Source organism: Rhizobium leguminosarum (assembly GCF_002953715.1).
In the GTDB taxonomy this organism is placed as follows: domain Bacteria; phylum Pseudomonadota; class Alphaproteobacteria; order Rhizobiales; family Rhizobiaceae; genus Rhizobium; species Rhizobium leguminosarum_V.
Window position 1 is genome coordinate 2,408,678 of sequence record NZ_CP025012.1, and the last position, 56,488, is coordinate 2,465,165.

55 protein-coding genes, 2 pseudogenes and 1 riboswitch (2 of these 58 cut by a window edge) are annotated in these 56,488 nt (G+C 62.2%); of the genes and pseudogenes, 14 read left to right on the plus strand and 43 right to left on the minus strand.

Going from position 1 to position 56,488, the window contains the following annotated elements:
* Positions 1–29, minus strand: the 5' end (the start) of a protein-coding gene (cobT, locus tag CUJ84_RS12170; RefSeq protein ID WP_011652311.1) for a nicotinate-nucleotide--dimethylbenzimidazole phosphoribosyltransferase. Its footprint begins 988 nt before the window's first position; only the first 29 of its 1,017 coding nucleotides appear in the window; it begins with the start codon at positions 27–29; its stop codon lies off the left edge, out of view.
* A gap of 156 nt (positions 30–185) precedes the next feature.
* On the opposite strand from cobT, the gene CUJ84_RS12175 reads away from it, so the two are divergent.
* The 5 genes and pseudogenes from CUJ84_RS12175 to CUJ84_RS12195 all read left to right on the plus strand — a co-directional run bounded on the left by CUJ84_RS12175 (position 186) and on the right by CUJ84_RS12195 (position 3,653).
* Complete coding sequence (locus tag CUJ84_RS12175; RefSeq protein ID WP_105006400.1) at positions 186–968, plus strand: adenosylcobinamide-GDP ribazoletransferase; 783 nt, start codon at positions 186–188, stop codon at positions 966–968.
* An 18-nt stretch (positions 969–986) separates the two neighbouring features.
* Complete coding sequence (locus CUJ84_RS12180; protein ID WP_027684388.1) at positions 987–1,205, plus strand: DUF1289 domain-containing protein; 219 nt, start codon at positions 987–989, stop codon at positions 1,203–1,205.
* Positions 1,202–1,903, plus strand: coding sequence for a TIGR02281 family clan AA aspartic protease (locus CUJ84_RS12185; RefSeq protein ID WP_105006401.1), 702 nt, complete (start codon positions 1,202–1,204; stop codon positions 1,901–1,903). Before CUJ84_RS12180 ends, CUJ84_RS12185 begins: the two co-directional genes overlap by 4 nt.
* A 264-nt stretch (positions 1,904–2,167) precedes the next feature.
* Positions 2,168–2,601: pseudogene (locus CUJ84_RS12190) on the plus strand (EamA family transporter).
* 128 nt (positions 2,602–2,729) lie between these two features.
* Positions 2,730–3,653, plus strand: coding sequence for a LysR family transcriptional regulator (locus CUJ84_RS12195; RefSeq protein WP_105006402.1), 924 nt, complete (start codon positions 2,730–2,732; stop codon positions 3,651–3,653).
* On the opposite strand, the gene CUJ84_RS12200 is transcribed toward CUJ84_RS12195, so the two are convergent.
* From CUJ84_RS12200 to CUJ84_RS12265, 14 genes and pseudogenes are all read right to left on the minus strand, one after another.
* Entirely contained in the window at positions 3,616–4,353 is a 738-nt protein-coding gene (locus tag CUJ84_RS12200; protein ID WP_105006403.1) for an SDR family oxidoreductase, read from the minus strand. The two genes, CUJ84_RS12195 and CUJ84_RS12200, sit on opposite strands and share 38 nt — an antisense overlap.
* Before the next feature lie 113 nt (positions 4,354–4,466).
* A pseudogene (locus tag CUJ84_RS12205) lies at positions 4,467–4,641 on the minus strand (ABC transporter permease); the annotation flags it as partial.
* A 112-nt stretch (positions 4,642–4,753) separates the two neighbouring features.
* Entirely contained in the window at positions 4,754–5,179 is a 426-nt protein-coding gene (locus CUJ84_RS12210) for a hypothetical protein (protein ID WP_105006404.1), read from the minus strand.
* 76 nt (positions 5,180–5,255) lie between these two features.
* The gene (locus CUJ84_RS12215) at positions 5,256–6,017 is read right to left on the minus strand and encodes an ABC transporter permease (protein ID WP_012757797.1); all 762 of its coding nucleotides are present in this window, start codon (positions 6,015–6,017) and stop codon (positions 5,256–5,258) included.
* On the minus strand, positions 6,014–6,940 hold the full coding sequence (locus tag CUJ84_RS12220) for an ABC transporter ATP-binding protein (RefSeq protein ID WP_003560084.1): 927 nt from the start codon (positions 6,938–6,940) through the stop codon (positions 6,014–6,016). The genes CUJ84_RS12215 and CUJ84_RS12220 overlap by 4 nt, the downstream gene beginning before the upstream one ends.
* Before the next feature lie 489 nt (positions 6,941–7,429).
* Complete coding sequence (locus tag CUJ84_RS12225) at positions 7,430–9,043, minus strand: glycoside hydrolase family 43 protein (protein WP_105006405.1); 1,614 nt, start codon at positions 9,041–9,043, stop codon at positions 7,430–7,432.
* Positions 9,044–9,139: 96 nt separating this feature from the next.
* Complete coding sequence (gene mgrA / locus CUJ84_RS12230) at positions 9,140–10,171, minus strand: L-glyceraldehyde 3-phosphate reductase (RefSeq protein WP_105006406.1); 1,032 nt, start codon at positions 10,169–10,171, stop codon at positions 9,140–9,142.
* Between the two features lie 127 nt (positions 10,172–10,298).
* Complete coding sequence (locus CUJ84_RS12235) at positions 10,299–11,432, minus strand: Gfo/Idh/MocA family protein (RefSeq protein ID WP_027684379.1); 1,134 nt, start codon at positions 11,430–11,432, stop codon at positions 10,299–10,301.
* 9 nt (positions 11,433–11,441) lie between these two features.
* Positions 11,442–12,203: a sugar phosphate isomerase/epimerase family protein gene (locus CUJ84_RS12240; protein WP_105006407.1), complete on the minus strand. Its 762-nt coding sequence runs from the start codon at positions 12,201–12,203 to the stop codon at positions 11,442–11,444.
* 37 nt (positions 12,204–12,240) lie between these two features.
* A complete protein-coding gene (locus CUJ84_RS12245; RefSeq protein ID WP_105006408.1) occupies positions 12,241–14,703 on the minus strand; it encodes a beta-mannosidase in 2,463 nt (820 codons plus the stop codon).
* 123 nt (positions 14,704–14,826) lie between these two features.
* Complete coding sequence (locus tag CUJ84_RS12250; protein WP_003540428.1) at positions 14,827–15,918, minus strand: ABC transporter ATP-binding protein; 1,092 nt, start codon at positions 15,916–15,918, stop codon at positions 14,827–14,829.
* A gap of 4 nt (positions 15,919–15,922) precedes the next feature.
* Complete coding sequence (locus tag CUJ84_RS12255; protein ID WP_018447320.1) at positions 15,923–16,867, minus strand: carbohydrate ABC transporter permease; 945 nt, start codon at positions 16,865–16,867, stop codon at positions 15,923–15,925.
* Positions 16,860–17,765 (minus strand): carbohydrate ABC transporter permease, encoded by a 906-nt coding sequence (locus CUJ84_RS12260; protein WP_012757807.1) that lies wholly within the window; start codon positions 17,763–17,765, stop codon positions 16,860–16,862. Before CUJ84_RS12260 ends, CUJ84_RS12255 begins: the two co-directional genes overlap by 8 nt.
* A 184-nt stretch (positions 17,766–17,949) precedes the next feature.
* Complete coding sequence (locus tag CUJ84_RS12265) at positions 17,950–19,185, minus strand: ABC transporter substrate-binding protein (protein ID WP_105006409.1); 1,236 nt, start codon at positions 19,183–19,185, stop codon at positions 17,950–17,952.
* Between the two features lie 454 nt (positions 19,186–19,639).
* Between CUJ84_RS12265 and CUJ84_RS12270 the strand changes: the two genes are divergently transcribed.
* Positions 19,640–20,683: a LacI family transcriptional regulator gene (locus tag CUJ84_RS12270; protein WP_018074623.1), complete on the plus strand. Its 1,044-nt coding sequence runs from the start codon at positions 19,640–19,642 to the stop codon at positions 20,681–20,683.
* A gap of 57 nt (positions 20,684–20,740) precedes the next feature.
* Here CUJ84_RS12270 and leuS read toward each other — a convergent pair whose 3' ends face one another.
* Both leuS and CUJ84_RS12280 read right to left on the minus strand, forming a co-directional pair.
* Positions 20,741–23,257: a leucine--tRNA ligase gene (gene leuS, locus CUJ84_RS12275; RefSeq protein ID WP_105006410.1), complete on the minus strand. Its 2,517-nt coding sequence runs from the start codon at positions 23,255–23,257 to the stop codon at positions 20,741–20,743.
* 389 nt (positions 23,258–23,646) lie between these two features.
* Positions 23,647–24,555 (minus strand): LysR family transcriptional regulator, encoded by a 909-nt coding sequence (locus CUJ84_RS12280; protein WP_105006411.1) that lies wholly within the window; start codon positions 24,553–24,555, stop codon positions 23,647–23,649.
* Positions 24,556–24,730: 175 nt separating this feature from the next.
* Between CUJ84_RS12280 and CUJ84_RS12285 the strand changes: the two genes are divergently transcribed.
* From CUJ84_RS12285 to CUJ84_RS12295, 3 genes are read left to right on the plus strand one after another with little or no spacing between them, the layout of a single operon-like run.
* Positions 24,731–25,345 (plus strand): C39 family peptidase, encoded by a 615-nt coding sequence (locus CUJ84_RS12285; RefSeq protein WP_105006412.1) that lies wholly within the window; start codon positions 24,731–24,733, stop codon positions 25,343–25,345.
* A gap of 33 nt (positions 25,346–25,378) precedes the next feature.
* Positions 25,379–26,455 carry a D-alanine--D-alanine ligase family protein gene (locus tag CUJ84_RS12290; RefSeq protein WP_105006413.1) on the plus strand — a complete coding sequence of 359 codons (1,077 nt, stop codon included), beginning with the start codon at positions 25,379–25,381 and terminating at the stop codon, positions 26,453–26,455.
* Positions 26,456–26,469: 14 nt separating this feature from the next.
* Positions 26,470–27,015, plus strand: coding sequence for an AAA family ATPase (locus tag CUJ84_RS12295; RefSeq protein ID WP_105006414.1), 546 nt, complete (start codon positions 26,470–26,472; stop codon positions 27,013–27,015).
* 45 nt (positions 27,016–27,060) lie between these two features.
* Here CUJ84_RS12295 and CUJ84_RS12300 read toward each other — a convergent pair whose 3' ends face one another.
* The 5 genes from CUJ84_RS12300 to gndA all read right to left on the minus strand — a co-directional run bounded on the left by CUJ84_RS12300 (position 27,061) and on the right by gndA (position 31,216).
* Positions 27,061–27,678 carry a class I SAM-dependent methyltransferase gene (locus CUJ84_RS12300; RefSeq protein ID WP_105006415.1) on the minus strand — a complete coding sequence of 206 codons (618 nt, stop codon included), beginning with the start codon at positions 27,676–27,678 and terminating at the stop codon, positions 27,061–27,063.
* Between the two features lie 100 nt (positions 27,679–27,778).
* The gene (locus CUJ84_RS12305; RefSeq protein ID WP_105006416.1) at positions 27,779–28,288 is read right to left on the minus strand and encodes a GNAT family N-acetyltransferase; all 510 of its coding nucleotides are present in this window, start codon (positions 28,286–28,288) and stop codon (positions 27,779–27,781) included.
* A gap of 56 nt (positions 28,289–28,344) precedes the next feature.
* Entirely contained in the window at positions 28,345–28,839 is a 495-nt protein-coding gene (locus CUJ84_RS12310; RefSeq protein WP_105006417.1) for a GNAT family N-acetyltransferase, read from the minus strand.
* 13 nt (positions 28,840–28,852) lie between these two features.
* Positions 28,853–29,611, minus strand: a complete 759-nt coding sequence (locus CUJ84_RS12315; protein ID WP_105006418.1) for a carbon-nitrogen hydrolase family protein — start codon at positions 29,609–29,611, stop codon at positions 28,853–28,855.
* Between the two features lie 153 nt (positions 29,612–29,764).
* Complete coding sequence (gene gndA, locus CUJ84_RS12320; protein WP_024322083.1) at positions 29,765–31,216, minus strand: NADP-dependent phosphogluconate dehydrogenase; 1,452 nt, start codon at positions 31,214–31,216, stop codon at positions 29,765–29,767.
* A 211-nt stretch (positions 31,217–31,427) separates the two neighbouring features.
* Between gndA and CUJ84_RS12325 the strand changes: the two genes are divergently transcribed.
* From CUJ84_RS12325 to CUJ84_RS12335, 3 genes are all read left to right on the plus strand, one after another.
* Positions 31,428–32,219: a helix-turn-helix domain-containing protein gene (locus tag CUJ84_RS12325; RefSeq protein WP_105006419.1), complete on the plus strand. Its 792-nt coding sequence runs from the start codon at positions 31,428–31,430 to the stop codon at positions 32,217–32,219.
* 70 nt (positions 32,220–32,289) lie between these two features.
* Positions 32,290–32,688: a polyketide cyclase gene (locus CUJ84_RS12330; protein ID WP_033182248.1), complete on the plus strand. Its 399-nt coding sequence runs from the start codon at positions 32,290–32,292 to the stop codon at positions 32,686–32,688.
* Positions 32,689–33,051 carry a VOC family protein gene (locus CUJ84_RS12335; RefSeq protein WP_018242378.1) on the plus strand — a complete coding sequence of 121 codons (363 nt, stop codon included), beginning with the start codon at positions 32,689–32,691 and terminating at the stop codon, positions 33,049–33,051.
* 55 nt (positions 33,052–33,106) lie between these two features.
* Here CUJ84_RS12335 and CUJ84_RS12340 read toward each other — a convergent pair whose 3' ends face one another.
* The 7 genes from CUJ84_RS12340 to CUJ84_RS12370 all read right to left on the minus strand — a co-directional run bounded on the left by CUJ84_RS12340 (position 33,107) and on the right by CUJ84_RS12370 (position 39,566).
* A complete protein-coding gene (locus tag CUJ84_RS12340; protein ID WP_105006420.1) occupies positions 33,107–33,823 on the minus strand; it encodes a PAS domain-containing protein in 717 nt (238 codons plus the stop codon).
* Between the two features lie 249 nt (positions 33,824–34,072).
* Positions 34,073–35,008 carry a lipid A biosynthesis lauroyl acyltransferase gene (locus tag CUJ84_RS12345; protein WP_105006421.1) on the minus strand — a complete coding sequence of 312 codons (936 nt, stop codon included), beginning with the start codon at positions 35,006–35,008 and terminating at the stop codon, positions 34,073–34,075.
* Positions 35,009–35,012: 4 nt separating this feature from the next.
* Positions 35,013–36,041, minus strand: coding sequence for a zinc-binding dehydrogenase (locus tag CUJ84_RS12350; protein ID WP_105006422.1), 1,029 nt, complete (start codon positions 36,039–36,041; stop codon positions 35,013–35,015).
* A 56-nt stretch (positions 36,042–36,097) separates the two neighbouring features.
* A complete protein-coding gene (locus CUJ84_RS12355; protein ID WP_027684357.1) occupies positions 36,098–37,384 on the minus strand; it encodes a beta-ketoacyl-ACP synthase in 1,287 nt (428 codons plus the stop codon).
* A gap of 12 nt (positions 37,385–37,396) precedes the next feature.
* Entirely contained in the window at positions 37,397–38,602 is a 1,206-nt protein-coding gene (locus CUJ84_RS12360; RefSeq protein WP_105006423.1) for a beta-ketoacyl-ACP synthase, read from the minus strand.
* Positions 38,599–39,081, minus strand: coding sequence for a 3-hydroxyacyl-ACP dehydratase FabZ family protein (locus CUJ84_RS12365; RefSeq protein WP_003540474.1), 483 nt, complete (start codon positions 39,079–39,081; stop codon positions 38,599–38,601). Before CUJ84_RS12365 ends, CUJ84_RS12360 begins: the two co-directional genes overlap by 4 nt.
* Positions 39,082–39,287: 206 nt before the next feature.
* Positions 39,288–39,566, minus strand: coding sequence for an acyl carrier protein (locus CUJ84_RS12370; protein WP_003540486.1), 279 nt, complete (start codon positions 39,564–39,566; stop codon positions 39,288–39,290).
* 432 nt (positions 39,567–39,998) lie between these two features.
* Between CUJ84_RS12370 and CUJ84_RS12375 the strand changes: the two genes are divergently transcribed.
* The gene (locus CUJ84_RS12375) at positions 39,999–40,721 is read left to right on the plus strand and encodes a Crp/Fnr family transcriptional regulator (RefSeq protein WP_105006424.1); all 723 of its coding nucleotides are present in this window, start codon (positions 39,999–40,001) and stop codon (positions 40,719–40,721) included.
* Between the two features lie 45 nt (positions 40,722–40,766).
* Here CUJ84_RS12375 and CUJ84_RS12380 read toward each other — a convergent pair whose 3' ends face one another.
* The 14 genes from CUJ84_RS12380 to cobU all read right to left on the minus strand — a co-directional run bounded on the left by CUJ84_RS12380 (position 40,767) and on the right by cobU (position 55,126).
* Entirely contained in the window at positions 40,767–41,195 is a 429-nt protein-coding gene (locus tag CUJ84_RS12380; protein ID WP_105008168.1) for a L,D-transpeptidase, read from the minus strand.
* 149 nt (positions 41,196–41,344) lie between these two features.
* Positions 41,345–41,545, minus strand: a complete 201-nt coding sequence (locus tag CUJ84_RS12385) for an ECs_2282 family putative zinc-binding protein (RefSeq protein ID WP_018074603.1) — start codon at positions 41,543–41,545, stop codon at positions 41,345–41,347.
* Positions 41,546–41,634: 89 nt separating this feature from the next.
* Positions 41,635–42,615, minus strand: coding sequence for an adenosylcobinamide-phosphate synthase CbiB (gene cbiB / locus CUJ84_RS12390; protein WP_105006425.1), 981 nt, complete (start codon positions 42,613–42,615; stop codon positions 41,635–41,637).
* Positions 42,612–43,697, minus strand: coding sequence for a threonine-phosphate decarboxylase (locus tag CUJ84_RS12395; protein WP_105006426.1), 1,086 nt, complete (start codon positions 43,695–43,697; stop codon positions 42,612–42,614). Before CUJ84_RS12395 ends, cbiB begins: the two co-directional genes overlap by 4 nt.
* Positions 43,694–45,001, minus strand: coding sequence for a cobyrinate a,c-diamide synthase (locus CUJ84_RS12400; protein WP_018242388.1), 1,308 nt, complete (start codon positions 44,999–45,001; stop codon positions 43,694–43,696). The genes CUJ84_RS12395 and CUJ84_RS12400 overlap by 4 nt, the downstream gene beginning before the upstream one ends.
* Positions 44,998–45,837 (minus strand): uroporphyrinogen-III C-methyltransferase, encoded by an 840-nt coding sequence (cobA, locus tag CUJ84_RS12405; RefSeq protein WP_105006427.1) that lies wholly within the window; start codon positions 45,835–45,837, stop codon positions 44,998–45,000. Before cobA ends, CUJ84_RS12400 begins: the two co-directional genes overlap by 4 nt.
* A gap of 189 nt (positions 45,838–46,026) precedes the next feature.
* Positions 46,027–46,980, minus strand: coding sequence for a nucleoside hydrolase (locus tag CUJ84_RS12410; RefSeq protein ID WP_105006428.1), 954 nt, complete (start codon positions 46,978–46,980; stop codon positions 46,027–46,029).
* A 72-nt stretch (positions 46,981–47,052) separates the two neighbouring features.
* On the minus strand, positions 47,053–47,472 hold the full coding sequence (locus tag CUJ84_RS12415) for a cobalamin biosynthesis protein (RefSeq protein ID WP_105008169.1): 420 nt from the start codon (positions 47,470–47,472) through the stop codon (positions 47,053–47,055).
* Positions 47,473–47,534: 62 nt separating this feature from the next.
* Entirely contained in the window at positions 47,535–48,191 is a 657-nt protein-coding gene (locus CUJ84_RS12420; protein ID WP_105006429.1) for an isochorismatase family protein, read from the minus strand.
* A 106-nt stretch (positions 48,192–48,297) separates the two neighbouring features.
* A complete protein-coding gene (locus tag CUJ84_RS12425) occupies positions 48,298–48,855 on the minus strand; it encodes an RNA ligase family protein (RefSeq protein ID WP_245457469.1) in 558 nt (185 codons plus the stop codon).
* A 126-nt stretch (positions 48,856–48,981) separates the two neighbouring features.
* Positions 48,982–49,632, minus strand: a complete 651-nt coding sequence (gene cobO / locus CUJ84_RS12430) for a cob(I)yrinic acid a,c-diamide adenosyltransferase (protein ID WP_105006430.1) — start codon at positions 49,630–49,632, stop codon at positions 48,982–48,984.
* Positions 49,629–53,543: a cobaltochelatase subunit CobN gene (cobN, locus tag CUJ84_RS12435; protein WP_105006431.1), complete on the minus strand. Its 3,915-nt coding sequence runs from the start codon at positions 53,541–53,543 to the stop codon at positions 49,629–49,631. The genes cobO and cobN overlap by 4 nt, the downstream gene beginning before the upstream one ends.
* 4 nt (positions 53,544–53,547) lie before the next feature.
* On the minus strand, positions 53,548–54,597 hold the full coding sequence (cobW, locus tag CUJ84_RS12440; protein WP_105006432.1) for a cobalamin biosynthesis protein CobW: 1,050 nt from the start codon (positions 54,595–54,597) through the stop codon (positions 53,548–53,550).
* A 4-nt stretch (positions 54,598–54,601) separates the two neighbouring features.
* Complete coding sequence (gene cobU, locus CUJ84_RS12445) at positions 54,602–55,126, minus strand: bifunctional adenosylcobinamide kinase/adenosylcobinamide-phosphate guanylyltransferase (RefSeq protein ID WP_105006433.1); 525 nt, start codon at positions 55,124–55,126, stop codon at positions 54,602–54,604.
* 347 nt (positions 55,127–55,473) lie between these two features.
* A riboswitch (cobalamin riboswitch) is annotated at positions 55,474–55,870 on the minus strand.
* Positions 55,871–56,130: 260 nt separating this feature from the next.
* Here cobU and CUJ84_RS12455 point away from each other — a divergent pair.
* On the plus strand, positions 56,131–56,488 hold the 5' end (the start) of the coding sequence (locus CUJ84_RS12455; protein ID WP_105006434.1) for a chloride channel protein. 1,433 nt of this gene lie beyond the right edge of the window; 358 of the gene's 1,791 nt are visible here — the first part of the coding sequence; it begins with the start codon at positions 56,131–56,133; its stop codon lies beyond the right edge, outside the window.

Sequence of the window (56,488 nt, forward strand, 5' to 3'; positions counted from 1 at the left end):
TCGTCGAACGGCAGGCCTGAAACGCTCATCTGTGCGGTTTTCCTATGAATCCGGGTATTCTTGTTTTTTCCACGCAAATCAGCTTCTTTGCGGATGGCAACTCTCTTAAAGCGGGCGGACGAGGCGAACAACTCCAAAAGCGCAGCCGAGACCATAAGCCGAGACCTCCGGCAGAACGAAGCAGAATGAAGATCAAGGACTATGCGGTCGATACCGCCCGCGCCGTCGCCTTCCTCAGCCGCATTCCCATGCCGCAATCGCTGTTCAAAGGCTATGACGGCAGGCTCGGCCCGCTGGTGCGCGCCTTTCCCTCCGCCGGCATCGTCATCGGCTTCATCCCTGCACTCGCCCTCCTCCTCCTTTTGGGGCTGCGTGCGGACCCGCTGATGGCAGCCCTGATCGCGCTTTCCATCCAGGTCTTCGTCACCGGCGCGCTGCACGAGGACGGCCTGGCCGATACGGCCGATGGGATCGGCGGCGGCAAGAGCCGCGAGCACAGCCTCCTCATCATGAAGGACAGCCGGATCGGCACCTATGGAGCGATAGCGCTGATCCTGTCCTTCGCGATCCGCGCAGCCGCGCTTGCCGCCATCGCCCGCCATTCCGCGCCGCTCGCTGCCGCACTTGCCATTCCCGCTGTCGCGGCGCTGAGCCGCGGCGCCATCGCCTGGCACTGGCAGCGGTTGGCGCCGGCAAAGGCCGATGGCGTGGCCGCTTCGACCGGCCAGCCGGACGAGGCGGCGATGCAATTTGCGCTCGCCTCAGCCGGCCTCGTCGCAACGCTTCTGATCTGGCCGGCCTTCGGCCTGCGGCCGCTGGTCGCGAGCCTGCTCGCCACCGGCATCGCAGGGTTTGCCTTCACCGCATTCATCCGCCGCAAGCTCGCCGGCCACACCGGCGACACGCTGGGCGCAACGCAGCAAATTTGCGAGATCGCTACCCTTTGCGCCCTTGCCACGGCTCTTTGAAACTCCGATATATCCTCCATGCAAACACCCTGCGTTCACGTCTGCTCCCTGGTTTCAGCCACCGGATTTTGCGCCGGATGCGGCCGGACTCTTCAGGAAATCGGCAGCTGGATGAGCTACTCCGACACCGAGCGAAGACGGATCATGGCGCTGCTGCCGGCAAGGCTTGCAGGCGCCGCCGCAGTGTCGAACCATATGAAAACAAGTCTCGCCAGCGGGCCGGAGCGGCCTTTATGATCCGTTTGACCGTCTTCCTCGTCGTGATCGGCATCGGCCTTGCCGTGCTGATCCTCAACAATGACAGCGGCCGCATCCTCGGCCTGCAGAGCGATGACTTCGGCCGCGTCGTCTACCTGCTGCCGATCGCACTGATGCTGTCGGCCGGCATCTGGGCGAGCCGGCGCAGCGTGGGCGAAACGATGCGCCAGATGATGATCTGGCTGGTCATCATCCTGGCGCTCGTGACCGTCTATCTCTATCGCCAGGAAGCGCTCGGCGTCGGCAACAGGCTGCTCGCCGGCCTGGTTCCCGGCCGCGCCGTCGTCGTCACGACAAGTGAGGGCGGCCAGGAGATCATTCTGCACAAGCTGCTGAACGGCCATTTCGAAGCCGATGTCGTTGTCAACGGCCAGACGATCGAGATGCTCGTCGATACCGGCGCCAGCATGGTGGCGCTGTCGCGCGAAGACGCCGAGCGGATCGGCATCGATCTTTCCCGCCTCACCTATTCCATGACCGTCATGACCGCCAACGGCCGTGGCCGGGCAGCACCTGTCACCCTCGACCAGGTGGCGATCGGCCCGATCATCCGCAACAATGTCGCAGCCAGTGTCGCCGAAGACGGCCGGCTCGACCAGAGCCTGCTCGGCATGAGTTTCCTGGAAACGCTGGGCTCCCTGCAGATGCAGACCGACGAACTCCGCATGCGCGACTAATGCGGCTCCGCCGCTTTACGGCGACAACCGGATCTGGCAGCTTGAGCGCAAGAACAACAAGACCACAAAGAGCAAAAAGAAACTCCTGCCGCATAATTCCTTAAATCGGAATCGATTTAAGGAATTATGCAACAATTCAAAGTGCTAAAGCGTCCTTTGCGCGTCTGAGAAGACGCGCGGCGCTGTAGTCTGGTGGCACCGCATGTTCGACCGGCCTTTGCCAGAGGCAAGGCCTTGACCCATGGGTGCGACAGGAGTTTCGCAATGAATTCACTCTGGCCGATCGTCATCGGCGGCATTCTGCCAGCCCTGTTCTGGGGCATCACCGGCATCTTTCAGAAGCAGAGCGCCACATCAGCCACCGGCTCCGCCGTCTGATCGCCTTCGGCGCAGCCTGCGCTTTGATCGGCATGATTGCCGCCCTGATCTGGCGCCCTGCCCCCTGGACCGCCGAAGGTCTCGGTTTTGCTGCCGCCGCCGGCTGCTGCTTTGCTGTCGGCACCGGCCTCATCAGCTTTGCGCTTTTCACTTATGGTGTCCCGGTCTCGAAACTTGCCCCAATCTGGAGCTGCAACGTGCTGGTGACGCTGGCAATCGGCGCCGTCTTTCTCGGCAAAGCCTCCGAGCTCGACATAGTAAAGCTCGTCGCCGGCACCCTACTCATCATCTCCGGCGCCCTTCTCGTCAGCAGCGCCTGACGGAAAACTGGCGCAATATGCAGCAGCACAAGACGAGCAGTTCGCCGCCCCATGCTCCTGCGTTGCAGCGCGTTCCGCTTTGTTGATATCCTGCGTCACGGCGCCTCCGCGCCGTACCGGAGCCCGACATGAACCCACGACAATTGAAGACATTCCTTGCGGTGATCCGGCACGAAAATCTCACGCGCGCCGCTGCCGAGGTCAATCTCGCTCAGTCGAGCCTCAGCGACCACATACAGGCGCTGGAAGAGGAACTGGGCGCAGACCTCTTCCTCCGCTCCCGGCAGGGCGTGGTCCCGACACCGGCAGGCGCGGTTCTCAAGGCCTATGCCGAAGAGATATTGGCGCTGAACGAAGAGGCGAAGGCCGCCGTCAGTGCTGCAGCCGGCAGCGCCGGACAGTCCATCACCCTGGGTACGCTCGAAACCATCGCCGCCGAAAGGCTGGCGCCGTGGCTGTCACTCTTTCGCAAGAAGAACCCAGACGTCGGCCTCAAGCTCAAGGTCGGCGGCAGCGGCGAATTGCTTGCGCAATTGCAGCAGGGCTCGATCGATATCGCCTTCACCTTCGATCGCGGGCATCAGGATGAACGCTTCTTGACGCGCCGCATCTGCAGCGAACCGCTGGTGCTGATTGCCGGCCGCGATTCGCAAGCCCGGCCACCCGCAAGCCTCGCGGCACTGAGCACCGCGGCCTTCGTCGCCACCGAAACCGGCTGCGTCTACCGGCACCTGTTCGACACTGCCTTTGCCGAAGCGCACGTTGCAGCGCCTTCAATCGTCACTGAAGCCGACAGCATCGCGACGATCATCCGACTCGTTGCATCCGGCACCGGTTATGGCCTCGTGCCACGCCTTGCGCTCGGCCAGGCCGCAATACGGGGCGACGTCGTCGAACTGCAATGGCCGGGCAATCCACCTGCCGCTTCACTGGTGATGATGTGGCGGCGCAGGCGCGTGCAGCCGCCGGCGCTCACCCTTCTGCTGCAATCGGCAAGCGAAGAACTCTCGCCGCTCAGACCAGCCGATGCCCGCCTTCGACATGCAGGATAGTGCCTGTCGTGAAGCCGTTGCCGATCAGGAAGCGGATCGCATCGGCAATATCATCAGGCCGTCCAACGCGTCCGGCCGGCAGGCGCTGCGCCATCGCGTCGAGCGTCGCCTGCTTGGCGTCGCCGGCGACGAAACTCCAGATCGGCGTATCTACCCATCCGGGAGACACCGCGTTGATCCGGATCGGCGCCAGCTCGATCGCCAGCGCCCTGACCAAGCCTTCCAGCGCCGCATTGACGGCTGCGACCACCGATCCACGCGCCGCGGGCCGGTAGGCCGCGATACCTGACGTATAGGTGATCGATCCTGAGGGCGGCAAATGGGCGGCACCATATTTCGCCAGCAGCAGCGGCCCGTAGAACTTGCTCTCGACCACCCTTTGCGCCGCCGCAAGCTCGATCGAAGGCAGCAGCTGATAGGCGCCTTCGATATCGGCCGCCGTGCTGACGATGTGATCGACCGGCCCACTATTGCGGAACAGCGCCGCGACCTCTTCCTCGCGCGATATATCGACGGCAACCGTCGCCAATCCAGGATGCTCGCTGAGATCGCGGCGAGCCGCCGCAAGCTTATCTTCGCTGCGTCCTGCGATCGTCACCGCCGCGCCTTCCCCGAGCAACCGCGCCGCCAGCGCCAGCCCCATTCCGGAACTGCCGCCAACAATAATGATCTGCGCGCCTTCGATCCTGATATCCGTCATCTGCCATCTCCTTCTCGGCTGATGCAGCAGATGCCTAGGATCAGAGCGGAAGAAAAACGGAAGAAACCGATGGTGTCATCGGGTTTTCCGATGGCGCGTGTTCGGATGATCGATCAGTTCCGCAGCCGGTAGTCGGTCTTGAAGATCCAGGCGAGCGTTCCCAGGCAGATCACCAGAAACACCGTGATCATCGCCAGGCTGATCGCCGGATTGACATCGGCGATCCCGTAAAAACTCCAGCGGAAGCCGCTGAAGATAGGGCACCGGGTTGAGGTGGCTGGCGGCACGACTCGGCGAAGCCTCCGAGCTCGACATAATGAAGCTCGTCGCCGGCACCCTCCTCATCATCTCGGGCGCCCTTCTCGTCAGCAGCGCCTGACGGAAAACTGGCGCAATGCGCTCAGTACGAGATGAGGACTTCACCGATCCTCGGGCGTTGCCTTGCAACCAGCAGAGTCGTGACACCAGAGTCAGCCTCACCGGACAAAATATCGACGGTAGCACGCCGACCGAAGAACTCGATCCGTGATCGCAAATTCCGGAAGGAACAAGAATTGGGCGAGCAATAGATGCTCAATTCACCATGCGCCTCTGAGCCCGAAAACACTGTAATTGCAAGATTAATGCCGAGATCGTCATGCTTGGCGAGACTGCATGTGTCGTCGGGAAGGCATGATACCTCGGCAGAGAAAGGCTCCTTTCCCTCGACCACCACAGCAAAGGTAACCTTGACGGGATGGGCGGCCTCCTGCGATGGGCTTTGCTGCGGTGCTAGGTAATAGATGGATGCGATTGCGAGGCATCCAAGCACATTGCTGCTGACCATCAGATTGCCCCATGACCGATAACGTCTTGCTGAGCAATCTTTCATGTTGAAATTGCGGCACTTCCTGAGGGCCGGATCAGTTGCGCAGCCGGTAACCGGTCTTGAAGATCCAGGCGAGTGTTCCCAGGCAGATCACCAGAAACATTGTGATCATCGCCAGGCTGATCGCCGGATTGACATCGGCGATCCCGTAAAAACTCCAGCGGAAACCGCTGACGAGATAGAGCACCGGGTTGAGGTGGCTGACCGCCTGCCAGAAGGGCGGCAGCATGCTGACGGAATAGAAGCTGCCGCCGAGGAAGGTCAGCGGCGGCACGACCAGCATGGGAATGAGGTTCAGCTGTTCGAAATTGCCGGCCCAGATTCCGATCATGAAGCCGAACAGGCTGAAGGTAATGGCCGTCAGCAGGAAGAACAGGATCATCATGAAGGGATGTTCGATCCTGACGTCGACGAAGAGATTGGCGGTCAGAAGGATGATGAAGCCGATGAGCATCCCCTTGGTCGCCGCCGCCCCGACATAACCGAGCAGGATCTCCGTCATCGCCACCGGCGCCGAAAGCACCTCGTAGATCGTGCCGGTGAATTTCGGGAAATAGATGCCGAAGGAGCCATTGCTGATGCACTGGCCAAGCAGCGTCAGCATGATCAGGCCGGGCGTGATGAAGGCGCCGTAGGACACGCCCTCTACCTCCTGAATGCGTGATCCCACAGCGGCGCCGAAGACGATGAAATAGAGCGACGTCGAGATCACGGGCGAGATGACGCTCTGCAGCAGCGTGCGGCGCGTGCGCGCCATCTCAAAGAAATAGATCGATTTGACGGCCTCGATGTTCATTTTTCCGCTCCCACCAGCGCCACGAAGATGTCCTCGAGCGAGCTTTGTCGCGTCGAGAGATCCTTGAAATGGATATTGTTCTCACCGAGCCGGGTCAGCAGGGCCGCGATGCTTTCCTGTTCGTTGCCAGCGTCGAAATCATAAGTCAGCCGGTTGCCGTCTGCTTCCAGCGTCAGCCCATTGCCGGCAAAACAATCCGGCAGGCGGCTGAGCGGTTCGGTGAGATCGAGGATGAGTTGCTTGCGGCCGAGCTTGGCCATCAGCGCCGCCTTGTCCTCGACGAGCAGCAACTTGCCGCCGTTGATGACGCCGACGCGGTCGGCGATTTCCTCCGCCTCTTCGATATAATGCGTGGTCAGGATGATCGTGACGCCAGAGGCCCTAAGCTCTTCGACGACATGCCACATGTCCTTGCGCAGCGTCACGTCGACGCCGGCGGTCGGCTCGTCGAGGAAAAGGATATCCGGCTCATGCGAGAGCGCCTTGGCGATCAGCACCCGTCGCTTCATGCCGCCGGAGAGCTGGCGCAGCATATTGTCCTTCTTGTCCCAGAGCGAGAGCGCGCGCAGCACCTTCTCGATATGGGCAGGATTGGCTTTCTTGCCGTGCAGCCCGCGCGAAAAGCTGACTGTATTGAACACCGTCTCGAACTGGTCGGTGGTCAGCTCCTGCGGCACCAGCCCGATCATCCCCCGGGTGGCGCGGAAATCCTTGACGACGTCGTGGCCCGCGACCAGCACCCGGCCGCCGCTCGGATTGGCGATGCCGCAGATGATCGAGATCAGCGTCGTCTTGCCTGCGCCGTTTGGCCCAAGCAGCGCCAGGATCTCACCCTTTTCGACGTCGAGATTGATGCCCTTCAGGGCCTCGAACCCATTGGCATAGGTCTTGGTGAGGTTCTGAACGGAAATGATGGGGGCCATGCGGGACTCTTGCGGATTCTCGGAAGTTACTTGGGCCGCTATATAGTCCCTTTGTAACGCATTAACATCCTTTGGAGCCATGAACACTGCATTCACGCTGCCGACACAGTTGGCCCGCTAACCTGCTGACGCGGGCGAAGTAGCCGGCATCGGGTTTTCGCGAAAGAAAGGCAGTGTCGGCTTCGGATGTCATCATCCGGTGATATTCATGCCCGATAAGGGAGCCGAGGCCAGCACCGGCATCCGCCCCGCCGCCCAACCCTTTGCGGAGCCGTCTCCGGGTGTTCTCGTTGCGCCCCTTTTTCGCTGCCTCGGCATGTAGTCAAAGTTATTGTTCAGTCACGAAGTGCTTGGAACCGGTCAGTATCCCCTGTCCAGCCGCGTTCCGTCTTAGCCGGCCCTGCGCCGGCTTTCTTTTTATGTGCCTCTTCTCCGCTCCTCGCTCTTTCCGTGATCCACCACGGATGAAAGCGACCAAGGGTGCACCCCTCACAGCTCGTCGTAATTGAACCAGTCGAAATCCGCTGCCTTCGCCCGGCCCGACGTATCGAAGGCAAACACACCGGCGAAGGCGCCGGTGAAGGAGCCGTGTTCGCCGCGTCCCCCTTCGTCGGAAATCACGCCGGCGTCGAGGATCGGGCCGATCGGCTGCCAGGCGCCCTTGCCTTCGGTCTGCCAGAAGAATTGCAGGTCGTTCTCGCGGATTTCCATGGCGAGCTGGACGCGGCCATCGGCGGCGATCGCAACCCCGCTTTCGGCGGGAAAGCTCAGCCGGCCGTTCGGGTAGTCGCCGTTGCAGGAGAGGATCGTCACGCAGCGGCCGAGTGTTTCGTGCAGTGTCACCGCGACGGCGTGGAATTTGTGGCGGTTGTAGTAATGCGTCAGCCCAGCCACCTGCTGATAGGTGTCGGGCGAGAACTCGATCACGGTTTCGGCGCGGAAACTGTGGTGTTCCTGACGGCGGGCGACCAGCGACTGTTCAAACCACGAACCGATGCTCTCACGCGCAATCAGGCGCAAATGGCCGGCACGATCCGTCAGGTTGAAGATGCGCTCGGGCTCGGGCGTGCGCAACCACTGGAAATCGGCAGGCAATATGCCGCCATCGAAGTTGTATTCGCTACGCATCGGCTTTTCCACGGGGACCGCGCCAAAGAGGCCCGACACATCGACATCGGGCACTGAGGTGCCGTTTTCAAGATAGAGCCAGTCATCGTCGCGCCAGACGCATTTCTGTAAGGATGTCTCGCGCCCCAGCGTGCAGCGCCGTTTCGGCGGTAGCGGCCGGCCGCAGAGATGGGTGTGATAGGCCTCGCCCTCGGGCGTCTCGACATATTGACCGTGCCCTGCCCGCTGCAGCAGCACGCCCGGGTGATCCTTGGAGGTGATGAGATGCATGTTCGGATGCATTTCATAGGGTCCGTCGATCTTTCGTGACCGCGCCATGGTGACAGCATGGTCGTAGCCGGTGCCGCCCTCGGCGGTGGTCAGATAATACCAGCCATTGCGCTTGAAGAGATGCGGGCCTTCGACGAGGCCGAGCGGGCTGCCGGCGAAAATGTTCTTGATCGGCCCCTTCAGCGCCTTTGCCGCCGGATCCCATTCCTGCAGCAGGATGCCGTCGAAGGCCGGCGATTTCGGCGAGCCGCCATAGCTTTCGGTGCGGTGGTTCCACTGCATGTTGACGAACCACTTGCGGCCGTCATCGTCATGGAAGAGCGAGGGATCGAAGCCGGAGGAATTCACATAGACCGGCTCGGACCAATCGGCCTCGATCGTAGGTGCCGTGACGATGTAGTTCGGCGCATCCTTGAAATTGCCGTCGTAGCGCTTGACGTCGGTATAGACCAGCCAGAACTGCCCGTCGGCATAGGACAGGCACGGCGCCCAGATGCCGCAGCTATCGGGATTGCCGCGCATGTCGAGCTGCGATCTCCGCTCCAGCGGCCGGCGCACCAGCGTCCAGTTCACCAGGTCGCGCGAATGGTGGATCTGCACGCCGGGATACCATTCGAAGGTCGAGGTGGCGATGTAATAATCCGCGCCGACGCGGCAGATCGACGGGTCGGGGTTGAACCCCGGCAGAATGGGATTGCGGATCATGTCAGGGTCTCCTCCGACCGGCGGTGCTTTTTGCTGTACGTACATCAGATCATAGCAGAAAAAGGCCGGGAAGACTTGCCTCCGGGCCTGACGTGACTATTCGCGTTCGGCGGACTTGGCCCAGAGGTTGATGTCGGCCTCGCGGGCATAGACGTCGATCTCGGCAAGCTCCTCGACACTGAATTCGAGATTGTCGAGCGCCTTGACGCAATCGACGATCTGCGACGAGCGGCTGGCGCCGATCAGCGCCGAGGTCACACGGCCGCCGCGCAGTACCCAGGCGATCGCCATCTGCGCCAGCGTCTGGCCGCGCCTTTCGGCGATCTCGTTGAGCTTGCGGATATTGTCGATGATCGAGGGGCGGATGTAGTCGCGCTTGAGAAAGTGGTTCTGCGCCGCGCGGCTGTCTTCGGGAATGCCACCGAGATATTTCGTCGTCAGCATGCCCTGAGCAAGTGGCGAGAAGACGATCGAGCCCATGCCGACCTCATCCAGCGTATCGAGCAGCCTGTCGTCCTCGACCCAGCGGTTGAGCATCGAATAGCTCGGCTGGTGAATCAGGCACGGCGTGCCGAGATCCTTGAGGATCTTTGCGGCTTCGCGCGAGCGCTGCGAATTATAGGAGGAAATGCCGACATAAAGCGCCCGGCCGGAACGGACGATATGATCGAGCGCGCCGCAAGTTTCTTCCAGCGGTGTTTCCGGGTCGAAGCGGTGCGAATAGAAGATGTCGACATAATCGAGGCCCATGCGCTTCAGGCTCTGGTCGCAGGACGCGATCAGGTATTTGCGGCTGCCCCATTCGCCATAGGGTCCAGGCCACATGTCATAGCCGGCCTTGGAGGAGATGATCAGCTCGTCGCGAAGCCCAGCGAATTCGGTGCGCAGGATCTCGCCGAAGGCAGTTTCGGCACTGCCGGGCGGCGGGCCGTAATTGTTGGCCAGGTCGAAATGGGTGATGCCGAGGTCGAAGGCAGTGCGGCACATGTCGATCTTGCGGTCATGCGGCGTGTCGCCGCCGAAATTGTGCCAGAGGCCGAGGGAGACGGCCGGCAGCTTCAGGCCGGAACGGCCCGTGCGGTTATATTTCATTTTCGAATAGCGGTCTGCGGCTGGTTGCCAGCTCATGATCCCAATCCTTAAAAACAATTCCGGGAAAAGCGTGCAGCGGTTTCCCTGGGAATTGCGCGTAACAAACGATCGAAGCAAAAAGGCGCGGGCGCGTCACCCGCGCCGACAATAGAGTGTCGCAGGCCTACTTCAAGAGCGCCTGCGCTTCTTCGATGCCGAGGGCGGCCGGCTGCGTGCAGGTCGTGGTCAGGTCGATGAAACGGCCCTCCTCGCCCGATTTCAGGATCGAGGTCATGACGTCGACGCCGTGCAGCGTGCGGTCGAGCGAGCAGCGCGCATCGCGGCCTTCGATCAGCGCCATCACCATGTCGGCAAGGCCGGCGGTGCGGTAATTGGCGCGCGCGCCGTTCGGGTTTTCCTGGTTGATCTTGCCGAACGGATGCTCCCAAGCCTCAAGCGGCTTGATGTCCTTGTCGCGGCCGCTGGCCTCGACGACGCCGCCGAAGAAGTTCGGGTCCGGCACGTAGAGCGAGCCATCGGTGCCGTAGAGCTCCATATTGGCATGGCGGTGCGACCACACATCCCAGCTCGCCGTCAGCGTCACCGTGGCACCGTTGACGAATTCGAGCAGCGCCTGGATCGTCGTCGGCGTCTTGACCGGGATGATCTCGCCATTGCGCGGCTCGCTGGTGATGGTGCGGGTGGGCGACGCCATCGAGGTCATGCCGCCGACGCGCTTCACGGGGCCGATCAGGTTGATCAGATTGGCGATGTAATAGGGGCCGAGATCGAGGATCGGGCCGCCGCCCGGGAGGAAGAAGAAATCCGGGTTCGGATGCCACATCTCCATGCCGGGGCTCATCACGTAGCAGGCGCCCGAGGTCACCCGGCCGATGCCGCCGTCGTCGATGAACTTGCGGGCGAGCTGATGGGCGCCGCCGAGGAAAGTGTCGGGCGCGCAACCGACGGCAAGGTTCTTCTGCTTGGCGATGCGGCGAAGCTCCTCGCCCTCTTCGAGCGAAAGCACCAGCGGCTTTTCCGAATAGACGTGTTTTCCGGCCTCGAGGATCGCCTTCGATACCCGGAAATGCGCATCCGGGATCGTCAGGTTGACGACGACGTCGATCTCGTCATTGACGAGAAGCTCGTCGATCGTCTGCGCTTTGACGCCATATTCCTTGGCGCGCGCCTCGGCCGCCTGCGCGTTGATATCGGCGCAGGCCAGCACCTTCAGCCCCTTGAAGAGCGGTGCCAGTGAGAAGTAAGTGGTGGAGATGTTGCCGCATCCGATGATGCCGACGCCAAGTTCCCTGGTCATGATGAAGCCTCAGTAGGTCTGGAAGGATGCGATCGAGCGGCTGATATTGCGGTCGATGTCATTCGGGTTGTCGTGTTCGACGACGTAGTGCTTGGCCTTGGTGGCGCGCAACGCTGTCATCAGCCTGGCCCACTCGACCTTGCCGTGGCCGACATCGGCCCAGCCGCTCTCATCCGTCGCCTCGCCAGCCGGTGCGATGTCCTTGACATGCACAGCGGTGATGCGCGGTCCGAGCTTCTCGATCCAGGCAAAGGGATCGCCGCCGCCGCGGATCACCCAGGCGATATCGGCTTCCCAGGAAATGTCGGGCGCGCCTTCGAAGATGTGCTCGATCGGCCGCGAGCCGTCCTGCAGCTTGAAGAATTCGAAATCATGATTGTGCCAGCCGAATTCGTAGCCGGCAGCCTTGTAGGGCTTGCTGATCTCCTGCAGGCGCTTGCCGAAGGCGGCCCAGCCGGCAGCGTCGGACGGGCGTTCCTCGGCGGCGAGATGCGGCGCATAGATCGAATCCATGCCGAGGATCTTGGCAATGTTCAGCGACTTCTCGACCTCCTTCTCCAGGAAATCAGGGCTGAAATGGCCGCTCGCCATGACCAGGCCATTCTTGTCGAGCTCAGCGCGAAGGCTCTTCAGCCCGGCATCGTCGAGATCGGCATAGATGCCGCCGAAGCCTTCGACCTCGGCATAGCCTGATTTGCCGAGCTTTTCGAAGATCGCCGAATAAGGCTGGAAGTTGCGGGCACTGTAGAGCTGGTAGCTGAGTTTCGTCATCATGTTCTCCTTGGGCCTCGTGCCCATTCTTGCAAGATCAATCCGCCGACTGGCAGGAATACAGGTCGTAGAACCGGAACTCCGGAAGCGCGCCACGATCAAGCGGCCGTGCCGGGGTAAAGGTGATGCGGCGGCTCTCGCCGGCCGCAAGATCGAAGGCGTTGTCGGAATATTTGCCGTCCGTCTCGGTCTCGATCATCACGAAAAGCGCAAGTCCCCTAGCGGTGACGTTGATGTCGACGGAGCCATTCTCCTCGACATATTCGTGGGTGACAGCAAGCCCCGCGGGCTCCAGCTCCAGCGCCTTGTAGGTGCCGTTGAGGTAATGCCCCTCGCCGCCCGTGCCGTTCGACGCGGTGAAGTGCCAGGCAAGCAGCGTTCCCTCGGGAATATCGGAGACGTCGATGCTCGTCGCAGTGACGGCCGCATCCGGCGAACAAACGGCCTGCACGTCCTTCAGGTGCCGGCGTTCGCCCTTTACCGTCAGGACCGAGACTGCAAGATCAACGCTGACATCGGCAAGCGTGTCGTTAACAAGCGAGAAGCGGATCGTCTTTCCGTCATCGGAAGGGATGGCAGCGACCGCGACCGGCTGGAAGAAGCGCTTGACGAGGTAGTGCATCGCCTTCCATCGGCCGCCATAATCGAGGCTCGACCAGGAGGCCACCGGCCACGTGTCGTTGAGCTGCCAGTAGATCGTGCCCATGCAATGGGGTTTGAGCGACCGCCAGTATTCCACCGCCGTCTTGATCGCCAGCCCCTGCTGGATCTGAGAGAGATAGACGAAGTTCGGAAAATCCTTGGGGAAGCGGAAATAACGGAACATCGTGCCGGCGATGCGCTCATTGCCGCCGGCATTCTTCTGGTGCAGCTCCATGACGGGGGAAGCGACGTTCATGTCCTTCTCCTCGGCATAGGTCCTGATCACAGGCAGCGAGGTATAGGACTGGAAGCCGAATTCCGAGCAGAAGCGCGGACGCACCGAACGGTAATTGTCGAACGACTTGTTCTCGTGCCAGACCGACCAGTAATGCATGTCGCCGGATCCGTCCGCATGCCAGGCATCGCCGAAATCGAGATAGCCGGACGCCGGGCTCGACGGCCACCAGAGCGCGCCGGGCAGCGCGTTCTTCACCGCCCGCTCGATGGTGCGGTTGAGGCGATCATAGGAGACGAGATAGCGGTCGCGGTCCTTCCTCGATTCCTCGAACCAGGTGAGCGCCCCGACCAGTTCATTGTCGCCGCACCAGAGCACGATCGAGGCATGCGAGGAGAGCCGGCGCACTTGGTAATCGACCTCGATAGTTACATTGTCGAGGAAGTCCTCGGTCGAGGGGTAGAGGTTGCAGGCGAACATGAAGTCCTGCCAGACCATGAGGCCCAGTCGGTCGCAGAGATCATAGAAATGATCCTGCTCGTAGAAGCCGCCGCCCCAGACGCGGATCATGTTCATATTGGCGGCTTTGGCCGATTGCAGCAGATCCTCGGTCTTCTCAGGCGAAGACAGCGAAAACAGCGCGTCGGCCGGGATCCAGTTGGCGCCGCGGCAGAAGATCTCGCGGCCGTTGACCTTGAAAGCGAAGCGGCTGCCTGACGCATCCGGCGTGGTGATCAGCTCGATGGTGCGAAGACCGATCTGCTTGGTCACCTCATCCGTCGGCAATTCGACGGACAGGCTGTAGAGTGCCTGCTCACCGCTGCCGGAGGGCCACCAGAGGCGTGGATTGTCGATATGGAAGAGGTGGTTGACATGGGTCTCGCCATTGACGCCGACATCCAGGCGTACGCGCTCGCCGTCGAGCTCGAAATAGACCTGGGCAATGTCTGGCCCCTTGGAAAACAGCGTCGCCGTCACTTTGAGATCGACCGAGCCGTCATTATTGTGGGTCTGGCGGGTGACCACATGTTCGATGCGCGCGGTTTCGAGCTTTTTCAGCGCAATCGTCCCGTAAAGGCCGAGCGGCGCAATGGCGATGTTCCAGTCCCAGCCGAAATGGCATTGCGGCTTGCGCAGCATGTTGCCGTCGGGGATTGGCGAATTGCCGGTGCTGTAGGGAATGTAGAAGGGCTGCTGCTTCTGCCGCGCAGCAGCAATGGCGATGCTGGAGGCAAAGACGATGCGGATGCTGTTGTCGCCTGATTTCAGCATGCTGGAGACATCAGGCCGGTAGCGGCGGAAGCTGTTGTCGGCTTCGAGCGCCAGGAAGCCGTTGACGTGGACGCTGGCGACCGTGTCGAGATAATCGATATCGAGATACCAGTCGCCTTCGACCTCAGGAAGCGTGAAGCTGCGCTCGACCGCCCATTCGCGCTCGGCGACCCACTGCACCTTTTCCTCGTTGCGGCCGAAATAGGGATCGGGGATCAGGCTTGCGCGGTGGAGCGCGGTGTGCACGTCGCCTGGCAAGATGATCGCAGTTCGGATCTCGCCATCGACGGAGGCAAGCTGCCACGAACCGGAAAGGTCGATGTTGAAACCGTTCTTCGGCAAGGATGTCATAGTCGTATCCCGATCGGGCCGCTCCTGGGATCGCCGGACAAGCCGGACCGCGGCCGAATTTGGCTGGCCTGATGGCCGATTGGAGGTCGGGCGGCGCCATTTCGGCCCCGCCCGCAGAGTTCTCTAGAGACGCAGCTCGCTTTCGGCATCGAAGACCGAGGCGACCGTCATGTCGAAGCTGAGCTTCACCTTGGCTCCGACGTTGAAGCGGCGTGCGCCGTTGACACGTACCGACATCGTGTGACCGGCATGTTTCAGCCACAGCAGATTGTCCGCGCCCATCGGCTCCTCGATATCGACGGTGGCGTCATGTTCTTCGCCGCCGGTATTCTCGTTGACCTTGATGTGTTCTGGGCGGACGCCGAGCACCACCTTGCGGCCGGGCTGCAGCGTCTCGCTAGCGTCGTAGGCAGCGAGCGAGAAAATGACGCCGTTGGCCAAAAAGGCAATGCCGTCGCCTGATTTGACCAGCTCGCCGTGCAGGAAATTCATCGACGGCGAGCCGATGAAGCCGGCAACGAACAGATTGCGCGGCCTGTTGTAGATCGTCGTCGGATCGTCGAGCTGCTGGATGATGCCGCTCTTCATGATGGCGATGCGGTCGGCAAGCGTCAGCGCCTCGATCTGGTCGTGGGTGACGTAGATCATCGTGTTCTTCAGCGACTGGTGCAGGCGCTTGATCTCAACGCGCAGCTCCGAGCGGAGCTTGGCGTCGAGGTTGGACAGCGGCTCGTCGAACAGGAAGACGTCGACATCGCGCACCAGTGCCCGGCCGATCGCCACGCGCTGGCGCTGGCCGCCGGAAAGCTCGGCCGGCTTGCGCTTCAGGAGCGGCTGAATCTGCAGGATTTCGGAGGCGCGCGCCACCCGCTTGTCGATCTCTGCCTGCGGCACCTTGGCGACGCGAAGACCGAAGGACAGGTTCTTCTCGACGGTCATCTGGGGATAGAGCGCGTAGGACTGGAACACCATGCCGATGCCGCGGTCCTTCGGCTCTTCCCAGGTAACATTCTTGCCCTTGATGAAGATCTGCCCTTCCGACGCATCGAGCAGGCCGGCGATGCAATTCAGCAAGGTCGACTTGCCGCAGCCGGACGAGCCGAGCAGCACGAGGAATTCGCCGTCATTGATGTCGAGATTGAGATCCTTCAGCACGCTCACCGCACCGAAGTTCAGGGACAGATCCTTGATGGAGACGCTTGCATTCATATTCATGAGATCAACCCTTCACTGCGCCGGCGGCGATGCCGCGGACGAAAAGCCGTCCCGACACGAAGTAGACGATGAGCGGCACGAGACCCGTCAGGATCGTTGCCGCCATGTTGACGTTGTATTCCTTCACGCCCTGGACGGAATTGACGATGTTATTGAGCTGTACGGTCATCGGATAGGTATCCGGCCGGGTGAAGACCACGCCGAACAGGAAGTCGTTCCAGATGCCGGTCACCTGCAGGATCATCGCGACCACGAAGATCGGCAGCGACATCGGCAGCATGATCCGCAGGAAGATCTGCCAGAAGCCCGCCCCGTCGACACGCGCCGCCTTGAACAACTCCTCCGGCAGCGACACGAAATAATTGCGGAAGAGCAGCGTCAGAATCGGCATGCCGAAGATCGAATGCACGATCACGAGGCCGGTCAGCGTGCCGTAGATGCCGATTTCGCGCAGGATGATGACGATCGGATAGATCATCACCTGATAGGGAATGAATGCACCGATGATGAGGATCGAGAAGAAGAGCTCGGATCCCCTGAAGCGCCAGTTGGCCAGCGCATAACCGTTCACCGAGGCGATCGCGATCGAAATGATGACAGACGGCACCGTGATGCGCACCGAATTCCAGAAGCCGCGCGACAGGCCATCGCAGTTGAGGCCGGTACAGGCCTGCGCCCAGGCTTTCACCCAAGGTTCGAAGGTGATTTCGACAGGCGGCGAAAAGATGTTGCCGAGCCGGATTTCCGGCATGCCCTTCAGCGAAGTCACCACCATCACATAGAGCGGCAACAGATAGTAGAGAGCTGCGATGATCAGCGTGCCGTAGAGCATGATGTTGCGCGCCGACACCGCCGGGCGCGGCCTGGGGCCGCTGGGGCCTTCGGCGAGTTTAGGCGCCACGGCGTCGATGCCGGCGGCGGTGGTGTTGAGAGTTCCTACATCAGCCACGCTTGCGCCCTCCGCCGAATTCCAGATAGGCCCACGGAACGATGATGATCGCGACTGTGACGAGCATCATGGTCGAGGCAGCAAAGCCCTGCCCCAGGTTCTGCGCCTGGAACATGTAGTCGTAGACATATTTCGCCGGCACTTCCGAGGAGATGCCCGGTCCGCCCGATGTCTGCGCGACCACGAGGTCGTAAACCTTGACGATGCCGGAGGCGATGATCACGATCGTCGTGATAAAGACCGGCCGCATCATCGGGATGACGATGAAGAGATAGGTCCTCCACATCGGAATGCCGTCCACACGTGCCGCTTTCCAGATGTCCTCGTCGATCCCACGCAGGCCGGCAAGCATCAGGCACATGACGAGACCCGTTCCCTGCCACAGCGCCGCGATCAGAATGCCGTAGATGACGATTTCAGGCGTATAGAGCGGATTGAAGGTGAAACTCGTCCACCCGATCGAGCGCACCACTGCCTGAATGCCGAAATCGGGATTCAGAACCCATTGCCAGACGAGGCCCGTCACGATGAAGGACAGCGCGAAGGGATAGAGGAAGATGGTGCGGAAGGTATTTTCGAAACGGATCTTCTGGTCCATCAGCGCGGCGAGCATGAAACCGATGACCAGGCTGAAGATCAGCGAGAGGATGCCGTAGACAGCCAGATTCTCGATCGCCGTCACCCAGCGCGGTGCAGCCCAGAGGCGCTGGTACTGATCGAAGCCGACAAAGCTCAACCGCGGAAGGAGCTTGGAATTGGTGAAAGAATAAAAGATCGTCCAAAACGTGCCGCCGACAAAGATCACCAGCGCCGTCAGGATCATCGGGATGGACGCAATCTTGGCATTCAGATTGCGCAGTAACTTATTTGGCCGGCCTGCTCGCGCTTGACCCGTCATGAATACTTCTCCTCAAATCGCAACTGCGACCAGTGACAGATCGGCAAGTCGCCGCCTGTCGTCTCCACCTCCGAAACCTGCTGAAGATGCCGGAGAGACCTCGCCGCCCGCCGAACCATCACCGACCGTCCGGAACGATCCGGCCCCCATGGGAGCCGGACCGCAAGAGCAGCGAATCTGCTGATCAGTCAGCAGAAGCGATGATCCCAGCAAAACGCTTTTGAGCGTCTTCCGGCGTCATCGACGGATTGGCGAAGAATTCGGAGAAGAGGTCTTCCTTCTGCTTCTGGCTGTCAGCCGAAAGCAGCTGGTCGGTGCCTTGGATCACGTTGCCCTTGGCCAGAATGTCGAGACCCTTCTTCATGCAGTCGTTGGCGGCGGCGAGATCGACGTCGCCGCGAACCGGCAGTGATCCCTTCTTCAGGTTGAAAGCAACCTGGGTCTTGGGATCGAGTAGGGTCTTGGCAAGCACGGCCTGCGCCTTGGATTTTTCTTCGTCCTTCAGCAGCGGGAAGTAGAAGGCGTCGCCGCCAGTCGAGATAATCTCGTTCACGCCGAGACCCGGCAGGCAGGTATAGTCGGTACCGGCCTTCTGACCGGCGAGCGCGAACTCGCCCTGCGCCCAGTCGCCCATGATCTGGCCGCCGGCCTTGCCTGTGATGACAAGGTTGGTGGCCTGGTTCCAATCCTGCACATTGCTGCCTTTGGCCATGCGCCGCGCATCGTCGGCCGCCTTGAACACCTTGGCGATTTCAGGACCGGCAGCAACTTCCGCATCCTTGTCCTTGAAGACCTTGTTGAAGGTATCCTTGCCGGCGACAGCAACCATCAGCACGTCGAAGGCGCCAGTCGCCTGCCATGGCTGACCGCCGACGGCGAGCGGAATGATACCAGCCTTTTCGAGCGCCGGAGCCGCAGCAACGAACTCGTCCCAGTTCTTCGGAACCTCGACGCCGGCCTTCTTGAAGGCAGCGTTCGAAAGCCACAACCACTGCCAGGAGTGGATGTTGACGGGAGCGCAGTAGATCTTGCCGTCGATGGTGCAGGAATCGAGCAGGCTCGACGGACGAACGATGTCCTTCCAGTGCTCGGCGGTCGCCACATCGGTCAGGTCGCGCATCAGGCCGGCCTGGACGAGTTCCTCGGCCTGGCGGCCATGGTTGAACTGGGTGGCGCCCATCGGATCGCCGCCGGTGATGCGGCTGATCATGATCGGACGGGCAGTGCCGCCGGAACCGGCGATAGCACCGTCGACCCAGTGGTTGCCAGTGGCGTCGAATGCCTTTGCCAGTTCGGCGACGGCAGCGGATTCGCCGCCCGAAGTCCACCAGTGTGTGACTTCGAGATCGGTGGCATTGGCGGCGCCGAACGGAAGCGCGACCGAAGCGGCAAGCACGGCCGCCATTATACGGATTTTCATGAGTTCTCCTCCCTCACTGAAACGTTGCCGGAAAAACTTAGATCAATCGATTTCTCCACGCAACTGCCCGCAGGCAAATTTTTCCGCGATAACGGGAATTGCTACTTCTGCCTGTTTCCATCAGATGCGCCGCATCCCCTGAAGCGATATTCAGTCGGCCGTTCTCGCACATGCGCTTTCAATTTATCTACTTGAATATACATAATAATTTTACGCGATAAATTTAGCCGCGCGATTCAGCCTCTTCGCAATCGCAAAAAAACAGAGCACGAATTGTCGATTCAACCTATGCGTACGATGTTGCAACGCACACAACAAAAAGCACTCGACATTTCTACTGTATCGTTACAGATTGCATTCCTCAGGGAGGCGCGATTTTGGCAGGCGGCGGGCTTACGACGCTGGAAAAAGCCTCTATAAGCGACACCAATTCGCGCGAGGCAGGCCTAAAGGGATGGAAAACAAGGGAAATTTCGGGAACGCGGCATCGACGCCGGCAGCGCGCGAGCGCCCGACGTTGAAGACGATCGCCTTCATGACCGGCCTTGGCGTGACGACGGTGTCGCGCGCGCTGAAGGATGCGCCGGATATTGGGGCGGAAACCAAGGAGCGGGTGCGCATGGTCGCCCGCCAGCTCGGCTACCAGCCGAACAGGGCAGGTGTGCGCCTGCGCACCGGCAAGACCAACGTCATCGCCCTCGTTCTCAGCATCGACGAGGAGATCATGGGCTTCTCGAGCCAGATGGTCTTCGGCATCTCCGAGGTGCTGTCTGGCACGCCCTATCATATCGTCATCACGCCGCATTCCCACAGCAAGGACCCGATGCTGCCGGTGCGCTATATCCTCGATACCGGCTCGGCGGACGGCGTCATCATCTCCCGCATCGAGCCGGATGATCCCCGCGTGCGGCTGCTGAGCGAGCGCGGCATGCCCTTCGCCACGCATGGGCGCACCGATGCGGGTCTCACGCACCCCTTCCACGATTTCGACAACGAGGCCTTCGCGCATCAGGCGGTGGAAAAGCTCGTCAAGCGCGGCCGGCGCCGCATCGCCCTGCTGCAGCCGCCGAGCAAGCTCACCTACTACGCCCATATCCGCATCGGCTTCCAGACCGGCCTGCATGATTACGGCGCCGAGGAAGTGCCGCTGCGCGTCAACACCGACGCCCCGCTCGCTGACATCCGCGACATCGTCGAGGTGATGATGCGCTCGGCCAACGCCCCCGACGGCATCGTCTGTTCGGCCGGTAGCGCGGCGATCGCTGTCAATGCGGGCATCGAAGCCGCCGGCAAGGCGCTCGGCCGCGATCTCGACATGGTCTCCAAGCAATCGGTACCGATCCTGAACTGGATCCGCCCCGAGATCATCACCGCCCAGGAAGACGTGCGCCAAGCCGGCCGCGAAATGGCCAAAGCCGTCATCGCCCGCATCGACGGCGTCGAACCGGAACTGCTGCAGAGCGTAAGCCAGCCGACTTGGCCGGAGAGTGGGCGGTAGGCGGTCGGTTGAGGGAACCGACCGTCGGACTCAAATCCGACGATCAGCTTTGGATCATCACAGGTCTTCGACGACGAAATTCACCAGTCGCCCAGGGACCAGAACTTCCTTGACCACCATTCTGCCGTCGAGCAAGGCCATGACAGCGGGTTCCGATCGCGCCGCTGCCAGCAGCGCCCCGCCGAGGTCGGCGGCGGCTTCGAAGCGGTGGCGAACCTTGCCGTTGATCTGCACCACATATTCGCGGGTCTCCATGTCGATCATCGCAGGGTCGAAGGTCGGCCAGGAAACCCATGTCAGTGTTTCCCCGTGACCAAGCTTGCTCCATAACTCCTCCGCGATGTGGGGCGCAAAGGGGGCGAGCAACAGCACGAATGTCTCCACCACTTCGCGCGGACGCGCGGCTTCCACCGTCAGTGCATTGGCCAGTTCCATCAGCCGGGAAACCGCGGTGTTGAACCGAATTGCTTCGATATCCGCCGTCACGGTCTTCACCGTCTGGTGGCGCAAGCGCAGAAGCTGCGGGCTCGGGGCCACCTCCCGCACCGCTGATGAGAGTCCGTCGCTCTCGTCGCAAACAATACGCCAGGCGCGCTCCAGAAACCGGCGCACACCGATCACGCCAGCGGTCTGCCAGGGTTTTGCCGCATCCAGAGGTCCCATGAACATCTCGTACAACCGCAAGGCGTCGGCCCCGAACTGATCGACGACATCGTCGGGATTGACGACGTTCAACCGCGACTTTGACATCTTCTCGACGGCGCGCTGCACTTCGACCGGCCCAGCGAACCATCTGCCCTCCTCTTCGACGACGGAAGACGGCGCGTAATACCGGCCTTCCGTGTCGCGATAGGAATGAGCAAGGATCATGCCCTGGTTGTACAGACGCTGGAACGGCTCTTCAGTCGAAACGACCCCGATATCGTAAAGAACCTTGTGCCAGAAGCGGGCATAGAGCAGATGCAGGACCGCATGCTCGGCACCGCCGACGTAGAGATCAACCGGCATCCAATAGCGCTCGGCCTCGCGCCCGACGGGCTCGCGGGCGTTGCCGGGATCGAGGAATCTGAGAAAATACCAACAGGAGCCCGCCCATTGCGGCATCGTGTTGGTCTCCCGCCGTGCCGGAATGTCGGTGCCCGGCACGATCGTTTCGACCCAGGACTGCGCACGGGCAAGCGGCGGTTCGCCATCCGGCGTCGGGGCGTAGTCGTCCAGTTCAGGCGGCAGCAGCGGCAGGCATTCCTCGGGCAGCGGCATCACCGAGCTATCCGCCAGATGCAGCACCGGTATCGGCTCACCCCAGTAGCGCTGGCGGGAAAACAGCCAATCGCGTAGGCGATAGGTGACTTTAGGCCAGCCTGCGCCGCTCGCCTGCAGCCAAGCAATCATGGCTTTCCTGGCCTCCGGCGCGGCCAGACCATTCAGGAAGTCGGAATTGACCATCCTCCCCTCGCCCTCAAAAGCCGCGTTTTCGATGTCGTCCGCACTGTCGATCACGCGAATGATCGGCAGGCCGTACGCGCAGGCAAAGGCGTGGTCCCGCGCGTCATGGGCCGGCACCGCCATCAAGGCGCCGGTGCCGTAGCCCGCCAGGACGTAATCGGCCACCCAGATCGGTAGCCGGGCGCCGGTTGCGGGATTGACGGCATAGGCGCCGGTGAAGACGCCGGTCTTCTCGCGTCCAGCATCGGTACGCGTCGTTTCCTCCAATGCCTCGGCCTCGGCAATATAGGCGGCAACCACCTTTCTTGCTTCTGACGTGGCGGTGGTGGCGACAGCGGGATGCTCCGGTGCGAGCACGATATAGCTTGCTCCGAACAGGGTTTCGGGGCGCGTCGTGAAGACGGTAATGCCCTCCGCGCCATGCTCGAGCGAAAAACGGATTTCGGCCCCTTCAGAACGCCCGATCCAGTTGCGCTGCATGGTTTTCAGGCTTTCGGGCCAATCCAGGCCATCCAGTCCCTCCAGCAGTCGGTCAGCATAAGCCGTGATGCGCAGCATCCACTGGCGCATCCTGCGGCGGATGACGGGGTCGCCGGTCTCGACGTAACGCCCGTCCTTGACCTCCTCGTCGGCGAGCACGGCGTTCTGTGCCGGGCACCAGTTGACCGCGACCTCGGCCTGATAGGCGAGGCCTTTCTCGAACAGCTTCAGGAATATCCACTGCGTCCAGCGCACGTAGGCAGGATCGGTGGTGGCCAACTCGCGGCTCCAGTCATAGGAGAAACCCAACCTCTGCACCTGTCCGCGAAACGTCTCGATATTGCGCTTCGTCGTGATATCGGGATGCACACCAGTCCGCATGGCGTGACGCTCCGCCGGCAGGCCGAAACTGTCCCATCCCATCGGATGCAAGACATTGAAGCCGCGCATACGTTTGTAGCGGCACATTATATCCGTGGCAGTGTAGCCAAGGGGATGGCCAACATGCAGGCCCGCGCCCGAAGGATACGGAAACATGTCGAGCGCGTAGAATTTCGGCCTGGCCGGATCGATTTCCGCGCGAAAAATATAGTGATCGGCCCAATAAGCTTGCCACTTCGGTTCGATCGTCCTGGGATCATAAGGCATGCATCACTCCTGGCGCCGACCGGCTCTGGCGGCGGCGTGTCCTGAAAAATGGAGGCGTTCTTTGGTTCAGGAGCAGCTACGGCTGCCGGTGCTCCAGTGACGTCCGGCAGCCGCGGCTAAGTCGAAACGCGTGCGGAGTTGCGACGCAGAACGTCCGCACGACGCTCCGGACGAAAAAAGCGCGATATGGCTTTGATCTGGTGTTCATGGGCAGTGGCTCAAGGCAAATGAGGAGAAAGCAAACGACGGCGTTAACCCGGCTCCGATCAGGAGGCCGTGGTGGTAAGTCGTGCGTCGCGTGCGCGAACGTCTGCTGCTTGAGTTGCCATAATCATGAACCAAGAGTGCCCGATATGATCGCTCCTGCCAAGAGTGCATTCGCGCGAAAATCAGGATCTGTTCAAACCCCGCGGCGCGCTCTTTACCAGTTGATCGAGCACCGCGGCGATCTTCGGGTTACGCACCTCGCCGCGCCGGCTAATCGCATAGATGCTCCGGTAGGTGGATGGCGCCAGCGGCTTGACGGTCAGGCTTTCGCCAAAATCTCGAAGCGCCAGTCCAGGCATCACCGAAATCGAACATCCGGCTTCGACAAGCGCGAACACGACTTCGAAACTGTCGCTGAAGCCGTTGATGACGGGCTCGAAACCGATGTCGAGGCAAGCCTGGCGGATGGCCCTGCAATAGGCGCTGGAGGCGACGTCGAGCGCCCAATGTTCATCCCTCAGTTGGGCGAGTTCGGTGACGGGCTCGCTCTCCAGCCTATGGCCGGCGGGCAGAAGCACGAAGAGCTGGTCGCGGCAGAGGAACAGCGTGTCGACCGCGCCCTCCAACGTATGCGGATCGAACGATATGTCGTCGGCAATGACGATATCGGCCTGCCAGGCCCGGAGCGCTGCCACGCCTTCGGCAGGCCCCATCGTCGTCATGACGATGTCGAGATGCGGATGGTCGATGGCGAGCTGGCGCATCGCGGCGGGGATGAAGGAGGAAGCCGCGGAGGGTTGGGCGGCGATCCTGAGGTCGCCGGCGACGATATTCTGCAGCTCGGCAATATCGGTCTTGGCTTCCTCGACGACGGCGAATATCCGGTCGGCATGCAGGACGAGCCGCCGGCCTGCCGGTGTCAGCATCACCCCTCGCCCGCGCCGCTCGACGAGCGGGATTCCAACTTCGTCCTCCAGTTGGGCGATCTGCTGGGAAACGGCCGATGAGGAAATGCCGAGCGCGTCGGCGACCGCCGCCATCGTCTCGCGGCGCGAGAGCTCGCGAAGCGTGCGCAATCGGAAGAAATCCAAGCCCGTTTCTCCGGTTGATCAATCGGCCATAATTTCTAACCTATATGCTTATTTTAATTAAGTAGACCTGAAGAAAACTGCACCTTAGCCTCGGATTCGCAAGCGGGGGCACCGGTTCGAAAAAAGCCAAGATTGCCGGCCATCTCATGAGGCGAACCACGGGGATATCCACAGGATGCAACAGAGCGGCGTGCCTTATTTCAGCCAATGGGAAACACCCGGCATGACACTGCCGGTGCTTGCCGAGGGATCGCAGGCTCTGCTCAGCGATCCGCTCTGGCGCCATTCGGGAGCCGCGACGATCGAGGAATATGCGCGCTGGGCGGTCAATGTCTGCGGCATGGCCTGCCTGAAGATGATTCTTGCCGCGCGCGGCGAGATCCACCCCACCCTCGAGCTTGCCCACGCCTGCACCGCCTATGGCGGTTATGTCGTCAACGAGATCGACGCCTCGATCAAAGGGCTGATCTACGCACCCTTCGTTCGCTTCGCCGCCGACCGATTCGCGCTTCGCGCCGAGACGATGACCGGCGTCGAGACATCGGCCATTCCCGACCTTCTGTCGAGGCGGCGGTTCTTCATCGCCTCGGTGCATTCGGGCATCCGCTGGCCTGAGCGCGAGCCGCCGTCGAAGGGCGGACACCTGGTGCTGGTGACGGCAGCCAGCGATGAGACGATCCGTTTCCACAACCCGTCCGGCCACGACGCGGCGAGCCAGGCCGATGTGACGCTGCCGCTTGCCGTCTTCGACCGCTTCTTCGCCAATCGCGGCATATCGGTCGACGCCTGACCTTTTCAACACCAGATCGCTTCGGAGGCTTTCATGACCCCTTCCCCACACAGGCTGCGCATTGCCGTGCTCTTCGGCGGCCGCTCGGCCGAGCATGAAGTTTCCGTGCTCTCGGCAACCAATGTCATGGGCGCGCTCAAGCCCGAAAAATACGATGCCGTCCCCATCTTCATCACCCGCGCGGGACAATGGCTGCTGAGCAGTTTCGAAGACGGCATATTGGCGACGCCTTCATCAGGCACGGAAATCTGCCTTGTGCCGGGCGGACGGGGCCGGATGCTGGCAATACCGGCCCATGGTGCGCCGCATGAGTTGGCAAGGATCGACATCCTGTTTCCCGTGCTGCACGGCCCCCATGGCGAAGACGGCTCAGTGCAAGGCGTGGCGGAGGTGGCTCGCGTGCCGCTTGCCGGCTGCGGCATCCTCGGCTCCGCCGCAGCGCTCGACAAGGACATCGCCAAGCGCCTGCTGAGGGCGGCGGGCCTGCCGGTAGCACGTGCGGTGACGATCCATCAGGGTGCTGCCCCTTCGCTCTCAGCCCTCGAAGGTGAACTCGGCCTGCCGCTCTTCATCAAGCCGGCGCGGCAGGGATCGTCGGTCGGCGTCGCCAAGGTCCATGCCAGCCAGGAATTCGCGCCCGCCCTTACTGAGGCCTTCCGCCACGATCGCACGCTGCTCGCCGAAGAATTCGTGCGTGGCCGCGAGATCGAATTCAGTGTGCTGGAGGATGCGGCAGGAGAACTCTTCGTCTCTCGGCCGGGCGAGATCGTGCCGGCGGAAAGCCACGGCTTCTACAGTTACGATGCCAAATATATCGACGAGAAAGGTGCGGCGCTGAAAGTGCCGGCCGAACTGCCGCAGGAGCTCGAGGCCACCATGCGCGACGTGGCCGCAAAAGCCTTCCGGGCCGTCGGTTGTGACGGCATGGCCCGCATCGACTTCTTCCTGACTGATGACATGCAGTTCCTCGTCAATGAAATCAACACCATCCCCGGCTTCACCGATATCAGCATGTATTCCAAGGCGATGGCGGCAAGCGGCGTCGGTTACGCCGAAATCATCGACAGGCTCGTCGATCACGGTCTGGCGCGCGCCGGCCGGGCCGCCTAGGCGGGAGCTTGAACATGAACAGGTCGGTCTTGATTTCGGGTTGTTCCGGCGGCGGAAAATCGACGCTGCTTCAGGAACTTGCCGCCCGCGGTCATGCCATCGTCGAAGAGCCCGGCCGGAGGATCGTCAGCCAAGAGCTCAAGGGCGACGGCGCGGCCCTGCCCTGGGTCGACATGGCGGCCTTCGCTCGTCGCGCGATCGAGATGGCGATCGCCGACCACGCAGCGGCGCGTGAGCAATCCGGCTGGACGTTTTTCGACCGTGGGCTGATCGATGCGGTGGCAGCGCTCCAACACCTCACCGGAGAAACCATCCTGGAAAAATTGAGCGTCGCCCACCGCTATCACCGGAGGGTTTTTCTGACCCCGCCATGGCCAGAAATCTACACGACCGACCCCGAGCGGCGCCATGGCTTCGACGAGGCGGTCGCAGAATATGACCGGTTGGCCGCGATCTATCCGACGCTCGGCTACGACGTCGTCACGCTGCCGAAAATTGCAGTCGCAGACCGGGCGGATTTCATCCTCGACTGCCTCTCTCGCGAAACGAGGCAGCAGTAGACGAGATCATCAGGGTCGTGCCTGTCGGCCGCCGTCTCCAAGGGCTCAGCGCCTGCGAAAGACGCACCACTGGAACGACTGCCGGCCACCAGCGGGTGTTGCGTGCTCCTCGCGCCAGTCGCGCTGAAGCGCGAAGGTGGACGAAAATTCGGTCGCAAGCGCCACCGCGTCGTAACGCTGGACCGGCAGGCCGCTGCACCGTTCCGGCCCGTCCGGCGCAAAGGTCGCGATGATCAAGACGCTGCCCGGCGCCGTGCCGGTTTCGAGCGCGCGTCGATAGGCCAGCCGCTGCTCGGGCTCGATGAGGAAGTGAAAGACGGCGCGGTCGTGCCACACATCGTAATGGCGGTCGGGTTGCCATGCCGTGACGTCGGCAACCATCCAGGCGATCCGGCCGGCTTCATCCCGCAGCCGCGCCTTTGCGACGTCAAGCGCCGGCGCGGCGATGTCGAGGATGGTGAGGTCGGACCACCCGCGCTCAACAAGACGGTCGACAAGGTTTGATGCGCCGCCGCCCACATCGATCAGCGAGGCCGTGACCGGCAGTTGCAGCTCGTCAAGCGCCCGCAAGGAAGGCCCGGGCGTCGGCTGATACCAGCTGACGCTGTCGGCAGATTTCATGCGGTAGACCTCGTCCCAGTGTTCCCGTTTCCCGCTTGTCATCCGATATCCCCATCTCTTGCGGAGCCCGATACCCTAACTGGTCAACATGTAGGGACTGAGACGTCTGCAACCAGTCGCAGTGCGCCTCAATATTCTCGGTTCAGGAAGCGAAGTGACGGTAGACCAGATCCTTAGGATCACTTCGGGGTGCTGCGGGATCGAGGCGCGCACCCAGCCGTTCCGCAACGGCAACGGAAGCAGCATTGCCAGGAGCGATATAGCTGACAAGCGATGGCAGCTTGAGCGTCGCAAAGGCCCAGTCGCGCAGCGCCAGGGCCGCTTCGGTGGCATAGCCCTTGCCCTCATATTCCTCGTAGACAAACCAGCCGAGCTCCTTCTCAGCAAAGAGCGGTCCGTGATTGATCCCCACCTGGCCAACGCATTCGCCGGTTTCGCCAAGCTCCATCGTCAGCGCGCCGTGCCCGAAAAGCTGCCAGAGAGCGACGTCGTGACAGAACATCCCCCACGCCGCGCGCAGATCGAACGGGCCGCCCATTCCGACCGATCGCGGCGACGCCATCAACTGCGCATAGGCGGCGAAATCGTCGATATCTGGCATGCGGAGCGTAAGACGCTTGGTTCGGATAGTCATCGCGCCCGTTTCGGACATGCTGTCGCCTTCTCTGTCAGCTTGGGTTTGGAGTTTCGACCGTTGAAGGGAATATCCTAGCTTTCAAATGCCGGGGCGAATTGCAACGTCCCGCTTGGCGGGGATCCGCGAAAAACAATCCGCTGCACGAGCCGCGTATCGAGGTCGAGGTACTTTAGTTGCCCGTTATTGCTGAAACCGACACGGCTATAGATGTCAGGATTGCCGATCAACGCGCATCCGCTGGCACCCATCCCCTTCAGCAGTTCGAGACCCCTAACGATCAGCGCTTTGCCGATCCCCTGCCGCTGTCTCTCCGGCTTCACCGATATCGGCCCCAGCCCGAACCAGCCATCATGCGCGCCGTCGATCGTCACCGGCGAAAACGCGACATGCCCCAGGATCTCGCCGTCCTGCTCAGCGATCAGCGATATCGTTAGATCGCCGTTTTCGCGAAGTCTTCGGACAATCTCCGCTTCCGTCCCGTCGCTGTAAGGCATCGGCTTGAAGGCGGTCCAGGTCAGATCATGGATCGCGTCGATATCCCCCGGCGTTTCGTCTCGGATAAGCATCTCTATCAATTCCTCAAGCGCGATAGCTCAAAGGTTCTATGCAAGGAAAGTCGAAGACCAGCAAGCCGGGCTCCTCCAGCGGCAGTTGCGCCACGACCTGCCCTTCCGGGTTCAGCACCGCCGTCGGCCCCCAGGCGACGCGCCCGTCGCGCTCGCCTGTCACGTCAGACGAGATCAGCCACAGGCCGGTTTCGCGGCATCTTTCGCCGCGAACCGCGTTGTGCCGCTCCTTGAATATTTCCGCCTTGTCCTTTGGCATCATGTTGTTGGAGAGGCATAGGATCAGGGATGCGCCGGCCGCGGCGATCGTTCCGGCTGCTTCAGGAAAGTTCGTGTCGTAGCAGATGTTTATCCCGAAGTGCAGGTCTCCGACCGCAAAGAGCGGGCTTTCCTTTCCCGCCTCGAAAGCCCGTTCGCCGCGCAGCAGGTGGGCTTTCCGGTAGCGGCCAACGAGAACACCGCGCTCGATGACAACAGCGGTGTTGAACAATCGCCCGTCATCGACCTCAATGAGCCCCATGACCAGCACCGGTCCCGACTTCGGCAGCCGGTCCAGGACCGCGGCGAACTCGGCGGATGTGAAATCGAGAGCAACGCGGCGCGCCGATGGTTCATCGACCAAGTAGCCCTGCAAAAAACCCTCGGGAAAGACCAGCAAGGCCGCACCATCAGCCTCAGCAAGCGCTGCGACCTTAACGGCATAATCCAACGCTGCCCGGACATTCTCCCGAAATTCCGGCGTTTGCGCGGCGGCTATCCGAGTGCTCTTCACCTTGATCTCCGCGTTTGGACGACTTGCAGCCTACCCGGTTAGGCTTGTGCAGGCAGCGCCAAGACAGCGGATTGCCGACGGTAGCATGAGGCAGCGACCACGAAAAAGCCCGGCGCGGCGGCCGGGCTTTTCCTCGATCTCTTCTCAGCAACCTCAGAAGGTCGACGCACCGCTGCCCCAGGGGCCGTGGTGGAAATCCTTGCCGTCCAGGCGGTCGAAACCGTGGGCGCCGAAGAAGTCGCGCTGCGCCTGGATTAGGTTTGCCGTTCCCCTGCCCTGGCGATAGGCGTCGAAATAGGTCAGCGCCGAGGTCAGCGCCGGAACCGGCAGGCCGGCGGCAATCGCGGCACCGACGACGCGGCGTAGCGCCGGGATCGATTCCTTGACCATGTCGGAGAAGGCAGGCGTGACGATCAGGTTCGCAGCATCAGGTGCCTTGGTGAAGGCCGAGGTGATCTCGTCGAGGAACTGCGAACGGATGATGCAGCCGGCGCGCCAGATCCTGGCAATCGTCGGCATCGGCAGCGACCAGTTGAACTCGCGCGATGCTTCCGCCATCACCGCAAAGCCCTGCGCATAGGCGCCGATCTTGGCGGCAAACAGCGCCAGTTCGAGATCCTTGTTGAGCTCGGGGCCGTAAGCGATCGGGAAGGACACAGCCTGCGTGCCGAAGATCTTTTCGGCGGCTTCGCGCTGCGACTTCATCGAAGAGAGGCTGCGGGCGGCGACCGCGGCTTCGATCGCCGTTGCCGGAATGCCCATGTTCTGCGCCTCGATCGCCGACCACTTGCCGGTGCCCTTCTGGCCCGCCTTGTCGAGGATCATGTCGACCATCGGCCCGCCGGAAACCGGATCGGTGGCCGCAAGCACCTTCTCGGAGATTTCGATCAGGTAGGAATTCAGCCGGCCCTTGTTCCATTCGCCGAAGATGCCGGAGATTTCGGAGGCGCTCTTGCCGAGGCCGTCGCGCAGGATGCCGTAGATTTCGGCGATCATCTGCATGTCGGCATATTCGATGCCGTTATGGATGGTCTTGACGAAATGGCCGGCACCGTCATTGCCGAGCCAGGCGACGCAGGGCTCGTCATTGTAGCGGGCGGCAATCGATGTCAGCACCTTTTCGACGCGCTTCCAGGATTCTTCGGTGCCGCCGACCATGATCGACGGGCCATGGCGCGCACCTTCTTCGCCGCCGGAAACACCCATGCCGATGAAGGTCAGATCGGTATTCTTCAGCCGGTCGAAGCGGGCGACGGTGTCGCGGAAATTGGCGTTGCCGGCATCGATCATGATGTCGCCCTTGGAGAGATGCGGGCGCAGCAGCTCCATCTGCTGGTCGACGGGCTCGCCCGCCTTGATCATGATGATGATCGGACGCGGCGGCCGGATCGCATCGACGAACTCTTCGATCGTCTTGCAGGGAACAATCTGCTTCTTCAGATCGCCGGCGCTTTCGTAGAATTCGTCGGTTTTCTCCGGCGTGCGGTTGAACACCGCGATTTTATTGCCTTTCTCCGCGATGTTGAGCGCCAGGTTGGAGCCCATGACCGCAAGGCCGATCAGTCCGATTTCTGCCTTTTCCACGACAAACCTCCGATGTGTCATTTGGACCGGTGTTGTGGCACTGTCTCGCTCAAACGGCAAGTCTCGCAAGGGTCTAATCGGTTCGCAAAAGCCAATGAAATGAAGCTTGCAATATCGCCGCTTGTCCGACAACCCGCCGGCTGGCGCCCAGTCCGGAAGCCCTGAGTTTTTCGTGCGCCCTGCCCGCAATGCCCTATCTCATGTTATCATCAGGGCATCGGGAGATATCGCATTGGCATCGGGAAGACGAAAAGATACGGCTCTCCTGGCGGCCCGCGCCGGCCACTACTGCGAGTCTATGCCGCCGCCGGCGCTGCGACGCCATTTCAGCCGCCTCTGGTCGCATGCGCTGCATGACGGACCGTCGGCAATGGTGGCGATCGTGCCGGACGGCTATTGCGACCTGCTCTGGATCGACGGTCGGCTGGTCGTCGCCGGCCCTGACCGGACAGCGGCCTTTCCCGTCATCCGGCCGGGCGCGACTGTCATCGGCGCACGTTTTGCGCCCGGCGCCGCAGCACCCTGGCTGAAGACGCCGCTCTGGGCACTGGTCGGCTGCTCGGTGCCCCTCGCTGACATCGGCCGGAAGGACACCGCCGAATTCGAAGCGCGGCTTGCGGATTGTCCCGACCCCCCGGCCGCCACGGCGCTGTTTAGCCGCCTGCTCGAAGAGACCGCGCGCAATGAGGAGGAGCCAGCCCGCGACGCCGCCATGATCTTCGCCGCCGCCGACAATGCTCGCCCGGTTTCCGGCCTGCTCGACCACCTCGGCATGAGTGGAAGGCAGCTGCGCCGCCGCTGCCACCACCATTTCGGCTACGGCGCAAAGACGCTGGAACGGATTCGCCGGTTCCAGCGTTTCTTCGACCTCTGCCGCAGGTCGGGCGCGATGCCGCTCGCCCGCCTTGCGCTCGAATCGGGCTTTGCCGACCAGCCCCACATGACGCGCGAGGTCGGCGAGCTCTCGACGCTGACACCTGCCGTCATTCTCGACCAGCTCAGCATACGGCAAAGAGCCGATTGACCGTTTTGTTCAAGACGCCGCTGGCCGGTCTGTTATTCTGACGAAACCAAATGCCAGGGACCTGCAAGCCATGTCGACAATGCCCGCGAAAATCCTACATTTGTCGATAGAGCGCGACTGGCGCGACGTCTATGACTTCGCCGGCAAGCCGGAGAACATGCCGCTCTGGGCCTCCGGCCTTGCGACCGGCTTAGAGCCTCACGGCGCCGACTGGATCGCCCACGGCGCTCTCGGCAGCGTCAAGGTGAGCTTCGTTCCTGCCAATGAATTCGGCGTGATCGACCATACGGTGACGATCGAATCCGGCCTAAGGGTTTATAATGCCCTGCGCATCGTGCCGAACGGCGATGGGTGCGAAGTCATGTTCACGCTGCTGCGTCTGCCCGGCATGACCGACACACAGTTTTCCGCCGATGCCGCCCATGTCGAGAAGGATCTCGCCATGCTGAAAGCCCTGATGGAGAGATAGATGGCCGAGAAGACAGAAAACCACGACCGCCGCATCGACTATGTCGAATTCAACGTTGCTGACATCGCCGCCGCCAAAGCCTTTTACGGCTCGGCCTTCGGCTGGCGCTTCACCGATTACGGCCCCAATTATTGCGAATTCGACGACGGCCGGCTGAAGGGCGGCTTTACCGATTTCGGACCGGTGCGGCCGGGCGGCGGCCCGCTGGTCGTCGTCTATGCCAGTGATCTGGAAGAAGTGCTGACCTCAGTCGAAAGAGCCGGCGGCACGATCTGCCGGCCGATCACCGATTTTCCCGGCGGCCGTCGCTTCCACTTCCTCGACCGCGATGGTTACGAGCTCGCCGTCTGGGCCGCTGCTTAGCCAGACTACCCAAGGCAGCCGAGTTGGTCAGGCTGCCTAAGGCTGCCGACCGGGATCAGGCAGCCTGCGACAGCCGATCGAGATCTTCCATGACGAGCAGGGCGCCGATCACCGTACCGCCCGCATCGCGCAGCGGCGACATGCGACAGCGCACCTGCCGCGATTCGCCGCTGCCCGCCGAGCGCTCATAGGAATAGTCGATCTGTTCGCCGGCAAAACAGGCGTCGAGCTTATGCTTGGCGCATTCGGCAAACCGCTCCTCGCCGATGAATTCGGAAAGGTGGCGGCCGATGAGCTCCATCGGCTTCCTGTTGAGATGGGCGCTGTTGGCTGGATTGGAATAGAGGTAGCGATAGTCCCTTGTCAGCACCGCCACGCGATCCGGCAGGCTTTCCAGGATTACCGCGTTGAGGAACTGGCCATTGTCGGTATCAGGCACATAGGCCGGCGGCGGCTCGATGCGCACATCCTGCAGCGAAGGCACGCGCCAGTCCGGCCCATGCGCCCCGAAATAGCGGTCGAGCAAGTAGGAAAGCACCGACGTGTGCTCCGTGACGCTGGCGCTGTCGTCGGCATCCTGGCTGATCAGATGGCTCACAAACTGCAGTTGCATGTAAACTTCGAGCAGATTGACTGCCCGGCAGGCGAGGATTGCCTCGACCAGCGGCTCGACATGGCGGTCGAGCGCCGTGACGCGCTGGTCGTCGCCCAGGCGTATGGCTTCCTCGATTTGCACGCAACGCAAGGAAAAAGCTCGAAAAAGCTCCAGCAAGACGCCTCCACTCCCATTGTCCCAAGAGACGAGTCCGAAACCTCACATGGCTGCATTTCCTAAAAAATGCGCCTTCCGGTAGACATTATTCGCGTCTTGGTGGTGACGGATAACATGAAGTGCCCTCAGTTTCAATCCGAGAGCACCTGCCGCTTTTCACCGCTGATAAATGAGGGTGGACGTTTTTGGAGCATGATGCCGAAAGTGTGAGCGGTTTTCGGCATCATGCCGGCCTGAAATCATCCTGTTCTAAGGCGCGAGCGTCTGCTTGATCTGCCAGCGGTCGTGATACCAGAGCCACTGTTCCGGATATTCCCGCACCCATCTTTCCACCTTGTCGTTGAGCAACTGGGCGGCGGCCGGCAGGTCGAGATTGCCCTTGGCGTCGCGCGGCATGTCCAGCCGCGGCTCGATTTCCAGCCGGTAGCGATTTCCCGGCAGCCGGATGCAGCGCGCCGGATAGACTTCACAGTCGAACTGGCGCACCAGCTTCGGCAGCAGCGGATTGGTCTTCACGTCGCGGCCGAAGAAGGTGCCCTTCAGCCCCTTGCGGAATTTCTGGTCGACCAGCACGCCCACGCCCTGACCTGCTTCCAGCTGACGGGCGAGCGCGAAGGAGGAGCCGGCATGCGAGGGCACCAGCTTGCCCATGCGCGCGCTCCTGAAGTCGAACACTTTCTTGGCGACATAAGGATTATTCGGCGGCCGAAAGAGCACGGTTACCGTGAGCCCGAAGGCTGCGCCCGCCACCGGCAGAAGCTCGAAATTGGCGGTATGGCCGGTAAAGACGATGAAGGGGCGCGGATTGTCGCGCAGGTCGAGGAAGATCGGGACGCCCGACACCTCCACCCTGCCCGGCTCCGACTTTTCGGGATCATAGTCGAACAGCTGGTCGAGGAAGACGTATTCGGCCGCAAGCCGGCCCATATTGCCCCAGCTGGCGAGCGCGATCTCCTCGATCTCGGCTTCGCTCTTCTCAGGGAAGGCGTTGCGCAGATTGGTCAGCATCAGTCTGTGGCGGCTGGTCAGCCGGCCGAGGCGGCGCATCATCCTGTCGGCGAAGCGGATCGCGCCATCGGCCGGAAACAGCTTCAGGAAATTCAGGAAGCCGAACATCACCTGCGCCACCAGCCACTGCTGGAAGTGCCTGAGCGCCAGAACGATCCGGGTGATGAAGAGCTTCACGCGGTCAATCCATCTTCAGGATGATCTTGCCGAAGATCTGGCGCGATTCCATCCGCTCCAGCGCCCGGTCGATATCACTGAAGCTGACCTCGGTATCGATGACGGGATGGACGAGCCCGCGGCCCATCTTCTGCATCGCATTCGCCATGTTCTCCATGCGGCAGCCGAAGGAGCCGAAGAGCTTCAGCTGCTGCTGGAACAGCATCATCAGGTTCATCTCTGTGGAAACACCCGAGGTCGAGCCGCAGGTGACGAGCCGCCCGCCGCGCTTCATGCAGAGCATCGAGCCTGCCCAGGTGTCCTTGCCGACATGTTCGAAGACGACGTCGACACCCTTCTTCTTGGTGAGCTTGCGCACTACGCCCTCGAAACGGTCGGTGCGGTAGTTGATGACGTGATCGGCGCCGAGCGCCTTGGCCCTCTCGATCTTGTCGTCCGAACCAACCGTGGTGATGACGGTGCAGCCAATCTTCTTGGCAAGCTGGATCGCCGCCGTGCCGATGCCAGAGCCGCCGGCATGGACGAGGATCGTCTCGCCCGGCTCAAGCTTGGCATTGTCGAACAGCATGTGCTCGACCGTGCCGAAAGTGACCGGAGCAAGCGCCGCGCCGATCGCGTCGACGCCGGGAGGAGCCGGCACCAGCAGGCGCGCCGGCAGGTTGACCTTCTCCTGCGCAAAGCCGTCGAGATGGAAGCCGTGCACGCCCGAGACATGTTCGCAGAGATTGTCGCGGCCTTCACGGCAGGGACGGCAGAGGCCGCAGGTGCGCGCGCCGTAGATGGAGACGAGCTGGCCTGGCAGCACGCTGGCAACGCCCGGGCCGATCGATTCCACGACGCCGGAGGCTTCCGCACCGATGACCAGCGGCATCTTGCGCTTGGCGAATGCCATGCCGCGCCAGCCCCAGACGTCGATATGGTTGAGCGCCACCGCCTTGACGCGCAGCGTCACCTCGCCAGCGGCTGGAGCATCCGGTTCCGGCAGATCGGTGATCTCAAGCTTGCGGTCGTCGATCAGTTGCAAAGCGCGCATGGCAAAATCCCTCGCCTGAAGGCGTCATCTCGTCTCAAAAATTTGTCGGGAACCGCTTAAGCCGGTTCGAGCGCCATGACAAGGCTGGCATTCTGCCCGCCGAAGCCGAAGGAGTTGGAAAGCACGGCTGAAACCTGGGCCTCCCGCTTCTTGTTCGGCACGACATCGAGAACGATCGACGGATCGGGATTGTTGTAGTTGATGGTCGGCGGCAGCGTTCCGGTCAACATCGTCTGCAGCGAGAACACCGCCTCGACGGCACCCGCCGCCGTCAGCGTATGGCCGATCATCGACTTGTTCGACGAAACCGGAATGCCGACGAGCTTCTCACCGAAGACGGCCGACATCGAACCATATTCCATCTTGTCGTTCTCAGGCGTCGAGGTGCCGTGGGCATTGATATAGCCGATATCGCCCTCGCTCATGCCGGCATCGGCGAGCGCTGCGCGGATCGTCGCAATCGCCGGGCCGCCATCAGGCGACGACCGGGTGCGGTGGAAGCTGTCGGCCTTGTCGCCGGCGCCCTTCATGATGCCGAGCACCTTGGCGCCGCGGGCGACTGCTGATTCCAGCGATTCCAGGACCAGTGTCGCCGCACCCTCGGCGATGACGAAACCGTCGCGATCCTTGCTGAACGGCTTGGAGGCCTTGGTCGGCGGATCGTTCTGCGTCGAAAGGGCTGACAGCAGCGAGAAGCGGATCAGCGCTTCGGCACTCAGCGAGCCGTCGGTCGCAACCGTCAGCGCGCGATCCGTGCGGCCCTGGCGGATCGCCTCGATGCCGAGCTGGATCGCGGTGACGCCGGAGGCGCAGGCCGTCGACAGCGTAACCGGAAGGCCGCGCGTGCCGAACCGGTCGGCAAGCCGCTCGGAAATCGCGCCGAACAGCGCTGCCTCATGGAAGGCCGGGTCGGGGCGCTGGCGCAGCGCCGTCAGGAAGCGCTCATAGGCATCACCCGGATGGTCGGAGGCTGGCGAACGGTCGGCAAGCTCGAAACGCGCGCTCCATTCCGGTTCGATCGGCGGGGCGGCGAGGAATAGCGGGCCGTTGAAATCGCCGGACAGGCCGGCATTGGCAAGCGCCTCGATCGTCGTTTCGCGGGCGAAAGCATAGGAGCGCTCGACGGCGTTCGGCACCGGAATGCCGATGAAATCGACGGTGCCGGCGATCCGGGTCGACAGGCCCTCGGTCGGGAAGCGGTTGATCTCGTGGATGCCCGACGTTCCGGAGGTAAGGGCTGCCCAGTTGTCGCTGAGGCCCTGGCCGAGCGAAGTGATGATGCCCATGCCGGTAACAGCCACGATCGGACGGCCGAGATGATCTCTATAAGCGGAAGCTGTCATATCTCTCACTCCTCACGCATCTGCGGAAAGAACGGCAACGCCCTCGCCGCGCTGGTGTCCGACCGTGGTCACGACGGCGGCGGTGGCGCCTGCCCGCATCGGCGCCTCATGGGCAGCATCGAAGGGCGGAACCTTGGCCTTGCCGTCGACGGCAAGGGCTGCGAGCGCAAGACCCAGCGTGAACTGCGTCTCGATCGTATGGCCGGTGACACCGCCGAAGCCGCGGATCGCAACGTCCGGCAATTGATGCTCCAGCACCGCCCGCTCGCGAGCGGCAAGATCGTGCATGCCGGTCGATCCGGAAAAGATCGCCGTGCTTTCGGCGGCAAGCCCGGCGGCCGGTGCCAAAAGCCGCTCCAGCCGGACTTCGAGATTGCCGGAATTGCGGTTGCCGCGGTCACCCTCGACCGCGTCGATGACCGCATAGATATGGGCGCCGCGGGCTTCGGCATGCTTGCGCGATTCCAGTACCAGGAAGGCGCCTGCCGAACCGGTGATCATGCCGCCGCCGTCGCTCGGCCTGCGCGACCAGAGCGGCACCCAGTCGCCGCGCGCATGAGCGCCGATCGCTTCGGTGAGCAGGATCATATCAGGCCGTTCGGCCGCGAAGGCGCCTCCAACAAGCGCATGCGAGGATTCGCCTGATTTGATGCGGTAGAAGGCGGTCTCGACGGCGGATATGCCGGCCGCTTCCTCTCCCATGAAGGTGCGCGACGAGCCGGTGACCTTGTGCACGATCGAGATATTGCCGGCGAGCAGGTTGGAAAGCTGGGCGAGAAACAGTGTGGGCCTGAGCTCCGTCGTCAGCTTCTCGTTGAGCAACAGCTCGCGGTCATTGCGCTTCAGCGCTTCGTCGACGATCAGTGTGTCGACATTGATGTCGCGCTCGCCGCCGCCGGCCGCCACGATCATGTCCATCGTGCCGCAGGCTTCGATATCATCCTTGAAACCGGCATCATCGAGCGCAAGGCCGGCGGCGAAGACGCCGATGCGCTGCCAGTTCTCCATCTGGCGCTGATCACCGCGCTTGGCGATCTGCTGCGACCAGTCAATCTCGGGCAGCGGGTGCACCGGATAGGGCTTGAACTTCTCGGTCTCGACGATCGCTTTCGGCGCACTGGCGGCCGAAAGCAGCGCGATATGCGCATCCTTGCCGACGCCCTGACAGGTGACGATGCCGATGCCCGAGATGACGACGTCGTTTGCAACCTTGCTCATCCAATCACTCCCTGCGCCGCGATCGCTTCGAGAAGCCCGATCTCGCCGGCACGTTTCTTCACGATATCGCCGAGCGGCACCTCGGAAAACGGCATGGTGCGCAATTTCAGCTGCGCATCGCAGACCTTCTTACCGCCGCTGGTGATTTTAGCCTTGGTGACCGCGAAACCCGAACCGTCATGCTCAAGCACCGCCTCGATGTCGAGCACGGCTTCCGGTTCGACGAAGGTGCGCATCTTGGCGCCGTCGACTGTCATCAGAAAGGGCATGGCGGCAAAATTGGTGACGGCAAGCACCAGCATGCCGGAGGCCTGCGCCATGGTCTCGATCAGGAGCACGCCGGGAACGAGCGGCATGCCGGGAAAATGACCCTCGAAGACAGGGCTCTTCGCCGGCACGACGGATCGCGCCTTAAGCGTGCCCTTCTTCAGGTCCACCGCTTCGACGCGGTCAATCATCTGGAAATATTCCAGCAGCATTCGGATCCTCCGGCCCGACAGGCCAGATCCGCCCGCCGGTGACGCCTAAAGCGCGTCTGGTTCGCACTTTAGGTCTTTGTTTTTATGCATGCCATTGTCCCAAAAAACCGCTGCGCACTTTTGGGCGGCATGCACTAGTTAGGAACGAAACCGCCCGGCCGCCATATTCAGGGCGGCAGGGCGTTCAAAAAAGACTGTTATATCGCTCAGGCCTTGGCTGCTTTGAGCTCGTCTATCTTGGCGCAGAGGTTCTTCAGCACGAAGTATTCTTCGGTGGAAACCTTGCCTTCGTTGACTTCCTGCGTCCACTTTTCGAGCGGGATCTTGATGCCGAATTCCTTGTCGATCGCAAAGACGATGTCGAGGAAATCGAGGCTGTCGATACCGAGGTCGTCGATCGTATGGCTCTCCGGCGTGATCGTCGCGCGGTCGATCTCACTGGTTTCTGCAATAATGTCGGCAACTTTATCGAATGTAGCGGTCACGCGCTGTACCTCATGAAATGACGATTTAAACCCCCTCATAGGCAAATCCATTTCAAAAGCCAATGCTTTCGTCCCGGCGTTGCGGCAATTTGCCGGCTGGGTGTTGCCTAAACAGCAATGGAATGCCGGCCTTTGCCCTCACCCAAGGCGCGAGGCGACGCCGCTGCAGAAAACCCGTCTCGCCGGCGAGGGCGAAGAAGCCGTCCGAATCAAACCCGCGGACGGCCTCGTCTCGACGCCGCACTTCCAATAACAGCCAGGGCGCGCAAACTTTGATCTAGATCAAATCGCGATCCGGCCAAAATTGATAATCATCAAGCCGCGCTGGAAGAAATCGGGATAGCCGAACCCGCAATCGCGGCGTAATCGTCTAGGGTATGCCCGGCATGCGCAGCTACGCCCGGCACACGCGGATTTCGAAGGGATCAGGAAATGGACGTCGCACATAGTGGGGTTCTCGAGGTTGGCATCCCCGTCGCCTGCCGTTCCTGCCAGGCGCGGCACGGCGTCGTGTGCGGCGTACTGTCGAGCGGTCAGTTGAAGGACCTCGGCCGCCACTCGCTGCGCCGCAAGGTCGATGCTGGCTGCGAGATCATCGCACAAGGGTCGGAAAGCTCTTACTATTCGAACATCATGCGCGGGGTGGTGAAGCTCTGCAAGGTGATGCCGGACGGGCGCCAGCAGATCGTCGGTCTGCAATTCGCTCCCGATTTCGTCGGCAGGCCCTTCGTGCGCGAAAGCACGCTGTCGGCCGAGGCTGCGACCGATGCCGAAATCTGCGTCTTCCCCCGCAACCTGCTCGACCGCATGATATCGGAGACGCCAGAACTGCAGCGCAGCCTGCACGATCAGGCGCTGAAGGAGCTGGATGCCGCGCGCGAATGGATGCTGACGCTCGGCCGGCGCACCGCCGAGGAGAAGGTCGCAAGCTTACTCCACCTCATCGCCACCCATGCCGAACCGCAAACCGCCACAAGCACCGCCTTCGACCTGCCGCTATCCCGCGCCGAGATCGCCGATTTCCTCGGTCTGACGATCGAAACCGTCAGCCGCCAGATGACCAGGCTGCGCAAGAGCGGCGTCATTCGCATCGAGAACTTCCGGCATATCATCGTCCCCGACATGGATGAGCTGGAGCGGATGATCAGCGCGTAAACGGGGATCAGTTGTCGAATTCGGGCTCAGGGCGCTGATCCGAGATTAGCGCGTAATGACCACGCGGGTATTGGCAAGGCCAGCCTGCCGCGCCAGCGAGAAAAACTGGGCGGCATTGTCGGGATGCAGGCGAACACAGCCATGCGAGGCCGGCCGACCCAGGCGCTTCAGGTCGAAGGTGGCGTGAACGGCATAACCGCCGTTGAAGAACACGGCGTACGGCATCGGCGCATTGTCGTATTTCCTGGAGCGGTGATCGCGCGACAGCCACTTGGCGCTCCACGAACCGGTCGGCGTGACATAGCCGTTACGCGCGGTAGAAACCTTCCAGCGATACTTGACGAAGCCGTTCTCGGAAACGGTCATCATCTGTTTGCCGATGCTGATATTGGCGACCAACGTTGCTGCCTGACTGGCAACGGGAGAAAACTGCAGCAATAAACTTGCGGCCGCAGCCGCCAAAATCGCCTTCATCATAACCCCTCTTCGAACTCGCGCAGCTTAATTGCGCCCTCACGAAAGAGAGACTACGGCAATACTTATTATATTGCTTTAATCCGAATGGTAATCACAATTTTAACGAGCCAAAGCGGGAGCTGGCGCCGGAAGATAGCGGCACCTGCTCACTGGAGCTTGCGCGCCGCCGAAGGCTTCTTGAGCCCTTGATAGGCCTTGTTCATTTTCTCGCGGATCGAGGCCATCGTGCCGAGATTATGCCCGCAGGCCGCACAGGTGATGATGTCGGTCTCCCGGATCTCGGGCCGCTCGAACTTCATCTTGGTGCTCTTGCATTTCGGGCACGGTAATTCAACCTGAACTGTCATCGCTCTGCTTCCGGTCTGATGGAGATATGCGGCGGTCGGAATAAACGTTTGAGCCTGGCCTGTCCACTGGGGGCATACACCGCACATCCCTACAGAAGACACAAAAACAGCCCGAACGTAACTCCGGCGAGCACCATGCAGCTGGCGTAGAACACCGATACGCCATCCTCGATGTCGCCTGAGGTCGCCACGTCGCGGCCGGTGTCGTTGATCATCGGTTCACGCACGATGACGCCGCCATAGATGCGCGGCCCGGCGAGCTGGACGTTCAGCGCACCCGCCATGGCCGCCTCCGGCCGGCCGGAATTCGGCGAGCGGTGCAAGGCCCCGTCGCGCATCGCCACGCGGATCGCCTCACGGCCGGCGCTTGTTCCCCGCCGGATCCAGGCGCCGGCGGCAATCAACAGGATGGAGAGGCGCGCGGCCGGCCAGTTGGCGACATCGTCGAGCCGGGCGGCCGCCCAGCCGAAGTCGATGTATTTTTCCGACTTGTGGCCGATCATCGAATCCGCCGTGTTCAGCATCTTGTAGGCGAAGAGCCCCGGCAGGCCGAAGACGGCAAACCAGAGCGCCGGCGCCACGACGCCGTCGGAGAAATTCTCGGCAAGGCTTTCGATCGCTGCGCGGCAGACGGCCGGCTCGTCCAGCGTCTCGGGATCGCGTCCGACGATGCGGGAAACGGCAGCTCGCCCGCCGGCAAGCCCCTCGTCGCGCAGCGCAGTGGCGACGGCCGCGACGTGATCAGCAAGGCTCTTCTGCGCCAGGAAGATCGCCACCAGCCCGGTCTCCAGCAAGATGCCGACAAGGCCGAACAGCGCGAAGAACCGGTCGAACACGAAGCCTGCGGCCACCGCCAAAAGAAGCAGCGCCAGGATGGCGGCGATACCGTTCATTCGGCGTTGCGAGCCCGTGAGGCTTGACGGGTTGAGCTGCCGGTCGGCATAGGAGATCGCCGCACCGAACATGACGACGGGATGCGGCATCCGCGACCACAGCCATTGCGGATCGCCGGCGATCCGGTCGAGCAGCAGCGCCAGAAGCAGTACGAGAAGGTTTTCGTCGATCGTCATCGTTCAAATCTCTGAAGGGCTTCGCCAAGCCGCCTGTCTGCCGCCGGATCGGGCGGCAACCCGAAACGCAGCCACTCCGGCGCATAGTCGAACTTGCGGACGAGAATATGATGGCGGCAGAGATGTGTGTAAATTTCGCAGGCTCTCGCATCGGCGACAAGGGTGAAGAGTGCCGTCCCTCCTGAAATCTGCAACTCGGCGCCCGTCAGCACCCCATGCAGGCCGGCGCAGCGTTCATTGATGCGGCCGCGAATCGGAGAAACGTCCGAGCGCAGCAGCGAATCTGCAATCGAAAGGGCCGGGCCGGAGACTGCCCAGGGGCCGAGCCAGTCTTCGAAACGCGCGAGAATATCGCTGCGCGCGATCGCAAAACCGAGCCGCAGGCCGGCAAGCCCGAAGAACTTGCCGAAGGAGCGGAAGATAATGAGGTTGGAAAGTTGCGGCGCACGGGATGCGAGGCTGAGCGCCGGATCGGTATCGCCAAAGGCTTCGTCGACGACGAGAAAACCGTCCGCTGCCTTCATCCTGTCGTGCAGGGCAATCAGCGTTTCGGCCGGCCATATCAACCCATCAGGATTGTTCGGATTGACGACGACAGCCAGCCGATGTCCGGCTCCGATCGCGGCAATATCGTCGACCGCATCGACGGCAAAACCGGCCGAGGCGAAGGCGCGCGCATACTCGCCATAGGTCGGCGTTACCACGGCAACCCTGTTGTCCGTCACGGCGATCCGCTCGTCCGTCACGGCAACCCTGTTGTCCCTCACGGCAACCCTGTTGTCCGTGACGCCAACCAGCCTACCCGCTTCGACGAGGCGCGGCAGAAGCTGGATCACCGATTGTGTGCCCGGCACCGGCAGCGGCAGGATCTCACCGCTGCCATAGTAGTCGCGCGCTGCACGCCTTGCCTCATCAAAAAGATGTCGGTCCGGCAGGCGATGCCAGGCCCTTGCCGGAATGCCAGGCAGGGCGACGGGGCACGGATTGATGCCCGTGGAAAGATCAAGCCAATCTTCCGGGCTACCGCCGAAGGCAGCGGCAGCCGCGGTGATGCCGCCGCCGTGGACAATCGGTGCGCTCATGCGGCGGCTCCGGCAAGATCGATCAGATGCATGTAGGAGCCTGCCACCTGGTCGCGCCTGAGACCGGCGGCACCCAGATCGGTTCCGAGCGCATCCTGCACCTGAAAAAGCCGCTTGCCCTCGCCCTCGGAGACGACGCTGGAATAGTGGAATTCATGAGCCGTCATCATCCGCGCAAAGAAGGCGCCGTCGAGGGGCACAACACGGCGATAGCCGAGATGACGCTTTCGCTCGGCATAGGTGGTGACGACGGGCAGCAGGCCGAGCATTTCGTGGCGATGCCCCTTCGCATCGATCAGGCCCTCGCCAAGCACCATGTAGCCGCCGCATTCGCCATAGATCCGAATGTCGCGCGCCGCCGCATCGAGCATGCCGGCGCGGAAATTCTGCGCCTCTGCCAGCCGCCCGGCATGCAGCTCGGGATAACCACCGGGCAGATAGATCGCATCGGCATCACCAGCCGGCGCCTCGTCGGCGAGCGGCGAGAAAAAGGAAATCGCAGCACCCCGGCGGCGCCAGCCGAGCAGCATATGCTCGTAGGAAAAGGCAAAGGCGACATCGCGCGCCACGGCGATGCGGGCACCCAACGGCGGCAACCGGTCGATATTGGCGGCCGACGGCCGGTTGAGCCCCTGCCTGGCGATGCGCAGCAGGAATTCAAAATTACATTCCTCGGAGACGGCATCCGCCGCATGGTCGATGAAGTTGTCGAGGGTTGCGTGTTCGCCGGCCTGGACGAGGCCGAGATGGCGCTCCGGCAGGGAAAGCGCCTTGTCGCTGCCGATGACGGCGATGACAGGCATGCGGATAGCTTCGAGCGCCTGCCGCAGCATCGCCTCGTGCCGGTCGCTGCCGACCTTGTTGAGGATGACGCCGGCGACGCGCACATCGGCACGGAAACCAGCAAAACCAGTAACCAGCGCCGCCACCGATTGCGACATGCGCGAGGCATCGACAACCAACACCACGGAAAGCCCAAGCTGGGCCGCCAGATCGGCCGCCGTCCCCCTTCCGTCAGCCGCCCCGTCGAAAAGCCCCATCATCGCCTCGATGACGAGGATGCGGTCGCCGGAACGGTGAAGGGCCGCATTGGCCGAGATCAGCTCCGGGCGCATCGCCCAGGGATCGAAATTCAGACAGAGCGTGCCGCTCGCTGCCGCATGGAAGGCGGGATCGATATAGTCAGGGCCGGCCTTGCCGGGCGCGACCGCGATGCCGCGCCGGCGAAGCGCTCGGAGCAGCCCGAGCGTCACCGTCGTCTTGCCGGCGCCGGAGGAAGGGGCTGCGATCAGGAGGCCGCTCATGCCCGCACCTTGCCGGACCGGCGGAATGGATCGGGTTGCAGGCGCCGCCCCGCGAGCGCACCGAGCCAGTCGAGCGAGGCTCGGAGCCGGACCACCTCACCGACGACGACCACCGCCGGCGGCTCCAGCCCGGAGACAGCGACGGCATCGGTCGCCTCCCCGAGCGTCGTTTCCAGCACCTGTTGCCGGCCAGTGGCCGCATTGCAGACGAAGGCGACGGGTTCCGACGGCAGCCGGCCTGCGGCGATGAGATTGGCGCTGATCTCGGCGATATGCTTCATCGCCATGTACATGACGATGACGGGCGAGCCCCGGCCGATCGCCTCCCAGTTGATCCTGTCGGGCACGATGCCGGACGAATCATGGCCGGTGAGGAAGGTCACGGCATGGTTGATGTCGCGATGCGTCACCGGAATGCCGGCATAGGCGAGCCCGCCGATGCCGGCGGTGATGCCGGGCACGATGCGGAAGGGGATGTTGTGCTCAACCAGCGTCAACGCCTCCTCGCCGCCGCGGCCGAAAACGAAGGGATCGCCGCCCTTCAGCCGCAGTACTCGCTTGCCGGCGCGCGCCAGCTCCACCAGTCGCAGCGAGATGTCGCGCTGCTTCGCCGAAGGCTTGCCGCCGCGTTTGCCGGCATATTCCACCAGCGTTTCCGGCCGCGCCAGCGCCAGGCATTCCTCGTTGACCAGCGCGTCGTGAACGATGACGTCGGCCTCGGAAAGTCCCTTGGCGGCGAGCAGCGTCAGCAAGCCGGGATCACCGGGGCCAGCCCCAACGAGCCAGACACTGCCCGGCTCCAGAACCGGAAGATGTGAGAATGCGGCATCGATCATCCTGCTGATCTAGGCCCCGCAAAGGGCAAGGTCAACGCCGCGCCCATCACCTCACTTGAAGTTGCTGAGATGACCATGACTCACTTTGTGAAGTGTCGGATTTAAATCCTCGGAGAACCCGCACAACGCGATGAATATATTGCAATATATCCCGAGGGCCGGCCGCGATGCTGCCGGCCTTCAAGCTTGTCAGGCTGCAAGCAGCGTATTGCGGATGAGATCCAGGACCCTTTCCGACTCGATGCCTGTGCAGACGATCTGGCTCGGCAAGCCATCCCAAGCGCCATCAGGCGGAAAACGCCGCCCATCTGGCCTGACGATCGTCTGGCCATCGGCGATGCCGCCGCAGACGACACGTACCGCACCCGATATTGACGAGAACAGCTCCGGCACCACGACATAGACGCAGGCGCAGCTGTCATGCACCATCATGCCGTCTTCAACCGCGTGCTTGTAGAAATCGATGTAGGACTGCGAGAGTGCGTCGAGCTGCTTGACCGCCTTGTCGCCCTTAGCCGCCATATCGCCGAGATAGCTGCGGCTCATCGTGGTGATCGCGGTGACGTCGAGGCCGATGACGGCCACCTTCCAGGGCGCGGTCATGACGATGTCGGCAGCCTCAGGATCACCGTGGATATTGGCCTCGGCCACCGGCGAGACATTGCCCGGCACATAGAAATTGCCGCCCATGATGACGACGTCCTTGGCCAGCGTCGCAATCTCGGGATCTTCCTTCAGCGCCAGCGCCAGATTGGTCATTCGGCCAACGGCGACGAGTCGCACTTCGCCCGGATGAGCGCGCACCGTGTCGATGATAAAGCGATGCGCCGGGCGCGGATCGAGCGGCAGGTCGATCGTCTCGGGCACGTCGATATCGCCGAGGCCGTTCTCGCCATGCACCATCGCCGGCCACGGCCGCTCCGCGCGCGCGGAATCGATGGTGACGCTGGCGCCTTTGGAAACGGGTGCCGGAATATTCCATTCGCGCTTGAGGAAAAGCGCATTGCGCGTCGTCGTCTCGACCGAGGCATTACCGAAGACCGTGGTGATGCCGAGAAGCTCGATTTCGGGATGACGATGCAGGAAGAGAAGCGCCATGGCGTCGTCGACGCCAGGGTCGGTGTCATAGATGACCTTGTGCATGAATGTTCCTTTATATGCTGTCTTCGCGATGGCGCCGCACCGCGCTACGAAATGCCGCCACCATAACGCCCGTCAGCCATTCTGCAACAGGATGCGGGCGACTGCCGCCGTCGCATGCGCAGATTTGATCTTGGCGACGGCAAGCTCGGCCGAGGCGCCGGCAGCCGCTAGCGCTGCCGCCTCGGCAACGCCATGGCAGCCGACGCGGGCAAAGACGATCTCCGATGGGTTCTTCAGCCGCGGCGTCTCCTCCTCTAGCCGCGCGGCAGCAAAAAACACCGCCGGCACGGAGAAATGAGCGGCGACCGCAAGCACCGCTGGCTCGCTCTTGCGGCTGTCGATCGAAGCGATGGCGGCAAGCGCCTCCGCACCTGCGCCCGCCTCCCGCAACGCCCATTCAGCGAGCGCCAGCACCTCGTGCACCGGCGCGCCGCGCTCGCAGCCGAGCCCGAGCACCAGAGGCCGAAGGCCGTCGAATTTCACGTCACTCATGATCTGGTCCCTAACACGCATCGGACCCAAGACACAGACCTGCGGCATCTTTGGCTCGGCGTTTACTTGCCGAACTTGATCTCGTCGATCGCAGTCAGCGTCGTCTTGGCCGAAACGCCGGGCGCATTGGCGAAATGCCAGGCGACATATTGCTCGGCATAGGGATTGGTGGAGGACATGCCGTCAACCGGCAGGACGACGTTCATGCCCTTCAGCGCCGCATAGGCGGCCGTATTCAGCACCGCGCCTTCCGAGGCCGTGCCCGTGACGATGACTGTTTTGATGCCCTTGTCCTTCAGGATCTTTTCGAGATCGGTGTTGATGAACTTGTTGGCGCCGGATTGCACGACCCGATCGCCCTCCTTCGGCGCCAGCACCGTGGCGATATCACCCGAGGTCGCGCCGCCGGTGATGCTGTAGACGAGGGGAACGCCGCTCGCGCGCGCCTCTTTCATCAGCTCTTCGACCTTCGGCAGCGAAGCGATGCAGCGCTGCTTGGTCTTGGTGTTGCACGGCCCTTTCTCCGGGTTCTGCGCGCCATTGAAATCGAGAAGCAGAAGTGCGGTATCCGACGTCTTCAGATCGACCGGTTTCAGAACAGGAGCAGCCGGCGCCTTCACCGTGCTCCAGTCATCGATGATCGTCGCCTCGGCGCCGGATGAGACGAAAACGGCAATCAAAAGAGAGCCGGCGAATGCGGCCGCAGCCTTGGTTTTCATGATGGTATTCTCCGGAGCAAGGGATCGCGGCAAATGTCCGAATAAGCCATCCGCCTGTCAAATCACCAAGCCGCGACCGGTATTTGATCCATGTTCGATGCCCTAGTCAGGCATCTGCCAGACGATTCGGGATGAGTTCCGACTGCATCCAGTGCGTTTCGCTCTGAACGTGATTGTCCCGCACATACTTGCCCATCCGCACCGGCATGTCTGCTTCCGGGAACGCGTCGGCGATCCGAGCCACAAACCCCTCCTGCCTGGTCTTATCAAGCAAGGCCGCAATATCCTCGAATAGACCGGCTCTGTATGGCCCTCGATAGAGAGTCGACACCGGAACGATGCCCAGTTCTTCGAACCGGGCCAGAGTCAGATCCCAGGATTGGACTTCACCGTCGATAATCCATGCAAAGCCGAGGAAATAAGACGGCAGATCAACATAACCGATCGCGTGCCGGGCATAGAGGTTCTCGCCGACGATGCGTTCGCCGTCTGCCAGCTGCGAGCTTATCCCGGCAGCAAAAGCCTTAAGCCAATCGCGCGACGAATGATAACGGCTATCGGGGCTACGGGCGTGCGACCCACCCCGATGAATGGTCGTGTTCTCACCATCCATTTTCTCGGTAATAAGAAGATCTCCGACCATCAGGCCGTCAAGCATCGTCATGACCTTGTCGTCACTTGTCGCTCCGGGCGACATCGGAAGGTGATAGGTACGACCGTATTTCTTCATGGTGACGAAGGCATAACCGTTCGCAAGCACACAACACAAGGGTAGCTTTGGGCCATAACCTCAGAACTCCACGCCCGGCTGACCCTTGATGCCGGAGCGGAAGGGGTGTTTGACGAGTTCCATCTCGGTCACCAGATCGGCAATCTCGATCAGTTCTTCCTTGGCGTTGCGGCCGGTCAGCACGACATGCGTCATGGCGGGCTTCTCGCTCTTCAGGAAGGCGACGACATCGTTGATGTCGAGATAGTCGTAGCGCAGCGCGATGTTGATCTCGTCCAGCAGCACCATGGAGTTGCTTTCGTCGCGGATCAGCTCCTTGGCCTTTTCCCAGGCGGCCGAGGCGGCGGCAACATCGCGGGCGCGGTCCTGCGTTTCCCAGGTGAAGCCTTCGCCCATCGTGTGGAACTGGCAGAGGTCGGAGAAATGCTTCTCGATCAGGTCGCGTTCGCCGGTCCACATCGCGCCCTTGATGAACTGCACGACGGCCGACGGCTTGCCGTGGGCGATATGACGGAAGATCATGCCGAAGGCGGCCGAGGACTTGCCCTTGCCCTTGCCGGTGTGAACGATGATCAGGCCCTTGCCGTCGGTCTTGGTCGCCATGATCTTATCGCGCGCGGCCTTCTTCTTCGCCATCTTCTCGGCGTGGCGCGCATCATCCTTGCCAGCTCCGCCGTCTGCGATCTCGCTATCAGGGGTCTCGTCGCTCATTGGGTTACCTCAATCTGTTGAGTAGAAGCCAGGTCGAACCGGGCCGAATTGCTGCGCGGCGTCCAGAGGCTGCGGTCGATCGCCTCCAGCAGCCGCTCCTTCATCTCGTCGAATGCCGCAGGGTTCTTTTCGATCATGAAATCGCGCACGCCGGGATCGGCAACGAAAGCTTGGTACACCGCCTCGAAATGATGCTCGCCGACCGCACCCGTCGTCGCCGAAAAGGCGAAGAGATAATCGACGGTGGCGGCGATCTCTGCCGCCCCCTTGTAGCCGTGGCGCATGACGCCCGATATCCATTTCGGATTGACGACACGCCCGCGCACGACGCGGCCGATCTCCTCTTCCAGCGAGCGGATCACCGGCTTTTCCGGCCTTGAATGGTCGTTGTGATAGATCGAGGGACGCGCACCGGAGAGCTGTTCGGACGCCGCCGCCATGCCGCCCTCAAACTGGTAATAGTCATCGCTGTCGAGCAGGTCGTGCTCGCGATTGTCCTGGTTCTGAATGACCGCCTGCACCGAGCGCAGCCGCTCCTCGAACAGACCGCGTTCGGCCTTGCCCTCCTCGCCGGCGCCATAGGCATAGCTGCCCCAGACGAGATAGGCCTCGGCGAGATCGGCGCGCCGTTCCCAACCCTTCTCGTCGATCAGCGCCTGCAATCCGGCGCCATAGGCACCAGGCTTCGAACCGAAGACCCGGTAGCCCGCCCGGCGCGCCGCCGTCTTTCCGTCAAGACCTGCAGCCGCAAGCCGCGCCGCCTCGCTGCGCATCCGCTCGGCAATGGGATTATCGCCAGCATCCTCCTCCAGCGCGCCGACGGCGCGGATCGCCTTGTCGAACAGCGCGATCTGCTCGGGAAAAGCATCGCGAAAGAAGCCGGAGATCCTGAGCGTCACGTCGACCCGCGGCCGTCGCAACATCGCCGGCGCAATGATCTCGTAGCCGGTGACGCGGCGTGAACTCATGTCCCAGAGCGGCTTGACGCCGATCAGCGCCAGCGCCTGGGCGATATCGTCACCGCCGGTGCGCATGTTCGACGTGCCCCACGCCGTCAGCCCGAAGGAAACCGGCCATTCGCCATGATCCTGCACATAGCGGCGCACCAGCAGCTCAGCCGATTTGCAGCCGAGTTCGTAGGCAGCGGGCGTCGGCACTGCGCGGCTGTCGACCGAATAGAAATTCCGCCCCGTCGGCAAGACGTCAGGCCGCCCGCGCGTCGGCGCGCCCGAGGGACCGGGCGCGACGAAGCGGCCGTCGAGCCCGTTGAGTAGACCGTGAATTTCGGCGGGGCCACAGGCGAGGATGGAGGGCTTGAGGCGGGTTTCGATTTCGGAGAGTACAGCCTGCGTAGCCTTCCAGTTCGCCGGGCACTCCATTTCGCCGGAAACGAACTTTGCTGCCAGCAGTTCGATACGCTCGACAGCGTCGCCGTTGGTTCGCCATGGGGCGTCGAGAATATCTGTGAGGATATCAGGACGCGGGCCGGTCCAAACGGCTGCCATGTCGGTGTCGAGGGGATCGAAAGAAGACCCCTCCCCAGCCCCTCCCCACAGGTGGGAGGGGCCTACCGCTGCGCTTGCGGCAACCTCTGCGACCAAAACTGATGTTGAGACGGTGCGCCCAGCAACTCCCTCCCCCTTGTGGGGAGGGGTTGGGGAGGGGTTTCCGAACGCATCCACCGCGATCGCCCGCTGCAAGCTCGCATCCCCACCCTCACCAAGCCCGCGCGGCACCCGCGCCAGCGCCACCGTCAGATCGGTCAGCAGCCGCCCCTCCGGCGACACACCAAACACATGCAGCCCGTCGCGGATCTGCATTTCCTTGAGGTCGCAGAGATAGGCGTCGAGCTTCTTCAGCGCTTCGCCCTCGCTTTCCCCCTTGGCAATGCCGGCATCCCTGTCGAGGCCGATATCGGTAACGAGCTCGAGGATCTGCCGGCTGAGCAGACGAATGCGGCGGGGATCGCCGCCCGACGCCTCGTAATATTCGTCGACCAGCGCCTCCAGATCCTTCAGTGGCCCATAGCTTTCGGCGCGCGTCAAAGGCGGCGTCAGGTGATCGATGATGACGGCAGCACTGCGGCGTTTCGCCTGTGTGCCCTCGCCCGGATCGTTGACGATGAAGGGATAGAGATGCGGCAGCGGCCCGAGGATCGCCTCGGGATAACAGCTTTCAGACAGCGCCAGCGCCTTGCCCGGCAGCCATTCGAGATTGCCGTGTTTGCCCATATGGATGACGGCATGAGCGCCGAATTTCTCGCGCAGGAAAGCATAGAAGGCGAGATAACCGTGCGGCGGCACGAGATCCGGCGAATGATAGCTCTCTTTCGGATCGATATTGTAGCCGCGCGCCGGCTGGATGCCGACCAGCACATCGCCGAAACGGGCAAAAGGCAGGGCGAAGACGCCCTCGCGAACATACGGATCATCTACGGGATCGCCCCAGCGGGCTCTCACCTCATCCTGAATCTTGTTAGGAAGAGATTCCAGGAAGCTGTTGTACAGACTCAGGGAAAGCGTCTCGCGGATGATCTTTCCATCGGAACCGGAATTGGTCGGCCCTTGCATCAGGTGCCGGATCAGCGCATCGCCGTCGGCGGGAATCTCGGCGACCGGATACCCGGCCACCCGCATAGCCTTCAGCACCTCGACGGTGCCGGCCGGCGTATCCAAACCGACGCCGTTGCCGAGCCGGCCGTCCCGGTTCGGGTAGTTCGCCATGACGAGCGCGATGCGCCGGTCGCCGGCGGAAGTCTTCCGCAGCCGCGCCCAATTGGCGGCAAGCTCCGCCGTATAGCGCACCCGGCCGGCATCGGCCTGGCTGGCGACGATATTCGTCTCGACCAGCGCATCGTAGCGCGCCGCCGTCTTGAAGGAGATCGCCCGAGCCAGCACCCGGCCATCGACTTCAGGCAGTGCCACGTTCATGCCGAGATCGCGCGCCGACAAGCCCTGCGAGGAAGCTGCCCATGCCTCCCTCGACGAGGCCGACAGGATCGCCTGCAGCACAATCGCCTCATTCGCCTCCAGCACTGTCGGCTGCCGGTCTGCACCCGGTGCCGAGACCGCAAAGCCCGTCGTGTTGATGACGACGTCGGGTTTCAACGCCGAAAATACGCTTTCAAGAATGCCGGTCGAAATCGGATCTTTAAGACTATAGGCAAAGACCGGCAGCGGGCGGAGGTCGAGTGCGGCCAGCGCTTCGACAAGCGCTTCGATCGGCCCGGTCTCGCCGCTCTGCACCAGGGCGCGGTAGAAGCTGATGGCGACTGTCGGGCGGGCAAATCCCTCGTCCGCTACCATCCCCGCACCCGAAGACATCTCTGCAGCAACCCGCCGCCACTCCTCGACCCCGATCAGTCCCCGCCCCGGCCACCAGATACCAGCCTTCATCAAAGGCACCGCCGGCGCCGGTTTCTCGGCGCCTGAGAGCATCGCCCCAGCATAATCGAGAAACGCCCGCGCATTGGCATCGCCGCCCTCGATCAGATAGGCCCAGAGCGCGTTGAGATCGCCGAGCCCGATATTCGAAAACGGCACCAGCCCCGCATCCGGCCTGGCATCGCCCGGCAGCACCGCGATCAGCGAACCGGCGCGGGCCGCTGCCGCATGCAGCGCCTCCAGCGCATAGTGGAAATAGCTGGCGCCGCCGAGTGCACGCACGATGATCAGCTTGGCATGCCGTGCCGTGCGCTCGACATAGGTATCGACCGACATCGGATGCTTGAGGCTCATCAGGCTGGCGAGCCGAACCGACGGCGCCGCCCCGAGATCGCGATGGGCCGCCGCGATCGCGGCAAGCTCGGTGTCGGCCGCCGACAGGAACAGGATGTCGCCCGGCGTCTGCCCAAGGTCGATTGCCTCCTCGCCGTCGCTGATCGTTCCCTGCTGGGCCAGAAGCAGATGCATCGGTCTATGCCAGCGCTTCGATCGCCGCCCTCACAGCGCCCTGGTCCATTTCGTGCAGGCCAATGACGACGAGGCGTGTGCCGCGCTTTTCTCCGGCTACCCAGGCGCGGTCGAAATAATGGTCAACGCGGCTGCCGACGGCCTGGAGCTGCAGGCGCATCGGCTTGCCTGAAACATCGACGAAACCCTTGAGACGCAGCACGTCATGGGCTGATATGATGTCCTTCAGCGCATCGACGAAGCCGGCGGGATCGGCAATAGGGCCGAGATCGACGACGAAGCTGTCGAATTCATCATGGTCGTGCGGCGCACCGTCTTCATGCTCCAGCTCGTGATGCGACTTGCGATTGGCGACATCGTCCTCCGTGCCGACGCCGAGGCCGAGCAGAATGCCAGCCGACACCTCGCCATTCCGCGCCTCGATCATCACAGGCTTGCGCACCGTGCGGGAGGCGACCTCGCCTCGCACCCTGATAAGGCCCGCCGCATCGATCAGGTCTGTCTTGTTGAGCACGATGAGGTCGGCGCAGGTCAGCTGATCCTCGAACAGCTCCTCGATCGGGCTTTCGTGATCGAGCGATTCATCCTCGGCGCGGCGCGCATCGACCGCATCATGGTCGTCGGCGAAGCGGCCGGCGGCAACGGCAGCACTATCGACCACCGTGATGACGCCGTCGACGGTCACCTGGGTACGAATGTCGGGCCAGTTGAAGGCGGCGACCAGCGGCTGCGGCAAAGCAAGGCCCGAGGTCTCGATGACGATATGGTCGGGCCGCTGTTCGCGCTCGAGCAGCTTCGTCATCGTCGGAATGAAATCGTCCGCAACGGTGCAGCAGATGCAGCCGTTGGTCAGCTCGATGATGTCGTCCTCGGTGCAATTCTCCGCACCGCAGCCCTTCAGCACGTCGCCGTCGACGCCGAGATCGCCGAATTCGTTGATAATAAGCGCAATCTTCTTGCCGCCGGCATTGGTCAGCAGGTTGCGGATCATCGTCGTTTTGCCGGCACCGAGGAAGCCGGTGATGACGGTTGCGGGAATCTTCTGCTGGTTCATGGACTTAACCCTTCATTTTCAGCGGCAGGCCTGCCGCGATGAAATAAACTTCGGCGGCCCTCGCCGCGATCGATTGATGCAGCCGGCCGGCATGATCGCGAAAATCCCGCGCCATGCGATTGTCCGGCACGATGCCGAGACCGACCTCGTTGGAAACGAAAACGAGCCGCGCCTTCGCGGCGGGCAGGAAATCGGCAAGGGCTGCAAACTCCGCCGCCATCTCACGCTTCTCGATCATCAGATTGGTGACCCAGAGCGTCAGGCAATCGATCAGCACGATGCGCCCCTCGCCGTCGATGGCGGTAAGCTTGCCGACGAGGTCGAGCGGCTCTTCATGCGTCGTCCAGGACGGACCGCGATCGGCCTTGTGTTGCGTGATGCGCGCCTGCATCTCCTCGTCCCAGGCACGGCCGGTGGCAAGGTAGTGGCGATCGAGGCCACTTGCCGTCACGAGGTCTTCGGCGAAGCGGGATTTGCCGGAGCGTGCGCCGCCGAGGATGAAGACGGTGTTGGATGGGGACGCCGTCATGCGCAGGCGGCCTCCAGAGGAACCGCGGCGTACCACCACGCTCCCTCATTGCTGTGCTTGTCACAGGAATCCAGCCACGGCGCGTCCGCGCCGTGAATGACTCTGTGCTGCCATGAGATGATTCTTCCGTGCCCAAGGACTTGGGCACACTGGATTCCTGTGACATCCCTCGGGTCGAGCCCGAGCGCAGGAATGAGGGAGGAGTGGAAAGTGCGTCCCAAACGCGTCGCAGCAAAAGGCACCGAAAAGGCACCACTTGATCGCGCCGCACCAGGCCGCGCTGAATTCAATCGTTCAGCCAAGACAACCTCCGTGCTGGCAACGGGCATAGCGCCCAGGTGTGGGCCTCTCGCCCGGCACGCATGGCAGGTCTCCTGGCTCGCGGTTATCGGCCGCGATCGGGGCAGACCGGAAACCGGTCGCCCTGATCGTGCCAGCGGATCATCCTCGCCTTCCCGGCTGCATCAGTGAAAAGGTGGACGATTCGTAGACTTGAGAGGCGTCCGACCCCGGTTGATCACCATGCATATCCAGTGGCTTTTCCGACATATCGCCTGTCCCGCCCGCCCGCACGATTGCAGGCTCCGAGCCGGAAGGGCTTGATGCCGGATGGAAGACCCTGACCGCTCTACAGTCGCGGGGTCGGCTGTGATGAAGGCGCCCGGCTTGGGTCCGCCCCGTCACATTCCCTTTTCATCCGGAAGGGCGCAACACCGATCCGGAACCATCCGTTATATCAGGATGGTCAGTCGACCATCCGTTATCGGGATGGTTAGGCAAGCTCAGGGATGAAGTCAACCGGGCTTGGCGGCCGCTCGATCACCGGCTACGAGGCGTTGCCACTCAAACACGACTTACCCTACCTAAAATATCGTCATTTATCAGAGACTTACGTCATAAAAAATTTATCCCAGCCGCCGGCTTTTCGCCGCAATTGCGTCGCAAGCGGACTGCGCGACCATCTCTGCCCTTGACCGGGCCTCTCCCCGCCTAGTTGTCTAGCCATGCTTATGAAATTGGATCGGCGCCGTTTTCGTGCGCTGCGTGTTTTCTTCGATCCGGGACGCCTGCGGGCGCTGACCCGCCGTAGCGAGGTCGGCCTGTCGCTGGCGGGCGCCGTCGTCGGCATCATCTCGGGTCTCGCCGTCACCGGCATGAGTTACGTCTCCAACGAGCTGCATCAGCTGGTCTTCGGCATCGCCGACAGCGAGCGGCTGAGCTCGTCCGAGATCGAGAACAAGATGCTGCTGCTCGCTGCCCCCGTCATCGGCGGCGCCCTGCTCGGCCTGTTGCTGCTGGTGCTGGCGAAACGGCGCAAGAAGCCGATGGTCGACCCGATCGAGGCCAATGCGCTGCATGGCG

Bases quoted from the DNA above. Each gene is read 5' to 3' on its own strand.
- CUJ84_RS12175 (WP_105006400.1), top strand. From the start codon at position 186: ATGAAGATCAAGGACTATGCGGTCGATACCGCCCGCGCCGTCGCCTTC.
- CUJ84_RS12180 (WP_027684388.1), top strand. From the start codon at position 987: ATGCAAACACCCTGCGTTCACGTCTGCTCCCTGGTTTCAGCCACCGGA.
- CUJ84_RS12185 (WP_105006401.1), top strand. From the start codon at position 1,202: ATGATCCGTTTGACCGTCTTCCTCGTCGTGATCGGCATCGGCCTTGCC.
- CUJ84_RS12195 (WP_105006402.1), top strand. From the start codon at position 2,730: ATGAACCCACGACAATTGAAGACATTCCTTGCGGTGATCCGGCACGAA.
- CUJ84_RS12200 (WP_105006403.1), bottom strand. From the start codon at position 4,353: ATGACGGATATCAGGATCGAAGGCGCGCAGATCATTATTGTTGGCGGC.
- CUJ84_RS12210 (WP_105006404.1), bottom strand. From the start codon at position 5,179: ATGGTCAGCAGCAATGTGCTTGGATGCCTCGCAATCGCATCCATCTAT.
- CUJ84_RS12215 (WP_012757797.1), bottom strand. From the start codon at position 6,017: ATGAACATCGAGGCCGTCAAATCGATCTATTTCTTTGAGATGGCGCGC.
- CUJ84_RS12220 (WP_003560084.1), bottom strand. From the start codon at position 6,940: ATGGCCCCCATCATTTCCGTTCAGAACCTCACCAAGACCTATGCCAAT.
- CUJ84_RS12225 (WP_105006405.1), bottom strand. From the start codon at position 9,043: ATGATCCGCAATCCCATTCTGCCGGGGTTCAACCCCGACCCGTCGATC.
- mgrA (WP_105006406.1), bottom strand. From the start codon at position 10,171: ATGAGCTGGCAACCAGCCGCAGACCGCTATTCGAAAATGAAATATAAC.
- CUJ84_RS12235 (WP_027684379.1), bottom strand. From the start codon at position 11,432: ATGACCAGGGAACTTGGCGTCGGCATCATCGGATGCGGCAACATCTCC.
- CUJ84_RS12240 (WP_105006407.1), bottom strand. From the start codon at position 12,203: ATGACGAAACTCAGCTACCAGCTCTACAGTGCCCGCAACTTCCAGCCT.
- CUJ84_RS12245 (WP_105006408.1), bottom strand. From the start codon at position 14,703: ATGACATCCTTGCCGAAGAACGGTTTCAACATCGACCTTTCCGGTTCG.
- CUJ84_RS12250 (WP_003540428.1), bottom strand. From the start codon at position 15,918: ATGAATATGAATGCAAGCGTCTCCATCAAGGATCTGTCCCTGAACTTC.
- CUJ84_RS12260 (WP_012757807.1), bottom strand. From the start codon at position 17,765: ATGACGGGTCAAGCGCGAGCAGGCCGGCCAAATAAGTTACTGCGCAAT.
- CUJ84_RS12265 (WP_105006409.1), bottom strand. From the start codon at position 19,185: ATGAAAATCCGTATAATGGCGGCCGTGCTTGCCGCTTCGGTCGCGCTT.
- CUJ84_RS12270 (WP_018074623.1), top strand. From the start codon at position 19,640: ATGGAAAACAAGGGAAATTTCGGGAACGCGGCATCGACGCCGGCAGCG.
- leuS (WP_105006410.1), bottom strand. From the start codon at position 23,257: ATGCCTTATGATCCCAGGACGATCGAACCGAAGTGGCAAGCTTATTGG.
- CUJ84_RS12285 (WP_105006412.1), top strand. From the start codon at position 24,731: ATGCAACAGAGCGGCGTGCCTTATTTCAGCCAATGGGAAACACCCGGC.
- CUJ84_RS12290 (WP_105006413.1), top strand. From the start codon at position 25,379: ATGACCCCTTCCCCACACAGGCTGCGCATTGCCGTGCTCTTCGGCGGC.
- CUJ84_RS12295 (WP_105006414.1), top strand. From the start codon at position 26,470: ATGAACAGGTCGGTCTTGATTTCGGGTTGTTCCGGCGGCGGAAAATCG.
- CUJ84_RS12300 (WP_105006415.1), bottom strand. From the start codon at position 27,678: ATGACAAGCGGGAAACGGGAACACTGGGACGAGGTCTACCGCATGAAA.
- CUJ84_RS12305 (WP_105006416.1), bottom strand. From the start codon at position 28,288: ATGTCCGAAACGGGCGCGATGACTATCCGAACCAAGCGTCTTACGCTC.
- CUJ84_RS12310 (WP_105006417.1), bottom strand. From the start codon at position 28,839: ATGCTTATCCGAGACGAAACGCCGGGGGATATCGACGCGATCCATGAT.
- gndA (WP_024322083.1), bottom strand. From the start codon at position 31,216: ATGACACATCGGAGGTTTGTCGTGGAAAAGGCAGAAATCGGACTGATC.
- CUJ84_RS12330 (WP_033182248.1), top strand. From the start codon at position 32,290: ATGTCGACAATGCCCGCGAAAATCCTACATTTGTCGATAGAGCGCGAC.
- CUJ84_RS12335 (WP_018242378.1), top strand. From the start codon at position 32,689: ATGGCCGAGAAGACAGAAAACCACGACCGCCGCATCGACTATGTCGAA.
- CUJ84_RS12350 (WP_105006422.1), bottom strand. From the start codon at position 36,041: ATGCGCGCTTTGCAACTGATCGACGACCGCAAGCTTGAGATCACCGAT.
- CUJ84_RS12355 (WP_027684357.1), bottom strand. From the start codon at position 37,384: ATGACAGCTTCCGCTTATAGAGATCATCTCGGCCGTCCGATCGTGGCT.
- CUJ84_RS12360 (WP_105006423.1), bottom strand. From the start codon at position 38,602: ATGAGCAAGGTTGCAAACGACGTCGTCATCTCGGGCATCGGCATCGTC.
- CUJ84_RS12365 (WP_003540474.1), bottom strand. From the start codon at position 39,081: ATGCTGCTGGAATATTTCCAGATGATTGACCGCGTCGAAGCGGTGGAC.
- CUJ84_RS12375 (WP_105006424.1), top strand. From the start codon at position 39,999: ATGGACGTCGCACATAGTGGGGTTCTCGAGGTTGGCATCCCCGTCGCC.
- CUJ84_RS12380 (WP_105008168.1), bottom strand. From the start codon at position 41,195: ATGAAGGCGATTTTGGCGGCTGCGGCCGCAAGTTTATTGCTGCAGTTT.
- CUJ84_RS12385 (WP_018074603.1), bottom strand. From the start codon at position 41,545: ATGACAGTTCAGGTTGAATTACCGTGCCCGAAATGCAAGAGCACCAAG.
- cbiB (WP_105006425.1), bottom strand. From the start codon at position 42,615: ATGACGATCGACGAAAACCTTCTCGTACTGCTTCTGGCGCTGCTGCTC.
- CUJ84_RS12395 (WP_105006426.1), bottom strand. From the start codon at position 43,697: ATGAGCGCACCGATTGTCCACGGCGGCGGCATCACCGCGGCTGCCGCT.
- CUJ84_RS12400 (WP_018242388.1), bottom strand. From the start codon at position 45,001: ATGAGCGGCCTCCTGATCGCAGCCCCTTCCTCCGGCGCCGGCAAGACG.
- cobA (WP_105006427.1), bottom strand. From the start codon at position 45,837: ATGATCGATGCCGCATTCTCACATCTTCCGGTTCTGGAGCCGGGCAGT.
- CUJ84_RS12410 (WP_105006428.1), bottom strand. From the start codon at position 46,980: ATGCACAAGGTCATCTATGACACCGACCCTGGCGTCGACGACGCCATG.
- CUJ84_RS12415 (WP_105008169.1), bottom strand. From the start codon at position 47,472: ATGAGTGACGTGAAATTCGACGGCCTTCGGCCTCTGGTGCTCGGGCTC.
- CUJ84_RS12420 (WP_105006429.1), bottom strand. From the start codon at position 48,191: ATGAAAACCAAGGCTGCGGCCGCATTCGCCGGCTCTCTTTTGATTGCC.
- CUJ84_RS12425 (WP_245457469.1), bottom strand. From the start codon at position 48,855: ATGACGATGCTTGACGGCCTGATGGTCGGAGATCTTCTTATTACCGAG.
- cobO (WP_105006430.1), bottom strand. From the start codon at position 49,632: ATGAGCGACGAGACCCCTGATAGCGAGATCGCAGACGGCGGAGCTGGC.
- cobN (WP_105006431.1), bottom strand. From the start codon at position 53,543: ATGCATCTGCTTCTGGCCCAGCAGGGAACGATCAGCGACGGCGAGGAG.
- cobW (WP_105006432.1), bottom strand. From the start codon at position 54,597: ATGAACCAGCAGAAGATTCCCGCAACCGTCATCACCGGCTTCCTCGGT.
- cobU (WP_105006433.1), bottom strand. From the start codon at position 55,126: ATGACGGCGTCCCCATCCAACACCGTCTTCATCCTCGGCGGCGCACGC.